The 56,783-nt window shown below is 65.8% G+C and carries 54 protein-coding genes and 1 tRNA gene (2 of these 55 cut by a window edge); 41 read left to right on the top strand and 14 right to left on the bottom strand.

All coding sequences use genetic code 11. The features are described 5' to 3' along the window. The 22 genes from HMPREF9336_RS06935 to HMPREF9336_RS06830 all read left to right on the top strand — a co-directional run. Positions 1–238 carry the 3' end of a hypothetical protein gene (locus HMPREF9336_RS06935; RefSeq protein WP_021030259.1) on the top strand. The gene continues 740 nt to the left of window position 1, outside the view, so 238 of the gene's 978 nt are visible here — the last part of the coding sequence; its start codon lies off the left edge, out of view; it ends in the stop codon at positions 236–238. A gap of 29 nt (positions 239–267) precedes the next feature. Beyond that, entirely contained in the window at positions 268–1,944 is a 1,677-nt protein-coding gene (locus HMPREF9336_RS06930) for a hypothetical protein (RefSeq protein ID WP_007470344.1), read from the top strand. Beyond that, a complete protein-coding gene (locus tag HMPREF9336_RS06925; protein ID WP_007470342.1) occupies positions 1,941–3,329 on the top strand; it encodes a phage portal protein in 1,389 nt (462 codons plus the stop codon). Before HMPREF9336_RS06930 ends, HMPREF9336_RS06925 begins: the two co-directional genes overlap by 4 nt. After that, the gene (locus HMPREF9336_RS06920) at positions 3,326–4,195 is read left to right on the top strand and encodes a VG15 protein (RefSeq protein WP_007470340.1); all 870 of its coding nucleotides are present in this window, start codon (positions 3,326–3,328) and stop codon (positions 4,193–4,195) included. The genes HMPREF9336_RS06925 and HMPREF9336_RS06920 overlap by 4 nt, the downstream gene beginning before the upstream one ends. A 59-nt stretch (positions 4,196–4,254) precedes the next feature. Then, the gene (locus HMPREF9336_RS06915; RefSeq protein WP_007470337.1) at positions 4,255–4,752 is read left to right on the top strand and encodes a hypothetical protein; all 498 of its coding nucleotides are present in this window, start codon (positions 4,255–4,257) and stop codon (positions 4,750–4,752) included. A 14-nt stretch (positions 4,753–4,766) separates the two neighbouring features. Next, complete coding sequence (locus tag HMPREF9336_RS06910; RefSeq protein WP_007470335.1) at positions 4,767–5,765, top strand: phage major capsid protein; 999 nt, start codon at positions 4,767–4,769, stop codon at positions 5,763–5,765. A 154-nt stretch (positions 5,766–5,919) separates the two neighbouring features. Next, complete coding sequence (locus HMPREF9336_RS06905) at positions 5,920–6,330, top strand: Gp19/Gp15/Gp42 family protein (RefSeq protein ID WP_007470333.1); 411 nt, start codon at positions 5,920–5,922, stop codon at positions 6,328–6,330. Further along, positions 6,327–6,677, top strand: a complete 351-nt coding sequence (locus tag HMPREF9336_RS06900; RefSeq protein ID WP_007470332.1) for a hypothetical protein — start codon at positions 6,327–6,329, stop codon at positions 6,675–6,677. Before HMPREF9336_RS06905 ends, HMPREF9336_RS06900 begins: the two co-directional genes overlap by 4 nt. After that, on the top strand, positions 6,677–6,994 hold the full coding sequence (locus HMPREF9336_RS06895) for a DUF5403 family protein (RefSeq protein ID WP_007470330.1): 318 nt from the start codon (positions 6,677–6,679) through the stop codon (positions 6,992–6,994). The genes HMPREF9336_RS06900 and HMPREF9336_RS06895 overlap by 1 nt, the downstream gene beginning before the upstream one ends. Positions 6,995–7,015: 21 nt before the next feature. After that, complete coding sequence (locus HMPREF9336_RS06890) at positions 7,016–7,420, top strand: hypothetical protein (RefSeq protein WP_007470328.1); 405 nt, start codon at positions 7,016–7,018, stop codon at positions 7,418–7,420. A gap of 19 nt (positions 7,421–7,439) precedes the next feature. Beyond that, positions 7,440–8,321: a phage tail tube protein gene (locus HMPREF9336_RS06885; protein ID WP_007470327.1), complete on the top strand. Its 882-nt coding sequence runs from the start codon at positions 7,440–7,442 to the stop codon at positions 8,319–8,321. A 103-nt stretch (positions 8,322–8,424) separates the two neighbouring features. Then, a complete protein-coding gene (locus HMPREF9336_RS06880) occupies positions 8,425–8,784 on the top strand; it encodes a phage tail assembly protein (RefSeq protein WP_007470326.1) in 360 nt (119 codons plus the stop codon). Between the two features lie 50 nt (positions 8,785–8,834). After that, positions 8,835–9,209: a hypothetical protein gene (locus HMPREF9336_RS06875; protein WP_007470325.1), complete on the top strand. Its 375-nt coding sequence runs from the start codon at positions 8,835–8,837 to the stop codon at positions 9,207–9,209. Positions 9,210–9,257: 48 nt separating this feature from the next. Further along, positions 9,258–12,293, top strand: a complete 3,036-nt coding sequence (locus HMPREF9336_RS17445; protein ID WP_051357177.1) for a hypothetical protein — start codon at positions 9,258–9,260, stop codon at positions 12,291–12,293. 3 nt (positions 12,294–12,296) lie between these two features. Further along, on the top strand, positions 12,297–13,310 hold the full coding sequence (locus HMPREF9336_RS06865) for a hypothetical protein (protein ID WP_007470323.1): 1,014 nt from the start codon (positions 12,297–12,299) through the stop codon (positions 13,308–13,310). Further along, a complete protein-coding gene (locus tag HMPREF9336_RS06860; RefSeq protein ID WP_007470322.1) occupies positions 13,307–15,109 on the top strand; it encodes a Gp37-like protein in 1,803 nt (600 codons plus the stop codon). The genes HMPREF9336_RS06865 and HMPREF9336_RS06860 overlap by 4 nt, the downstream gene beginning before the upstream one ends. 25 nt (positions 15,110–15,134) lie before the next feature. Beyond that, positions 15,135–15,593, top strand: coding sequence for a phage gene 29 protein family protein (locus HMPREF9336_RS06855; RefSeq protein ID WP_007470321.1), 459 nt, complete (start codon positions 15,135–15,137; stop codon positions 15,591–15,593). 8 nt (positions 15,594–15,601) lie between these two features. Further along, positions 15,602–15,898, top strand: a complete 297-nt coding sequence (locus HMPREF9336_RS06850; protein ID WP_007470320.1) for a hypothetical protein — start codon at positions 15,602–15,604, stop codon at positions 15,896–15,898. Beyond that, positions 15,895–16,263, top strand: a complete 369-nt coding sequence (locus HMPREF9336_RS06845) for a coiled-coil domain-containing protein (protein WP_021030257.1) — start codon at positions 15,895–15,897, stop codon at positions 16,261–16,263. Before HMPREF9336_RS06850 ends, HMPREF9336_RS06845 begins: the two co-directional genes overlap by 4 nt. Positions 16,264–16,278: 15 nt before the next feature. Then, positions 16,279–18,186, top strand: coding sequence for a hypothetical protein (locus HMPREF9336_RS06840; protein WP_007470318.1), 1,908 nt, complete (start codon positions 16,279–16,281; stop codon positions 18,184–18,186). A gap of 2 nt (positions 18,187–18,188) precedes the next feature. Continuing rightward, on the top strand, positions 18,189–18,383 hold the full coding sequence (locus HMPREF9336_RS06835) for a hypothetical protein (RefSeq protein ID WP_007470316.1): 195 nt from the start codon (positions 18,189–18,191) through the stop codon (positions 18,381–18,383). Between the two features lie 308 nt (positions 18,384–18,691). Then, positions 18,692–19,834, top strand: a complete 1,143-nt coding sequence (locus tag HMPREF9336_RS06830; RefSeq protein ID WP_007470315.1) for a site-specific integrase — start codon at positions 18,692–18,694, stop codon at positions 19,832–19,834. A gap of 88 nt (positions 19,835–19,922) precedes the next feature. On the opposite strand, the gene HMPREF9336_RS06825 is transcribed toward HMPREF9336_RS06830, so the two are convergent. From HMPREF9336_RS06825 to HMPREF9336_RS19175, 3 genes are all read right to left on the bottom strand, one after another. Then, positions 19,923–19,996: transfer RNA gene (locus tag HMPREF9336_RS06825), tRNA-Met, on the bottom strand. Positions 19,997–20,088: 92 nt separating this feature from the next. Beyond that, positions 20,089–23,160 (bottom strand): UPF0182 family protein, encoded by a 3,072-nt coding sequence (locus HMPREF9336_RS06820; protein ID WP_021030255.1) that lies wholly within the window; start codon positions 23,158–23,160, stop codon positions 20,089–20,091. Between the two features lie 99 nt (positions 23,161–23,259). After that, positions 23,260–24,354 (bottom strand): YlbL family protein, encoded by a 1,095-nt coding sequence (locus HMPREF9336_RS19175; protein ID WP_021030254.1) that lies wholly within the window; start codon positions 24,352–24,354, stop codon positions 23,260–23,262. Between the two features lie 108 nt (positions 24,355–24,462). Here HMPREF9336_RS19175 and HMPREF9336_RS06810 point away from each other — a divergent pair, with 108 nt between their 5' ends. The 4 genes from HMPREF9336_RS06810 (at position 24,463) to HMPREF9336_RS06795 (ending at position 28,730) form a co-directional block, all read left to right on the top strand. Continuing rightward, positions 24,463–25,731, top strand: a complete 1,269-nt coding sequence (locus HMPREF9336_RS06810) for a zinc-dependent metalloprotease (protein ID WP_007470309.1) — start codon at positions 24,463–24,465, stop codon at positions 25,729–25,731. A 102-nt stretch (positions 25,732–25,833) separates the two neighbouring features. After that, a complete protein-coding gene (locus tag HMPREF9336_RS17440) occupies positions 25,834–26,826 on the top strand; it encodes a hypothetical protein (protein WP_021030253.1) in 993 nt (330 codons plus the stop codon). Positions 26,827–26,847: 21 nt separating this feature from the next. Further along, complete coding sequence (locus tag HMPREF9336_RS06800) at positions 26,848–28,155, top strand: ABC1 kinase family protein (protein WP_007470306.1); 1,308 nt, start codon at positions 26,848–26,850, stop codon at positions 28,153–28,155. Then, positions 28,134–28,730 carry an AAA family ATPase gene (locus HMPREF9336_RS06795; protein ID WP_021030252.1) on the top strand — a complete coding sequence of 199 codons (597 nt, stop codon included), beginning with the start codon at positions 28,134–28,136 and terminating at the stop codon, positions 28,728–28,730. The genes HMPREF9336_RS06800 and HMPREF9336_RS06795 overlap by 22 nt, the downstream gene beginning before the upstream one ends. A gap of 35 nt (positions 28,731–28,765) precedes the next feature. Here HMPREF9336_RS06795 and HMPREF9336_RS06790 read toward each other — a convergent pair whose 3' ends face one another. The 3 genes from HMPREF9336_RS06790 to HMPREF9336_RS06780 all read right to left on the bottom strand — a co-directional run bounded on the left by HMPREF9336_RS06790 (position 28,766) and on the right by HMPREF9336_RS06780 (position 31,199). Further along, positions 28,766–29,062: a WhiB family transcriptional regulator gene (locus HMPREF9336_RS06790; RefSeq protein WP_021030251.1), complete on the bottom strand. Its 297-nt coding sequence runs from the start codon at positions 29,060–29,062 to the stop codon at positions 28,766–28,768. A 266-nt stretch (positions 29,063–29,328) separates the two neighbouring features. Then, a complete protein-coding gene (locus tag HMPREF9336_RS06785; protein WP_021030250.1) occupies positions 29,329–29,616 on the bottom strand; it encodes a hypothetical protein in 288 nt (95 codons plus the stop codon). 140 nt (positions 29,617–29,756) lie between these two features. Then, complete coding sequence (locus HMPREF9336_RS06780; RefSeq protein ID WP_021030249.1) at positions 29,757–31,199, bottom strand: ATP-dependent helicase; 1,443 nt, start codon at positions 31,197–31,199, stop codon at positions 29,757–29,759. Between the two features lie 160 nt (positions 31,200–31,359). On the opposite strand from HMPREF9336_RS06780, the gene HMPREF9336_RS06775 reads away from it, so the two are divergent. The 5 genes from HMPREF9336_RS06775 (at position 31,360) to HMPREF9336_RS06755 (ending at position 36,535) form a co-directional block, all read left to right on the top strand. After that, positions 31,360–31,626, top strand: coding sequence for a mycoredoxin (locus HMPREF9336_RS06775; protein ID WP_040584675.1), 267 nt, complete (start codon positions 31,360–31,362; stop codon positions 31,624–31,626). Between the two features lie 60 nt (positions 31,627–31,686). After that, positions 31,687–32,934: a hypothetical protein gene (locus tag HMPREF9336_RS06770; protein ID WP_007470293.1), complete on the top strand. Its 1,248-nt coding sequence runs from the start codon at positions 31,687–31,689 to the stop codon at positions 32,932–32,934. 380 nt (positions 32,935–33,314) lie between these two features. Beyond that, positions 33,315–34,082, top strand: coding sequence for a TIM barrel protein (locus tag HMPREF9336_RS06765; protein WP_007470291.1), 768 nt, complete (start codon positions 33,315–33,317; stop codon positions 34,080–34,082). 157 nt (positions 34,083–34,239) lie between these two features. Then, a complete protein-coding gene (locus HMPREF9336_RS06760; RefSeq protein ID WP_007470289.1) occupies positions 34,240–35,379 on the top strand; it encodes a helix-turn-helix domain-containing protein in 1,140 nt (379 codons plus the stop codon). Between the two features lie 79 nt (positions 35,380–35,458). Next, positions 35,459–36,535 carry a helix-turn-helix domain-containing protein gene (locus HMPREF9336_RS06755; protein WP_007470287.1) on the top strand — a complete coding sequence of 359 codons (1,077 nt, stop codon included), beginning with the start codon at positions 35,459–35,461 and terminating at the stop codon, positions 36,533–36,535. A 253-nt stretch (positions 36,536–36,788) separates the two neighbouring features. Here HMPREF9336_RS06755 and HMPREF9336_RS06750 read toward each other — a convergent pair whose 3' ends face one another. Together HMPREF9336_RS06750 and HMPREF9336_RS06745 are read right to left on the bottom strand one after the other, a co-directional pair. Beyond that, positions 36,789–37,940 carry an adenosine deaminase gene (locus HMPREF9336_RS06750; RefSeq protein ID WP_007470286.1) on the bottom strand — a complete coding sequence of 384 codons (1,152 nt, stop codon included), beginning with the start codon at positions 37,938–37,940 and terminating at the stop codon, positions 36,789–36,791. Positions 37,941–37,977: 37 nt separating this feature from the next. After that, a complete protein-coding gene (locus HMPREF9336_RS06745; protein ID WP_021030247.1) occupies positions 37,978–39,264 on the bottom strand; it encodes a thymidine phosphorylase in 1,287 nt (428 codons plus the stop codon). A 77-nt stretch (positions 39,265–39,341) separates the two neighbouring features. Between HMPREF9336_RS06745 and HMPREF9336_RS06740 the strand changes: the two genes are divergently transcribed. Next, entirely contained in the window at positions 39,342–39,719 is a 378-nt protein-coding gene (locus HMPREF9336_RS06740) for a hypothetical protein (RefSeq protein WP_007470280.1), read from the top strand. A 1-nt stretch (position 39,720) separates the two neighbouring features. Here the strand turns inward: HMPREF9336_RS06740 and HMPREF9336_RS06735 are convergent, their stop codons facing one another. Then, entirely contained in the window at positions 39,721–40,152 is a 432-nt protein-coding gene (locus HMPREF9336_RS06735) for a cytidine deaminase (RefSeq protein ID WP_341871970.1), read from the bottom strand. A 211-nt stretch (positions 40,153–40,363) separates the two neighbouring features. Here HMPREF9336_RS06735 and sdhC point away from each other — a divergent pair, with 211 nt between their 5' ends. The 5 genes from sdhC to HMPREF9336_RS06710 all read left to right on the top strand — a co-directional run bounded on the left by sdhC (position 40,364) and on the right by HMPREF9336_RS06710 (position 46,101). Then, positions 40,364–40,741 carry a succinate dehydrogenase, cytochrome b556 subunit gene (gene sdhC / locus HMPREF9336_RS06730; protein WP_007470276.1) on the top strand — a complete coding sequence of 126 codons (378 nt, stop codon included), beginning with the start codon at positions 40,364–40,366 and terminating at the stop codon, positions 40,739–40,741. After that, entirely contained in the window at positions 40,741–41,148 is a 408-nt protein-coding gene (locus tag HMPREF9336_RS06725; RefSeq protein ID WP_021030245.1) for a succinate dehydrogenase hydrophobic membrane anchor subunit, read from the top strand. Before sdhC ends, HMPREF9336_RS06725 begins: the two co-directional genes overlap by 1 nt. A gap of 38 nt (positions 41,149–41,186) precedes the next feature. Then, complete coding sequence (sdhA, locus tag HMPREF9336_RS06720) at positions 41,187–42,944, top strand: succinate dehydrogenase flavoprotein subunit (RefSeq protein ID WP_007470272.1); 1,758 nt, start codon at positions 41,187–41,189, stop codon at positions 42,942–42,944. Then, on the top strand, positions 42,944–43,747 hold the full coding sequence (locus tag HMPREF9336_RS06715) for a succinate dehydrogenase iron-sulfur subunit (RefSeq protein ID WP_007470270.1): 804 nt from the start codon (positions 42,944–42,946) through the stop codon (positions 43,745–43,747). The genes sdhA and HMPREF9336_RS06715 overlap by 1 nt, the downstream gene beginning before the upstream one ends. Before the next feature lie 272 nt (positions 43,748–44,019). Next, positions 44,020–46,101, top strand: coding sequence for a solute carrier family 23 protein (locus tag HMPREF9336_RS06710; protein WP_007470268.1), 2,082 nt, complete (start codon positions 44,020–44,022; stop codon positions 46,099–46,101). A gap of 361 nt (positions 46,102–46,462) precedes the next feature. On the opposite strand, the gene HMPREF9336_RS06705 is transcribed toward HMPREF9336_RS06710, so the two are convergent. From HMPREF9336_RS06705 to HMPREF9336_RS06690, 5 genes are all read right to left on the bottom strand, one after another. Beyond that, entirely contained in the window at positions 46,463–46,891 is a 429-nt protein-coding gene (locus HMPREF9336_RS06705; protein WP_021030243.1) for a hypothetical protein, read from the bottom strand. 288 nt (positions 46,892–47,179) lie between these two features. Then, positions 47,180–47,572: a hypothetical protein gene (locus HMPREF9336_RS06700; RefSeq protein ID WP_021030242.1), complete on the bottom strand. Its 393-nt coding sequence runs from the start codon at positions 47,570–47,572 to the stop codon at positions 47,180–47,182. Continuing rightward, positions 47,569–48,399 carry a sensor domain-containing protein gene (locus HMPREF9336_RS17820; RefSeq protein WP_169727299.1) on the bottom strand — a complete coding sequence of 277 codons (831 nt, stop codon included), beginning with the start codon at positions 48,397–48,399 and terminating at the stop codon, positions 47,569–47,571. The genes HMPREF9336_RS06700 and HMPREF9336_RS17820 overlap by 4 nt, the downstream gene beginning before the upstream one ends. Positions 48,400–48,404: 5 nt before the next feature. Beyond that, positions 48,405–50,579 carry a DUF4185 domain-containing protein gene (locus HMPREF9336_RS17435; protein WP_021030240.1) on the bottom strand — a complete coding sequence of 725 codons (2,175 nt, stop codon included), beginning with the start codon at positions 50,577–50,579 and terminating at the stop codon, positions 48,405–48,407. A 109-nt stretch (positions 50,580–50,688) separates the two neighbouring features. Beyond that, a complete protein-coding gene (locus HMPREF9336_RS06690; RefSeq protein ID WP_051357173.1) occupies positions 50,689–52,050 on the bottom strand; it encodes an acetyl-CoA C-acetyltransferase in 1,362 nt (453 codons plus the stop codon). A 240-nt stretch (positions 52,051–52,290) separates the two neighbouring features. Here HMPREF9336_RS06690 and HMPREF9336_RS06685 point away from each other — a divergent pair, with 240 nt between their 5' ends. The 4 genes in view from HMPREF9336_RS06685 to HMPREF9336_RS19290 are tightly spaced (at most 50 nt apart) and all read left to right on the top strand, a layout consistent with a single transcriptional unit that may run on beyond the window. After that, positions 52,291–53,664: a 3-oxoacyl-ACP reductase gene (locus HMPREF9336_RS06685; RefSeq protein WP_007470258.1), complete on the top strand. Its 1,374-nt coding sequence runs from the start codon at positions 52,291–52,293 to the stop codon at positions 53,662–53,664. A 5-nt stretch (positions 53,665–53,669) separates the two neighbouring features. Next, complete coding sequence (locus tag HMPREF9336_RS06680) at positions 53,670–54,548, top strand: MaoC/PaaZ C-terminal domain-containing protein (RefSeq protein WP_007470257.1); 879 nt, start codon at positions 53,670–53,672, stop codon at positions 54,546–54,548. A 9-nt stretch (positions 54,549–54,557) separates the two neighbouring features. Continuing rightward, entirely contained in the window at positions 54,558–54,803 is a 246-nt protein-coding gene (locus HMPREF9336_RS06675) for a DUF2613 domain-containing protein (protein ID WP_007470255.1), read from the top strand. Positions 54,804–54,853: 50 nt separating this feature from the next. Continuing rightward, a protein-coding gene (locus HMPREF9336_RS19290) for an alpha-(1->3)-arabinofuranosyltransferase domain-containing protein (protein WP_051357171.1) crosses the window boundary here: on the top strand, positions 54,854–56,783 show its 5' end (the start). 2,288 nt of this gene lie beyond the right edge of the window; only the first 1,930 of its 4,218 coding nucleotides appear in the window; it begins with the start codon at positions 54,854–54,856; its stop codon lies off the right edge, out of view.

The following is a 56,783-nucleotide window of genomic DNA, read 5'->3' as shown; positions in this document are numbered from 1 at the left end:
CTACGACACCGACGCGGACGAGTACAAGCGGGCGGTCTGCAAGATCGTCATGAAAGCCACCGACCTCTTCTACGGAGAGGACTCGCTGCTCGCCCAGCTCGGGGAACTCGTGCGGAGCCCGGTCCCCGAGGGCATCGCCATGGGCGAGGCAATCGTGAACGCCCTCCAGTTCTTCGGCGGCGGCACCGCGCCGCACGCCTACAACTTCGACCCCGCCGTCGAATTCCTACGCGGGTGATCACAGACATTTGAAAAGGAGGCCGGGGATTGGCACAGAAGAAGCTCGCCCCCACGCCGCCGCACATCATCGGGCCGACCTGGCGCACCTACACAGACGGCAGCTGGTACCTGCCGGAACGCTCTCTCGGCTGGGGCGTGCTGGATTGGCTCGCGACATACGTGAAGTCTCCGGGAGGCGAGACAGCCGGTGATCCGTTTATGCCGACGCTGGAGCAGGCACGGTTCCTCCTGTGGTGGTACGCGGTGGACGAGACCGGCCAGTACGCGTACCGGAAAGGGGTCCTCAGACGGCTCAAGGGCTGGGGGAAGGACCCTGTGGCCGCTGCTCTCGCTTTGGTGGAGCTGTGCGGGCCGGTGGCGTTCTCCCACTTCGGGCCTGACGGCCAGCCGGTTGGCAAGCCGCGCCACGCCGCGTGGATCTCGGTCGTGGCGGTGTCGCAAGAGCAGACGAAGAACACGTTCAGCCTGTTTCCGGTGATGGTCTCCAAGAAGCTCAAGGAGACCTACGGCTTGGAGATCAACAAAACGATCATCTATTCGGCGGCGGGGGGCCGGATCGAGGCCGTGACCTCGTCCCCCAAGTCGATTGAGGGGAACCGGCCCACGATGATGATCCTCAACGAGACTCAGTGGTGGGTCGAGTCGGTGCAGGGCCACGAGATGGCCGGTGTGATCGAGGGCAACAGGACGAAGATCCCGGACTCGCGCTCATTGGCGATCTGCAACGCCCACATCCCCGGCGAGGACTCGGTCGCAGAACGGGACTATGAGGCGTGGCAGGCCGTGGAGTCCGGTCAGGCGGTCGAGGTTAGCACGCTGTACGACGCGCTGGAGGCTCCTGCGGACACGCCCGTGTCGGAGATCCCGTCCAAACGCGAGGACCCGGAGGGCCACGAGGCGGGGCTTCAGAAGCTTCGCGAGGGCCTGCGGATCGCCCGTGGGGATTCCGTGTGGCTCCCGCTGGACGCGATTCTCGAATCCGTGTTGGACGTGCGGAATCCGGTGACCGAGTCCCGGCGCAAGTTCCTCAACCAGGTCAACGCCTCTGAGGACTCCTGGGTAGCGCCGTACGAGTGGGACGCGCTGGCGCTCACCGACGAGCTTTTCGCCCTGAAGAGGGGCGACCGTGTCGCGCTCGGGTTCGACGGCTCGAAGTCGGGCGACCACACAGGCGTTGTGGCGTGCCGGATCAGCGACGGGATGTTGTTCAAGATCCGGGTTTGGAACCCGGACGAGTTTCCGAACGGGGAGGTTCCCCGCGATGACGTGGACGCGGTCGTTCGCTCGTGCTTCGAGCGGTACGACGTGGTCGCGTTCCGCGCGGACGTGAAGGAGTTCGAGGCGTACGTGGACGCGTGGGGGCGGGATTTCAAGCGGAGGCTGAAGGTGAACGCGAGTCCGGGCAACCCGGTCGCGTTCGACATGCGCGGCCAGACGAAACGGTTCGCGTTGGACTGCGAGCGCTTCCTTGACGCGGTCTTAGAGCGCGAGATCTTCCACGACGGCGACCCGGCGCTGCGGCAGCACGTGCTGAACGCGCGAAGGCACCCCACGACATACGACGCGATCAGCATTCGCAAGGCAAGCAAGGATTCCAGTCGAAAGATCGACTTGGCGGTCTGCGCCGTCCTCGCGTTCGGCGCGAGACAGGAATTTTTGATGAGCAGTAAAAACAGGGGCCGTGGGGCGGTGGTGCTCAAATGACGGATTACGACCGGCATGTCGAGCAGCTGTCGAACGTGCTGCGCGCCAGCATCGGAGATTTGCGAGAGTCGCAGGGCTATCTGGACTCCACGTACCGGCTCCGAACCTTGGGGCTTGGCGCTCCCCCGGAGATGCGGTATTTGCGGGTGAACGTGGGCTGGCCGTCGCTGTATCTGCGCTCTGTCGAGGAGCGCTTGGACGTTGTCGGCTTCCGCGTCGACGGCGACGACACCGACGAGGGCATGGGGCTTCTGTGGCAGTGGTGGCAGGACAACAACCTTGACGAGGAGTCGAGCCTGGGCCACATGGACGCTTTGACGTTCGGTCGCTCGTACATCACGGTCGCCGCGCCCGGAGAGCGGGACAGCGCCGACTCTCCGATCATCCGGCTTGAGTCGCCGCTGTCGATGTACGCGGAGCTTGACCCCCGAACGCGCGAGGTGACGCGGGCTGTGCGCCTCTACAGCAGCGACCCGCACAGCAGCGTGGCGGACAGCGCCACGCTGCTCTTGCCGGATCGGACGGTGTACTTAAAGAAGTCGTCCGTGGCGGGCGCGTGGGCCACGGACGGCAAGCCGGTGGAGCACAACCTGGGGGTCGTCCCGGTCGTCCCCCTGGTGAACCGTAGCAGGCTCTCAGACCGGTACGGCCAATCGGAGATCACCCCGGAGTTGCGGACGCTCACGGACGCGGCGGCGCGGACGATGATGAACTTGCAAACAGCGTCCGAGCTGATGGCGGTCCCTCTGCGGGTGTTCTTCGGCGTGAACAAACCGGATCTGGTGGGCGACGGGTCGAGCCTGGACGTGAACGACGTTTACTTCGCCAGGATCTTGGCCTTGGAGAACGATCAGGCGAAGGCGTTCGAGTTCTCGGCGGCTGACCTCCGCAACTTCACCGAGGAGCTTTCCGAGCTGGCGAAGCATTTCGCCTCCTACACCGGGCTTCCTCCGCAATACCTCTCGTTCTCCTCCGACAACCCGGCCTCTGCGGAGGCCATGCAAGCGTCGGAGGCGCGGCTGGTGAAGACGTGCGAGCGAAAAGCCCGCATGTTCGGCGGCTCGTGGGAGCAGGCGATGAGGATCGCGAGCCAGGTCATGGGCAAACAGGTCCCGGAGTCCTACAACCGCCTTGAGACCGTGTGGAACAACCCCGCGACCCCGACGTACGCGGCGAAGGCTGACGCGGTGACGAAGCTGTACGCGAACGGCCAGGGCGTGATCCCGCGCGAGCAGGCGTGGATCGACATGGGCTACTCGGTGGCGCAGCGCGACAACATGCGCGCTTGGTTCGATGAGGAAAACCCGGTCTCGCTGCTGGAGTCGATGTACGCCGCGCAGCGGCGAGAGCCCGCCGCCTCTGAACGGCCCGGAGGGGCGGCGTGACCCCGGACGAGTACGCGGCCCAGCAGGCCGCGATCTCAGCGGCCACCGCGTACTACGTGCGAAGCTTCGGATCGTTCTCCCGTGGCCCCGCCTTGTCGTACGGGGAGTGGATGCAGCTTATGTACCTGCTGTACCCGGAGGTGAGCAGGCAGCGCGAACGGGCGGCGTTGCTCGCCCAACGGTTCTACAACGCCCAACGGGCGCTGCATAAGCCGGATCTGCCCGAGTACAACCGGGAGCCCGACGGGTCGAGCTTCGTCCAGTTCGTGAAGAACATGGAGGACTCCCGGCGCGGGATGTCCCAGAAGGACTCGCCCGACAACGAGGTCACGAGGCTGGCTCTCAACGCGGTCAGGGAGGTCGAGAACGCGGGCCGAAGGCAGATCATCCACGCGGTGAGAGAGGACCCGCATCTCGGCGTGGTTCGTGGCTGGGCTCGGGTCGCGACTGGTCGCGAGACGTGCGCCTGGTGCCTGATGCTGATCTCTCGCGGCCCGGAGCACTCGTACGCGGACACGGCGGGGCTCGATCTCAGCGACTACGAGGCGTTGGAGATGATCGCCGCTGGCGAAGACGTGAGCGAATACATGGACAAATGGCATCCCGGCTGCGATTGCAAGGCGGTGCCGGTGTTCGACCACAAAGCGTGGCCCGGCAAGGAGGAAGCCGACAGAGCCGCCGACCTGTGGGGCAAGGCCGAGAAAGCGGCCCGGAGGCTCCGCGAGGAGGAGCCTGACCGGGTCCACACGACCGGAAAGAACAAAGGGAAGCCCTTCACCCTCAACGAGGACGTGGTCAACGCTCTGCGCCGCATGCTGGCGGCGGGGGACGCGGACATGTCCGACTACGCGGCGCTGGCCGCGTAGCCATCCAACACCCAAAGGCCCTTGAAGGGCCTTTTTCTATGCCCCGGAGGCACTTTTTTATGTCGGAGCAAACGACACCTACAGATAATACTGACACTGTACAAGCCCAGGAGGCTACCCCGCAAGTCGAGCAGAAGCCCCAGACCTACAGCGCCAAGTACGTCTCCGACCTTCGCCAGGAGGCCGCGAACTACCGGGTGCAGCTCAGGGATGCTGAGGCTTCCCGCCGCGAGCTTGAGGACCAGCTCGCGGCTTTGGCTTCGGGGAAATCGCAAGCGGAGGCCGCTTCGAAGGCTGTTCAAGCGGATTTCGACCGGGTCGTGACCGCGATTCAGGCGGGGGTCCCGCATGACCACGTTTTCGCTTTCGCGAAGACGTTGCAGGGGTCGAACGCGGAAGAGTTCGCAGCCCACGCGGAGGAACTCAAGTCGATGTTCGGGTTTTCTGCCGCTCCTGCCGCCGCGACTGACAGGTCTCAGGGGCTCAGCTCCGGGTCGACTTCCGCCGATCCCGCGTCGATGTTCGCGGCATTCGTCAATTCCCAGCTCGCCAAATAATTAGGAGGCCCTACGTGGCGACCCTTAACGAACTTTCCCCCAATGTCGAGGGGAACCATCAGGGCCGGTTGGCCCATGTCCCCTCGGATCTGATTCCGAAGAACCTCGTTGGTCCGATCTTCGAAAAGGCGCAGGAGTCCTCTCTGGTCATGCGTCTCGGCGAGCGTATCCCGGTGACGTACGGCGAGACCGTGGTCCCGATGACGATCAAACGACCGGAGGTCGGCCAGGTCGGCGCGGGCACCAGCAACGAGGAGCGAGAAGGCGGGCTCAAGCCGCTGACCGGCACCGCGTGGGCGACCAAGAGCTTCAGCCCGATCAAACTGGCTGGCATCGTCACCGTCTCGGAGGAGTTCGCGCGGACGAATCCGCAAGGGCTTTTCACGAAAGTCCAGAAGGATCTGGCGTACGCGATTGGCCGTGGTATCGACCTCGCGGTGTTCCACGGCAAGTCGACGCTCACAGGTGGCGCGCTTTTGGGCATCGACACCGACAACGTCATCGCGAACACCACGAACTCGGTGAACTTCCCCGACACCGCTTCGACCACGGTGTACGAAGACCTGCTCGCGGGCTACGACCTGGTCGCGGCTAACTCGGATTTTGATTTCTCCGGCTGGGCGGTCGACCCCCAGTTCCGCTCCACCATCGTCAAAGAGGGCGCGTGGCGTGACGCAAACGGGAACGTCGACCCGGCGCGGGTCAATCTCGCGTCGACCACGGGCGACATCCTCGGGCTTCCCGCTCAGTTCGGGAAGGCGGTCGGAGGCAAGCTCGGAGCCGCCGCCGACTCGGGTATCCGGGTCATCGGCGGCGACTTCTCGCAGCTTCGCTACGGCTTCGCCGACGAGATCCGCGTCAAGGTCAGCGACACCGCAACCCTGAGCGACGGCACGAACACTGTTCCGCTGTGGCAGACCAACCAGGTCGCGATCTTGATCGAGGTCACGTTCGGCTGGATTCTCGGCAACAAGCAGGGCTTCGTCAAGTTCAGCAACGTCAAAACCCCGTAGCAGACCTGCGGGAGGGAGCCGCGCGGCCCCCTCCCGCCTGGCCCAAGGAGACCCATGGCGAGGCTCATTCACCCATTAACCGGAACGGTCGTGACCGTTGCCGACGAGGACGCGGCGGCGCTCGCGGCCTCTGGATTCGAGGCGGTTCCTTCAGATGACGTACGCGCAGCCCCAAGACGTGGAAGACCGGTACGGCAGGCAGTTAACGCCCGAAATGCGGACGCTGGTGACGCGCCGCTTGGAGGACGTGGAGAGGATGATCCTCCGCCGGGTTCCTGACCTGGAGGAGAGGATCGCGGGCGGGGTTGTCGACCCCGCCGACGTGGCGCAGATCGAGTGCGAGGCGGTGCTGCGGCTCGTTCGCAACCCGTTCGGCTACTTCTCGGAGACGGACGGGGACTACACCTACCAGTTCATGCAGAACGCCTCTTCGGGGACGTTGGAGCTGCTGTCGGAGGAGTGGGCCGTGTTGGGGGTCAAAACGGGCGGCGTGTTCTTGATCGCCCCGAGGGTCCGAACCCCGTTCGAGGAGCGTTCAGAGCCTGATTTCTGGTTCCCGCTATGAGCCTGTTGGACGCGGCGAACGAGGACATTCTGGTGTTCCCCGAGGAGGCGTACACGGACGCGGACGGGAACACGTTGACTCGGGCGGGCCGTACGGGCGTACCGGCCAGGGCTCGGATCGCCCCGGCGAGCTGGGCGGGCCGGGGCGATAGCGCAGACCGGGCTTCGGAGGGTTTCGAGTCGGAGCAGATATATCTGTTGAGGTTCCCACGGTCTTGGCGGACTGTGCTCGGCGCTCAGTCTCAGATCGAGTGGCGCGGCGTGCGCTGGTCGATCTTCGGCGATCCGGTGGTGTTCAACTCCTCCCCCGCCACGGCCCATTCGCGCTACATGATCAGGCGGTCGTGATGGCGCGGCTTCTAGGGCAGAAGGCGATCAACAAAGTCGTCTCGCACGTCGAAGGCGTGCATCACGAGCTGGGGGACGTCGCTCGGCGTATCAAAGGCAACGCCGAGGCGAGGCTGGCGATCCACCGCCAGACGGGCTCCGCGAGGGTGACGCTCACCGAGGGCGAGACCGATTGGCTGGTGAACCTGGAGGACAACGCTGCGTTGTCTATCGAGTTCGGCCACGTCGTCAAAGGCAAGTACGAGACGGACCCTCCGAAATTCGCTCCGGGCCTTTACATCCTCACCGGCGCTGCCGGTTTAGAGAACATCGGGTAAAGGGGGTGGAGTTTGGCTGGAATGCCACGTGTCCAAGCCGTGGTGCTGCCGATCCTGCGGGCCGCTCTCCCGCGAGACGTGAAAGTCGGCTCGTGGATTGAGGACGTCGACCAAAGGTCTATGCCGCTGGTGAACATCCGGCGGGTCGGTGGTTTCCGCCATGAGACCCGGCCGAGGCATTTGGCCTTGCCGATTGTCGAAATGTCGGCGTTCGGCGCGGACGGCCTTGTCGAGACGGAGCAACTTTACGAGCGCGCCCTGGAGGCGCTGTACGACGCGGTCAGGGACCAGACGCAGACCGAGGCGGGGTATCTGCACTCGATCAAAGAAACGATGGGCGCTATGCAGCTCGGATCGACTTTTCAGGATTCCTGGCGAATTCAAGGCTTGATCCGGCTCGGCGTGCGCCCTCCCAGATTCCTTTAATTTCTGAGGAGACGGCCTTATGGCTTTGAATGACAACGCGGTTTTGACTGCTGCGGTCGGGTATATTTACACCGCTCCGGTGGGAACTGCCCGCCCGACCGCCGCCGAACTCGCGACTATCGACCCTATTTCTTTCGGCGCTCAGGTGCAGACCCTGAAAGTCGAGAATGCCACCGGCGGCACTTTCACCGTGAAGAAGGAAGCGGCGGACACCCCGGTGGTTGTCGCGTTCGACGCTTCCGCCGCTGCGGTCCAGACGGCGCTTGAGTCGTTGCCCTCTCTCGGCGCGGGCAACGTCCTAGTGACCGGGGCGAGTCTGGCCGACGGCCTTTCGGTCGCTTTCGTCGGTCAGCTCCAAGGCAAGGCGTTTCCGGCGCTGCTGACCTCCAGCGCCTCGCTTGAGGGCTCTGGCGCTACGGCGAGTGCCGTGATCGCGGCCGCCCCGAACGGCTGGAGCATGGTCGGGCACACGTCCCGCAACGACATGCCCGAATTCGGGTTTGACGGCGGCAACCGCGAGACTCGCGGCACCTGGCAGAACGCCAAACTCCGCGAGATCGAGACCGAGTCCCCCGCCGACTATTTGACGGTGAAGCTCCAGCAGGTCGACACCGCCGCGTTCGAGCTGTACTACGGCAAGAACGATTCCACCGAGCCTGGCGTGTTCGGCGTTTCCGGCGACACCGGAAAGGTGAACGAGCGGGCTTTCTTCGTGATCATCGTGGACGGGGAGGACAAAGTCGGGTTCTACGTCCCCAAAGCGTCGGTGAGCCGTGACGACGGGGTCGACCTTCCGATTGACGATTTCGCGTCGTTCCCGATCAAGGCCACGTTCCTCAAGCACGGGTCTCGAAACCTCTACGAGTGGATCAACGAGGACTGGTTCCCGCTCGCGAGCTGACCGAGGCGCTGCGACCGCGCCTGCGACGAGGGAGGGCGGATTCTCGGCGGGCCTCCGCTCCCCTCTCTCTTTTCCTCGCCCGCCGATTCTTGAAAGGACCGTAATGTCGAACGTCTACACCTTGGACACTCTCCGCGAAGAGCTGGAGGCGAAGTACGCCCCGGTGAGGCTGCGACTGCCGGGGGAATCCGACCCGATTGTCTTAAAGGGGCTTCTGCGCCTCGGGAAGAAGGACCGCGACGAGGTTCTCCGGTTGATCAACGCTTTGGAGGACTCGGACGCGGACGAGGGGGCGAGCCTCGACGCTGCCGCGTTGGACAAGCAGTTCGAGACCGTGGTGTCGGTGCTGACCATCGTCTCCGGGAGGCACAAGACGTTGGCGAAGGCGCTGGACGACGATATCGCCTTGGCGCTGCGGGTCTTCGAGCTGTGGATGGAGGGGACGCAGCCGGGGGAAGCGTAACCCTCGCCAGCCTGATCGACAGGCACGGCGGGGCTCTTATCGCTGACCTTTTGCACCACTACCAGATCGACCTGCGGGGCCTCTTCTCAGAGGAGGCCCCGCTGAGCCCCCGGTATGTGCTGACGCTGATCGAGTGGCTTCCTATCGGCTCGAACTACGAGGCTGAGTGCCGTGGCGGCTCGCAGTTCCGGGGATGGGACGAGAGCAGGTACGCGCTCGTCGCGACCGTGAACGCTCTGCGGGCGCTGCAATACCTGTATCTGCGGGCGCATCTCGACCCGAAGAAGTCCGCGAAGCCGAAACCTCCCGAGCCCTTCCCCGCCCCAGAGGTCCCAGAGGACCGCGCACGCCCGCGAAAGGGCTCTTTCGCGTTTGTCGCCGCCGCTCGTCTCGCTGCGACTCGGAAAAGAAAAACAGGTGACTAAATGCCAAGTGTCGGCGGTCAGTCGGTCGGTCGGATCTTCATCCGTGTCATGCCAGACACATCAGACTTCCGGCGACGGCTCAAAAGGGACATAGAGCAGGTCGAAAAGGAGCTTCGGGCCGAGGTATCGGTCGATGTCGACCTCAACGCGAAGGGCGTGAAGGCCGAGTTCGAGGCGTTGCTGGCAGAGCTTCGCGCCCAGGGCGCGAAGGGCGTGGGAATCGACGTCGACAAGAACGGCGCGGCCGCGAAGTCGGCGGGCATCGTCGGGACGGCGTTCTCTCGCGCGCTTCGCCCGGTGCGGGATCTCACTGACGCTCTGCGATACCACCAGACGCTGCTGAGACAGCAAGACCGCTCGTTGTCCGCTAGCGCCGCCTGGGTCAAGACCTGGGCCGTCGCGGTTCGCGAGGCTCGGGAGTCCCTGAAGTCCCATGCCCGCAAGCTGCGGGAGCTGGACATGTCCCTCGCGGCGAACACGGCCCGCTTCAAATCGTGGGGCCGGTCCATCGTCAACGCCACGGCGCTGGCGGGCTCTGGGCTCAAACGGCTCTCGCAGGACGGCGGCGGGCTCGCTCTTCTCTCGGGCCGCTTGAGCGCCTTCGGGAAGGCATCGCGGGGGGCGGTCCCGTCTGTGGGCCGGTTGGGCACCGCGTTCGCCGGGGTCGGGCCGACCGTCATCGCGCTGGCTGCGGCGCTCGCGCTGCTGCCTCCCGTTCTCGCTCTGGTCTCCGGGGCGCTGGTCTCCCTACCGGCCGTCGCGGCGGGCGTGCTGGCCCCGTTGGCGGCTGTCGCCCTGGGCATGGACGGCATCAAAAAGGCCGCGATGGACTCTGGCCTGTTGGAGTTCGACAAAAAGGGCAAGCCTCATTTCGGGCGGATGTTCGAGCCCGTGCAATCCGCGGTCTCCTCGGTCTTCTCAAGCAAGCTCACCTCGGTTTTCTCCGACATCGGCAAACTAATGCCGACCCTCGCCGCCTCGCTTCCGAAGGTGGCGGACGGGCTGAGCGGGATGGCGAAGGCGTTCGTGGACACGCTCACCTCTGGTCCTGGGCTGGCGAAGGTCGACAACATCGTCAGCTCCATCGGTGAGTCTTTGAGCAGATCTGCTCCCGGCGTGGCCAGTTTCACCAACGGGCTATTGACCCTGGCCGAGAAGGTGGCCGGGAAGTTTCCGAACCTGGCCGACGCGTTCAACCGCGCGGGCGAGGCGTTCGACAACTGGGTCGACAAGATCACCGCTGCGGGCTCGGACGGGAAGTCCCCGCTCGACAACGCGCTGCACAATTTCTGGGGGGCCCTGAAATCCATCGGCGGTCTGCTCAAAGACCTGGCCAAGCAAGGGTTCGACTTCCTCTCCGACCCGAAGTCCGGGGACAAGATAGAAAAGTTTGTCTCCGGTCTCAGATTCATCATCGAAAAAGGGCTTCCCGCTCTGGGCCACTTCTTCGTTGACTTGACGGACTTCCTCACCGAGTTCAACAAAGCCGCCGACCGAGTCTCCAGCCTGTCGGGCATCTTCGGCGGCGGGGACTCCAAAGAGGGGAAAAAGAACCGGTACGGAATCGTCAAAGGCGACCCGAATAGCTGGGAGGGCGAGTACGGGCTTTTCGGCAACGAGAAGGGAGATCTCGCCTGGGACGGCACCAAAGCCCAGCAGTACTGGAACAACGTAAAGCAATGGGCGGCTGATGCCTGGGCCGCTATCGCCAATGCCGCGTCCTCTATGTGGAACCAGTTCAAATCGGACGTGTCGTCCTCCACGGCGGAGATTGCCTCTTGGGCGAAACATATTTTCGTAGACGCGCCGTTGGCCCTGGTCTCGGGGATGTGGTCGCAGCTCACGTCGGACGTGTCCGCGACGATGAGCGACCTCGGGTCGCGCATCTCCTCCGCTTGGGACAGCGTCTGGTCGTCGCTGTCGGGGGGCGCTTCCAGCGCGTGGGCCTCGGTGACTTCCACGGTTTCCGGCGCGGTCTCGACTATCGGGACGTTCTTCGCGTCCATCCCCGCCGAGCTGTCTTCCGCGTGGTCTTCGGCCGTCTCTATCGCCTCGGGCGTGTGGGACGGCGTGGTCTCGGCGGTCCAGTCCGCCGTCTCGAGCCTGGCGGGCGTGGTCTCCTCCGGAGCCGGGACCATCGTCTCCGAGATCGGCACCTGGCCTGGCCGGTTCGTCTCGGCTCTCGGGGACCTCGGGTCGCTGCTGTCGAGCGCTGGCGCTCAGATGGTCCAGGGGTTCGTCAACGGCATCAAATCGATGGCGGGCGCGGTCGCGAGCGCGGCCGTGGGCGTGGCCAGTGACGCGAAGAACGCCGTGACGAGTTTCCTCGGCATCCACTCCCCCTCCAAGGTCTTCCACGAGATCGGCCAGAACGTCGGGCAAGGCTTCGCGAACGGTTTGGACGACGAGCAGCAGCACGTGGTGGACACCGCCAAAGCGATCATGCAAGCGGCCAAGGACGTGTTCGGGGACAAAGCGAACGTCGCTTTCAATTTCAACTTCGGCGGTCTCCAGCAGGCGTTAGCGCCTGTCGCGGATTCGGTGTCGTCCATCTCTGGCGGGGTCCGGGACTCGATGTCCGGGGCGCGAGGGGTGCGTAGGCACCTCGACCGGGCCGCGAAGGCCCAACTGGACGATATTTCAGCGCAGCGGAAGGAGCTGCAATTGCAACAGGCGCAATTGCAGCTTGAGCTGGATTCCACGAAAGACAAGGCGAAGCGCGCCGAGATCAAGAAGCAAATGGACCAGATCAAGATCCAGAAGGACCAGCTGTCCATCCAGGCGCAGCAAGTGAAAACCGCTGGGACGTACACCGAGGAGATCGGAAACGCGTACGACCTGAATAAAGAGATGGCCGGAACGATGATGAAGGCGGCGAAAGTCCCTTGGGATTTCGCGGAGGCGAACGGGAAACAATTCCTGTCGGATATCGGCGTGGGAGGGAACGGGGTTCTCTCGAACCTCCTGGATCAAGGCTTTCAGCTTGGCTCGCAATACGTCTTCAACGTCTCGAACATCGACCAGGCAATGCAGGTGCAGCGGAATCAGCAGAACAAAGACGCGATGCAATATGCCGGAAGGTGATTTATGAAGACCCTTGTTGAGATCGAGGGCGTGAACGGGGAATGGTTCACTATCGCTGGCCCCGGCGAGGGCGACCGTGGTGTTTATCTCGGGACGAAAGTCAGCGGCATTTATTCCGCTCCGGTGAGGACGTATTACGAGGAGCCCGGAAATTTTCCGGGCGCTCGTCCTCTCGGCAAGCGTTATCTGCGGAGGGATGTCGTTTTCGGCGTTGAGATCCTGAACGACTCCCCCGGCGAGAACTCTTGGCTGTCTCGGGATTCGGAGTGGGAGAAAGCCTGGGATTACGACCGAGACACGAAGATGCACATCACCACCGATCATTCGGGGCGGCGGACGCTGCGTCTTCGGCTCGCTGAGCAGATCGACGTGAACACCGACATCGATCCGAATGAGAACCCGATCAACCGGGCGGTCATGACGTGTGTGGCCGGTGACCCGTTCTGGTACGGCGAGGATGCCGTGTACACGGCGACGACGCAGAAGGACACTCGTTTTAACCCGACGTTGTTCTCCCCGCCGTGGCCGTGGGAGCTGCTGCCGCACGAGACGTTGTGGATCGACGTCGATCCGGGAGACGGCAAGGGCGGGCTGAATCCGACCGACCAAGACGTTTGGTTGAAATGGTCGGTCCCTGCCGCGTCCGAGCCGGTGCCGGACTTCCCGTGGCCGTTCCCCGAGGGCGTGCCGGTCCCGTGGGAGCGCGCGCCGTTCACGCAGTGGACGATCCCGGACTACTCGTTCACCGACCCGAAGCTAGCCGATAGGAGGCTGCGGCTTCCTGGGTTGATCTACGGGGAGAACTCGATTGTGGACACCTATCCCGGTGTTGAGCAGATCTCCCCCGAGTCGGGCTCTCAGGTGTGGGCTCGCATGAACGGCGTGCGGTTCAAGCACCCCGTGCCGAAGTACACGAAATCGAAACGGTTCGAGATCACCGTCACCGGGTGCGCTCCCGGCCAGACGGTCCAGCTGCGGATTCCCAGGCCGTGGTCGCGCCCGTGGGGGCTCGAATGAGCGGGCTTGTCACAGAGCAGGACCACCTGAGCCTGTGGCAGAAGATCCAAGACCGCCGCATCGAAATGGAAATGCACCGGCTGGCGGCTCCGGTGGTCCGGTTGTGGGACGGCGATTACACGCTTCGCGGCGAGGTGGCGGGTTGGCGTTCGCTCGAGTTCGAGTTCATCGAGAACGACACGGGCACGGCCAGCGTCGTCTTGTCGCTTGACCATTATTTGGCGAAATGGGTGATGAACTTCAAAGGGCGTGCGAAACGCAACGTCCACATCACCATCGACAAGCAGGGCGCTCGCTGGTCCGGTCGGATGGACAATTACAAAGTCGTGCGTGAGAAAGAGGGCGATAGGTACCTCGAAGTCACGTTCAAGCATGACTACGAAGAAGTGAAGCATATTCTCTGCTGGGCCAACCCATTCTTAAGACCAGAGCTTCAGTTCCCGAAGCTCTGGGTTATTTTCGGCCCCGCGAAATGGTGCCTTTTGGTGACGCTTTTTTGCAATATTCTTCGCCTGGAGACGAGCCTTTTCACCCTGCCCGACAACCCGCTGGACCTCATGTCGTGGATGGGTCCGAGTTTCTTGCCGTCAACATGGCGAAATATCGTGAAACCGTTCCCTATCTTGTCGGATAACTCGAACCTGACGATTGTCTTCAGCCGGTTCCAGTCTTGGCATGAGATCGCCCAGACGATCCTCGCTGACGCGCAGTTGACGGTGACGTGCCGCCGTTACCTGAAAGGCGAGGACCCGCATCCGTTTAAGGATCTGGTCGGGGAACTCGACATCCCGGTTGTCGAGGATTTGTTCTCGCTGATGCCGCTGAAGCACGGCTGCTTGGTCTGGGACATCGTTGATAACTCGGGTTGGGGCACCGAAACGGCGTTCGGCGGCTCGGTGCTCACCGGGCTTGTGCGAGCCGCCGTGGATATCGCCTCGGACGGGTACACCGAGGGGGTCGACGTGTTCACCGGGGACCCCACGTTCCCCGGCGAGTACTACAACCCGTTCTTCCTCGGCACCTCCCCCCGCGCGCCGTGGGTGGTGTACGAGGAGGGGCCGCTGACCGGCATCGAGTCGTCGGAGTTCACGTATTACGAGGCCACCGACACCTCGTTCGTGACCGGTGGCCGGTCGATGCCGGGAGTGAACGAGGCATTCTCCGCCGCGATCAACATGGGCGGGGATTTCCTCACCTCGTTCATCAACTCGCAGATCGCGATGGCGGCGACCGGCCCGCTCGGGATGGCCCCGCCTGTGGACCTGCCGCCGTTGGGCGGGCTGATGGACGCGTTGGCCCGCCCTCTCTACGAGGACGTGTTCCTGGCGTTCATGGAGATCCCGTCGCTTCGCGCGGCGGGGCTCTCGCTCCCGCTGCCGGGATTGGAGAACCTGGTCACCGGCCTCGGGGACTTCCACTATCACGAAGGCTGGGCGGACGGCGGGGAGACCGCGTTCACGCTCTCGGCTTTGATGGCGATCCGGGCCAAGACGTGGGAGACGCGCGCGAAGTCGGCGCACACGGTGAAAGTCTCGGACGCAGCCCCGTACCTGATCGGGGAGAAGGGCTACGGGCATTTCTGGCTCGGCAACCGGATCGGGACGACGGTCCTCGGCTACCCGGACCCTGACACGGTGTTCGTGGAGCGGGTGTCGCGGATCAAATACGCGTGGGACCGCGAGGGGCCGAAGGGCTGGACCCTCACGGTCGGCTACCGCGAGCCAGCCGACCCCGCGTTGAAAGCGCTGAGTTTGGTGAAACGGGTCAATCAGGCCCTCGGAGGTTTAGGAATCCTATGACCGTTGTCGATTCGGGGGCGCTCTCATGAACCCCGCCAAGCCGATCCCCTCGCAGCAGGAGGCGAATTTCAACAACCCCGACGAACATTTCGTGTGGGCGCTCCGCAACCTGCCCGCGTACGCGGGGGTCGGCATGGTGACGCATTCGGGGTTCCTGCGCGCGTGGTCCCGCCATCTGTGGGATTGCGGGTTCGTCCACCGCGACTACCTGGTGTCGCTCGCGGGCGATGACGGGACGATCCCGGTGGACAAGCTGCCACAGCAGCGGATCAAGTTCCAAGAGCCGATGCGCGGCCCGCACCACCAGTACAACGGCGCTGGCCGCTGGGTGGACGCGGACGCGGCGGACCCGGAGCCGGTGACGATTCCGAACGTCCACGAGTTGACAGTCCAAGAGCGCCACGCGCTGCTCTACCAGCTCCATCAGGCGGGGATGGTCCCCGCGCCGCCAGCGGGGCCGTCCCTGGCCGAAGTAGTCGAATAGGAGGACCCATGCACGAGGACCACATCGGACCACAGTTCGACCTCGACGGGATTCGAGGAGACCCCGATGAGGAGCAGATCGAGAACGCGGTGGGCCAGCTCCCCAAGCCCTTGGTGGTGCGCGCCGTGGTCGTCGCGCTCGCCAACTTCGTCGCAGCCGTCACCGGCTGGAACCTGAGCACCAACCGATGGCTTGACGCGGCGCTGGCCGCGTACGCGGTCGTCGCGCCTGCGGCTGTCGCTGTGTGGTTGCGGGGCAGGGCCAAGCCCAAGACCGCCCGCGCGGGAAGGCACCGGGCCGCGTGAACGGGCACACCGAGATCGCAGCCGCCGTCAGCGCCCCGATAGGGGCGCTGCTCGGCGCTGTCGGCAAAGGCTGGCTAGAGCGCAGGAAACGCAGACAGGAGCTGAGCCTGTCCGAGGCGCAAGAGTCCAAAATCGACGCGGAGGCCGCGCAGGTCATCGCGGTCACAGCGGTCACCCTCGTGGACCCGCTGCGCTCGCAGGTGGCCGACCTCGGCAAGCGCGTGGAAGTCCTCGAACAGGAGAACGCCGCGACCAAGTCGACGCTGCACCAAGCCCTCGACTACATCCGCTCCCTTCTCTCGTGGGTCCACAAACACCTCCCTGACAAAACCCCTCCCCAACCTCCCGCGACGTTGGGGATCTGACCGCATGAGGCGGCGATGACCACTCCGAACCAACCATTCCCCGACCTCTCCTCCGTCCTCGGCCTCGGCGCGTACCAGATCGGCGGCGGCTCGAAGAACTACGGGCAGGACGTCACCGAGGAATTCGTCAAAAGCCTGTTCACAGTCCCGGACTTCAACCTGGGGAACTCCGTCCAGGTCCTCGTCCAAGAGCTTCGCAAGCTCCCTTTGGAGCTGCTGAAACTGTTCTCCCCGCTGATCCCGGACGCGACCGAGGAACAGTTCAAAGACGTGCTGACCGCCGTCGACACCATCGTCGGCCTGCTCGTGGACCGCAAGCCTCCGCTGGACTTCGAGGACTTCCAGAAATGGGTCTCGGAGTCGTTCACGACGATTGAGACCGAGGTCCGTCAAATCCTCGAAATCCTCGGCGGACTGGTCGTCACCCCGATCAACGCCGCCGTGCAGGCGGTCAAGGACTGGTGGAACGCCCTCACGGGCAGGACCCAGAACCTCAACACGGACGGGACCATCGGGCAGGGCCATGTGGTCGGCTTGGGCGAAGCGCTCCAAAACCTGGGCGAGGAGGCGCAGGAGCACGTCGCCAGCCTCGTGGACGCGGTGCAGAAAGGCGCTCAGGGGGTCGTGGACACGTTCGAGGGCGCGGTGCAAGGGGCCAACAAGTTCCTGGCCGACCTCTTCCAGGTGGCCCTCTCCGCGTTCAACATCGGCCTGACCTCGCAGACGCAGCTCCAAGACATCACGAACGACCAGCAGCTCCCGGACGGCCAACCCGGCACCGTGTGGTCGACCACCTTCACCGGCGCGGACAACAGCACCCTGCCCTCGGGGGACTGGGCGCAGTCGGACGATCTCGTGATCAAAGCGAACCAGGTCGCGGTAGCGGACGGGGTTCCCGACAGCTCTAGCGCCCACCATTGGGCGCTGACCGCGCAGTCGTTCCTGACCTTGGGGCAGTCCGCCAGCGCGGTGCTCGGCTCCAGCGTGGGATCGACCAGCGCCATGAGGACCGGGCTGTACCTGAACGCGAACTCGGACTTCACCAGCGCCGCGTACTGCCATGTGACCACGAGCAACATCTACGTCGGGCGCATGGCCCGCTCGGGGTCCTCTATCACGCTGACCCAGTTGACCTCCGTCTCGGCCTCGATCAAGTCGGGGGACATGGTCCGGTTCCGGTACTACAACGGGACGTATCACGTCGTGGTGAATGGCGTGGTGAAGATCCAGCACACCGACACCGGGAACATCATCCCGACCGGGGCCGGGTACAACAGGGCCGCGATCTCCCTCCAGCGTGTGCCCGCCCTCGACTGGGTCAACGACTGGGTCAACGACTCGTTCCGCATCGCCTCATTCGCCATGTCGGACTGGATGCCTTTAGGAGCCAACGTGACAACCCCAGCATGGCGCTTGCGCCGCTCCTCCGGGTCCGCCGTGTCGCTCTCTGTGGCGCATGGGGCGACAGCCGCCATGCCCAACGGGTTCTACACCTCCAAAGACCTAGAGTCCGGTGTCACCGTCACCACCCTCGGCACCGGGACGGTGACGATCAACGAGGACGGCTGGTATGAGATATCCGCGTCCTCCATCAACAACGACAGCCTCAACGCCACGCCCAGCACGGTGGGCGGGACCATGGACGCTGGTTCGCACGGCTCTGGCTGGCGGGCTTCTATGTGGGTGCTCCACATCGACGGTGTCGCATCGGTGGGGCCGGTCATGGCCGGTGTCCCGGTGACGGTGTACTTGGCGGCGGGCCAGGTGGTGGCCCCCGGCGTTTCAGCCTCTTGGCCGCTCACCGGAGCTGGCTCGTTCTCCAACAAAGACATCAACTACAGCCAGGCGTACAACACAAGATCGTCAATCTCCAGCCTGTCGGGTGCCCCGGCTGCGGCGTTCATCGGAAGGAAGGTCGGCTAACCATGCCGGAAGAGAGCACCAACCAGGTCCAATTCGTGATCCCGGACCTGCCTCACGTGACCTTCACGGTCACACGAGGATCAGACCGGAAGTCCGGTCTGCCCAGCTCCTGGATACGAATCGTCGGAACCCAGGCCCCCGCCGTCGAGGGCGATCCCCCGGTCGTCGTGAGCGACTGCGGCTTCCAAGGACCCTGAACACGCGAAAGCCCCAGACAACGACGAAAGCCCCCTACCCGGCAGTGCCGGGTAGGGGGCTTTTTCTCGTTTCACGGGCTTGCTGGCCGTAGTGGGACATGTCACTTCGAGAGTATGATGACCTCCATGCTGGAGGAACACATTCGGACCGAGGACCTATGAGACCCCGTCTTCCTGTCGGAGGGTCTGGGGGCGTGTGGCGCACAGAGGTGTCGCCGGGTGTCTGGACTGCGGGGACCTACGTGCGTGACAAAGACGGGAAACGACGCAGGGTGGAACGGCAAACCCCGAGAGTTGGGGGGAAGTTCGTGCCAGACAAGAAGGGGGCGGCTGCCGAGCGGGCGCTCATGGGGCACCTTGCCGAACGGCGCAAAAGCGCCGCGACCCCTGTCAGCGGCGGCATCCTCATCAAGGATCTCTGGCCCCTCTACCGAGTGCACCTGGTGTCGCTCAAACGAGCCGAGAGCACTCTGTCCCGGTACGACGCAATGGCAGAGATCATCGCGAACGGGCTCGCGGCGGACGCGGAGAGCAACCGGCCAGAGGTCAAGGGAGTCGGTTGGCTCTCGGTGCTCGAACTCGGGGCGCAGCGCGCGGACGAGTTCTTTGGCGAGGTGGAGAAGGCGAAGAGCGAGCACGACGCGAAGGCGTGCCGCACCGTGCTCTCGGGGATGATGAGCATGGCCGTGCGCCTCGGGGCGCGTGAGCACAACCCGATCCGTGAGACGAAGCCGATCAAGATCGTCCACGCGAACGCGAAAGAATCGCTCACCCGTATGGAGCTGCACGAACTGGTGGTGGCCGTCAGAGACTCGGACACGCCTTGCCCACCTATCGAAGGCACCGAGGCGAAACGAGATCGGGCGCGCAAAGACCAGACTGTCGCCCGCTACTGCGCGAAAAACGGGCTGCGGGCGATCATCCCATTTTTCGCCACGACCGGCGCGCGACCCTCCGAGGGTTTTGCGATCTTGCTCGATGACTTGGACTTGGACGCGGGCACGGTGAAGCTCACGCACAAAGTTGCACGGGTCAAGGGCAAGGGACTCGTACGGGTCAGCCTGCCCGACGACCCGAAGAACAAGGATCGTGTGCTCACATACGACGAGTACATCGCGGATATGCTCCGTGAGCACATCGCAGACATTTCCCGAAAGCCCAACCCGCTCGGTTTGTTGTTCCCGAGCTACGAGGGCACTTTGCGCGACCCGACGAACTTCAACGACCAGTGGCGGCGCGTGCGCTCGGCGCTGGGGCTGGGCGACGTGACCTTGTACAACTTCCGCAAGACGGTGGGCACGGAGGTCCACGACGAGCTGGGCAGGCGAGCGGCGGCGGACCAGCTCGGCCACACCAACCTCACGACGTTGGACGAGCACTACGTCCAACGCCACGAGATCAACCACGAGGTCGGGAAGCTCATGGGCCGAATCATCCGAACCGGAGCGTGACGGCTCTCCAAAGTGGAGACAAAGTGGAGAGAACGCCTTATAAACGAAACCAGGCCAGAGGATTTCCATCCTCTGGCCTGGCCTTTCGTAGCGGGGACAGGATTTGAACCTGCGACCTCTGGGTTATGAGCCCAGCGAGCTACCGAGCTGCTCCACCCCGCGTCGGGGAGCGCCCTCACGAGCGCGGCTTTTCACTATACTCGCGCTCGGCTCACAAGGCAAACCGGCATTTCAGGGCCGCTATATTCCTGGAATTAGTTGGGGGCGAGGGCGAGGTCGCTCACCCCTTGCCGGAACGCGATGACCGCCGCCTGGTATTGCCGCACAGCGGCGCTGTAGTTCTCCATGGCCCTCTGCTGCGCCGCGAGCGCTTGGCCGATTCCGACGAAATCGCCGCTCTTCTGCGCCTCGCCGAGCTTGCCCTTCGCCGACTCCAACGCGCTTGTGGCGGAATCCAGCGCCTTCTGCGCGTTGTCCACGTCCTGGCTCAGCGCCTGCAGTCTGGCTTGCGCCTGCTGTTTCGTCTGCGAGGGCGCAGGGGGCTGCTGCGGCTGCACGGGCTCCTGCGCTGCGGGCGGCGGGTCCTGTTGCTGCTGCGGCGTGATGACCGCGCTCAGATCGATATCGATGCCCGCCTGTTTCAGCGCTCCCTGCAGGGCTTCCCCGAGCTTGGTCTCGAAGCCGATTTTATCGTCGAAGAACACGTACACGTTCGCCAGCGTCGGGAATGCCGACTCTTGGTTTTTCGCCTGGGTGTAGATGGGCTCGAGGTACAACAGGCCCCCGTCTCCGACCGGAACGGTGAGCAGGTTGCCGTAGCGGATGTCGGCCGAACCGAGCAAGGTGATCGCATTGTTCACCTGGGGGGACGTGCGGAGCCTGCCGTAGGCGTTGCTGGGTCCGGATGGTTTGCTGGTCAGCCTGCGCACGGTGATCGTGCCGTAGTCGTCCGGGTCGGACGCGACCGACAGGTACGCCGAAAGGTACGGCTGGCCCTGCGGCGTCATCACGGTGGTCAGCTGGAACGAAGCACGGCCAGGATGGTTGGGGTCGGTGGCCACGACGTAGTACGGCGGTTGGCTCGCCTGGTTCGCCAACTGGCCGGAGGCCTGCGTCGGATCGACCGGGATCGACCACTGCTCGCTCCCTTCGAAGAACGTGTCCGGCTTGTCCACGTGATACCGGGTGAGCAAAGCCCGCTGCACCTTGAAGAGGTCTTCCGGGTAGCGGAAATGCGCGGCCAATTCGGGGGTGATCTGGCTCTTCGCCTTCACCAGCCCGGGGAAGACCCCCATCCATGCCTTCAGCACAGGGTCTTTCTCGTCCTGCTGGTAGAGCGTGACCGTCCCGTCGTACGCGTCGACGGTGGCCTTCACAGAGTTGCGGATGTACGCGATTTGCCCGGAGAGCTGCTCCCGGCGGACGGCCGCGTTGCCGCCGGAGTCAAGCGAGTCCAGCGTCGCGTCGCGCAGCGAGACCGGTTTCGAGTACGGGAACTGAGCGAGGGTGGTGTAGCCGTCCACGATCCACTGGATGCGCCCGTCGACCACGGCGGGGTACGCCTTCTCGTCCAATGTGAGCCACGGGGCGACTTTGGCCACTCGCGTCCGGGGGTCGCGGATGAAAATCAATTTGGACTGCTCGGTGATCTGGTCCGAGCGCAGAAAGTTCAGCTCGCGGTACTTCACCATGAACGCGAGCCGGTTGAGCATGCTGGAGACCGGCACGCCGCCCCGCCCGTCGTACGAGAACGAGGGAGCCGGGGCGTCGGCGTCGTACTCCTGCGCGGGCCCGCCGACGATCGCGTAGTCCGCGTCGGTCGCGCCGATCAGCTCGCCGAAGTACACCCTCGGCTGGGTGACTCGCAGCGCCTCTGGGGTATTCGGATCCCCGATGTCGCTGGTGTCGCTCGACGTGAAGATCGGGAACCCGCCCTGGCTCGCGCCGTTGGCCTTCTGGTCCGCCCCGTCCTGCTGGTCTGCCCCGGTCACCTGGTTCGCGGGCGCGGCGACGAAACCGTTGCCGTGCGTGTAGACCATATGCTGGTTTTGCCAGCTGGTCTGAGGCCCGGTCAGGTTCGCCGTGGCGAGCTCGCGGACCGCGACGACGTAATCTCGTAGTTGGCCGTCCACCGTGTACCGGTCGAGCGCGAGCTGGCTCGGGAAACCGTAGAAGGTCTTCCTACGCTGTTGCTGCGTGAACGTCGGCGAAATCAGGTTCGGGTCGAGAATCCGCAGATTATTGAGGGTGTGCTTGTCCTCTTGCACGCTCTGCGCGAACTTGCTCTTGTCCTGCGGCGGAGCCCAGTCCTCGGTCTTGACGTATTGGCCGGTCAGATTGAACGCCTGCTGGGTGGCCTTGATGTTGCGCTCGATGTACTGGCGCTCGACCTCTTTGGCGTTCGGGGTCGCGGTGAGCCACTGCACCGTCGCGGGCCACGCCATGCCGACCAGAACCGACGAGAGCAGCATGAGCGCCGTGGCCAAAGCAGGGACGCGCAAGTCGCGCAGCACGATGGCGGAGAAGAACGCGGCGGCGCAGATCACCGCGATCGCGGTGAGGATGAGCTTGGCCGGAAGCACCGCCGTGATGTCGGTGTAGCTCGGGCCGTAGAACAACGCCTCTCGCCGCGTCGAGAACAGCAGCTCGTATTGGTCGAACCAATATCCGACCGCCTTGAGTAGGAAGAAGATCCCCGCGATAGTCGCCAGCTGCACGCGCGCGGCCCGGGTGAGCATGCTCGCGGAGCGGGAGGGGCGGATGCCGTCGAAGAGGTAGTGAGTGACCAGGTTCGCCACGAAGCAGACGACGGCGACGACTTCGAGCGTGTCGAGCACGAAGACGTAGAACGGCAGGTCGAAGACGTAGAAACTGATGTCGTAGTGGAACTGGGGGTCTTGGATCCCGAACGGGGCTCCGTGCAGGTAGAGCTCGATGATCGGCCAATTGGCCTGCATGAGGAAGCCCGCGAGCGCGCCGACGAGCAACGGCAGGCCGAACCCGAACAGCCGCACCGAGGTTTCGACCGCGGCCCGGTAGCGGGCGATGGGGCTCTCCACGGTGACCGGGATGAACATGGGCCGGCTGCGATACGCGAGCCAGAGGGAGACGAAGACCAGCCCTCCGACCAACGCGGTCGCCACGCAGAAGACGATCACCTTGACGCGAAGGACCGTGAAGAAGACCGAAGTCTGTCCCAGCTCGCGGAACCAGAGCCAGTCGGTGTAGGGGCCGACGAGTTTGAGCAGCAGGAAAACCACCGCCAGAAGGACGCCGACGATCGTCGACATCGCCCGGACGCGCCGGGGTACGGTCCGAGGGCTCATTCGCAGCCAGCCTGTGCAATCAGGTTCGTATCCACCACGCAGACCACTTTACGGAAACCCGCCGACAGCGAGGAGCCGGGATCTTCAAGGCTCCGATGATCAGCAGCTCGGGACGGGCTTGCCGTTCCTCAGATCCGCCAACTCCTGCACCGCGTCGTGCAGGGTCGCGACTCTCACGATCCGCAATCCCGGAGGAATGTCGGTCGCCGCCTCGGCGCAGTTCTCGGCGGGCACGAGGAAAACCGTCGCCCCGTCTCGCCGAGCGCCGAGCATTTTATGGGTGATCCCGCCGATCGGGCCGACCTTCCCCGCTGGGTCGATCGTCCCGGTGCCCGCGATGTCCTTGCCTCCGGTGAGATCGTCGGAGGTGAGCTTGTCGATCACGGCGAGGGCGAACATGAGCCCGCCGGACGGGCCGCCGATCTTGGCCGGCACCGCGATCTGGACCTGGAAAGGCGCGTCAGGGGCGAGCCGCATTTTTATCCCGATCCGGCCTTTGGCCGGGTCGTTCTCCGCAGAGGCGAGGACGACGCGCGCGACGCCCCGAGCCTCCCCCCGCTGATAGTCCACGTCCAGCTCGTCGCCCGGCTTATGCGCGCCGACCGCCTTGGCCACGTCCTCGAGCGTCTTGGCCTCCGCTCCCCCGACCGCGACCAGCCGATCGCCCGGCTGCAGTTTGCCGTCCGCCGGGGAGCCCGGCACGACCTGGGCCACCCGGACCTGCAGCGGGTACCCGAGCTCGCTGAGCGCGGCAGCCTCCGCGGCCTCCTCGGAGTTCGAGAAATCGGCCGCGTTCTCCTGCTCCACTTGGTCTCTCGGCTTGTCGGAGGGGTACACCTCTTCGCGCGGAACCAGCTCCTCCTCGCCGGAGAACCACAGGCTGAGGGCTTGGAACATATTGAGCTGGTCGGCGGCCGACACCGTCACCAGCCGGAGCTGGCCGCGCGTCGGGCTGGCCGGTTTGCCGACAACTGTGACGACCGGTTTGCCGGTGTCCTTGCCCGCGTCGTCGATCCCGTTGCCGAGCAAGTCCAACGTCGGTCCCGGTCCGAGCGCGACATAGGGCACTTCGAGAGAGCCCGCCACCACGAGCAGCGCGACGAAAGCGCACCCCGCCGAGAGCACGGCGACAATCCGTTGCAAAACGGGTCCCACGAGGAAACGAGCGGGCCGGTCATACTGCCCAATGGTCATTCGGCCACCGTATCAGGTTCGCCCTGGGCAGAACCACATCTGGAACAGAAAGGCGTACCCTGGAGCGATGACCGCGACGACGATTTCCAGCGCGCAGAGGGCGATCCAATGAGCAAGCCACCGTTCGGGTTCTCCGCGTGGGACGGATCCGACAGCCACGGAGAGGGCGGGCCTTTCGGGCGGTCCTCGGGCTTTGACCCGAGCGATATCGGAAAGCTGTTGTCCCAGCTGGGCGAGACCTTCAGCAAACTCGGCCAAGCCGCGAGCGGCGGCCCGGAAGCCCCGACCGTGGACTACCAAGAGGTCCTCAAGGGGGCGAAAAAGGCCGTCGGCAAGCACAAAGCGCCCGTCGAGGAGCGGCAGAAGGCCGTTGCGGAGGCGGTCCGCCTTGCCGAACTGTGGCTCGACGCGGCCACCGGCCTGCCCACCGGCGTCCACACGACGGCGGCGTGGTCGCCCTCGGATTGGCTCGACAACGTGATCGGCTCCTTCCAAGAGCTGTGCGATCCAGTCATCGAACGGATGGCCGGGGTCTGGCAGGACCGTCTGCCAGAGGAGGCCTCCCAGCTCCTCGGCCCGATGCTCGCGATGGTCTCCCGCCTCGGCGGGTTCGCCTTCGGCGAGCAGCTCGCGGGCGGTCTCGCCGAAATCGCGGGCGAAGTGCTCGCCTCGACCGAGATCGGGATGCCGCTCGGCCCGACCGGAGTCGCCGCCCTGGTGACCGACAACGTCGCCGAGTTCAGCGAAGGCCTCGCGCAGCCCGCGCAAGAAGTGCTGGTCTACCTCGCGGCTCGGGAGGCCGCGCATCACCGGCTGTTCAGCCATGCGCCCTGGCTGCAGCCGACCATGGTCGCGGCGTTCCGCAGCTACGCCCGAGGCATCGAAGTCAACCTGCCCGACATGGAATCCACCGCCCAGGAGCTCGATCTGGAGGCGTTGCAAGACCCGGAGCGGATGCGCGAGCTCTTCGACCCGGCCAAGTTCGAGCTTAAACCGACAGAGGAGCAGCTCCAGGCGCTTGCCCGGCTGGAGCATCTGCTCGCTGTCGTCGAGGGATGGGTCCGCACCGTCGTCACCGACGCGCTCGGCGACCGGCTGCCGAGCACGGCGGCCCTCGACGAGACGATCCGCCGTCGCGCGGGCGGCGCGAGCAGCGCGGAGAAGGCGTTCACCACGCTGCTCGGACTGCAATTGCGCCCCAAGAAGCTCAACGAGGCCGCAAAGCTCTGGCGCCAGGTGGGCGACAGCGTCGGGGTCGACGCGCGCGACAAGCTCTGGGAGCACCCGGACCTGCTGCCGACCCAGGAGGAGATCGACCATCCCGCGCGCGTTGTCGAGCGCATGATCGCCGAGAACGACGGGCCTCTCGCGCCGTAACGCCGAAGAGGCCCGGGGTTGTGCATAGCTTGTGGATAACCTGTGGACAGGTTGTGCACAGCGGATTCGACTTCGAGAGCCGTCGCTGACAGAGTGCGCAGCATGGCAACAACGTGCGGCAAATTCTCGACCAAAAACGATCCAAAAACTCCCCGCCCCCGCGTCCTATCGCGGCATTGCGCGCGCCAGATCCGGCTGCGGACCGGAATCGTCGCGTTCCCGTGCTCGGACGGGACCGTCCGAGTGGGCTGCTCCGAGCGGCGGTCGTTACGGCTGCGGCCTCCCGACTCGCTCGACCAAACGGGGTGCCTGACGCTGCTCTCGCTCCTTGAAGCGGGACAGACGGCAGCCCAGCTCCGGGACGCGGCGAAACTGCGCGGCGCGCGGCCTGAGGCCGCAGACGCGCTCGTCCGCCTCGTCCAGACGGCGGACCTGCTCGCGCCGAAGGAGCAGGCGCCTGCCCGCATCCATGTGCATGGATCGGGCCCGCTCGCAACCGGCTTGCAAAACGCGCTGCGGGAGGCCGGGGCAAGGGTGACCGCGACGCGGGAGACGCCGCTGCATCGGGACGTCCCCGAGCACAAACCCGAACTCGCCGTCCTCACCGACCGGATCGCGCCCGATCCCGCGATCGTCCACCAACTGCTGGTGGCGAAGATCCCCCACCTCCGGGTCCGACTGGTGGACGGCGACGGGCACATCGGGCCGCTCGTGCTCCCTGGGCGAACGGGGTGCCTTTGGTGCGAGCAGCAGCACGCGGCGGACGCGGACCCCTTCCGGTCGGAGCTGCTGCGCCGCCTCGGCTCCTGCTCGGGCCGTGCCGAGCCGAGGGTCGTCCGGGCCGTGCTCGCGCAGGCGGCGGTCGAGATCGACCACGCGCTGCAGTTCCTGCGCGGGACGGGCCAAAGCTCTGCGCCGCGGGCGCTCGGCTCCGTCGTCGAGATACGCCACGACGGCATGCTCGTCCCGCCGAGGCCGCAGTCGTCGCACCCGAATTGCCTGTTCCACAGCGCTTTGCCGCACCGGGCGCGCGAACTCGCCCCGGCTGATGCGGAGACTGCCCGGTATGAGATGTCTCACGATGCTCTCAGGTGAGAACTGTATGATCAAAGCCTAATGAACGACATCGCTCGTGGTAGCTTCCGAAGGACCACAAAGATCGCCTCTTTCGGGCTCGAGGTCGCGGGACGGGGTGTGCTCGGCTTCGGAAAACGGCTCGCGGGCAAAGACAAAGACGAGGTCAACGCCGAGCTGCTGCAGAAGTCCGCCGAACAGCTTTTCGCCGTGCTCGGGGAGCTCAAGGGCGGGGCGATGAAGATGGGCCAAGTGCTGTCGGTCTTTGAAGTCGCCGTCCCAGACGAGCTGGCCGAGCCGTTCCGGGAAGCACTCGCGAAGCTCCAGGACGAGGCTCCGCCCATGCCAGCGAAGAAAATCCACCAAGTGCTCGACCAGCAGCTCGGGACGAAATGGCGGGACCGGTTCCGGTCCTTCGAAGACGCGCCCGCCGCGTCCGCGAGCATCGGGCAGGTGCACCGGGGGGTGTGGTCGGACGGCCGTCCGGTCGCGATCAAAGTGCAGTATCCGGGGGCCGATCACGCCCTGCGCAGCGACTTCAAGACGATGCGGCGGCTCACCGGCGTCTTCAAAGCCGTCTCGCCGGGCACCGACTTCGAAGCCATCATGGACGAGATCGACGAACGGGTCGAGGAGGAGCTCGACTACCGGATCGAGGCGAGCAACCAACGTCTCTTCGCGAAGACTTTCGCGGGCGATCCCGAGTACGCCGTCCCCAAGATCGTGGCGAGCGCGCCGAAAGTGATCATCTCCGAGTGGGTCGACGGCGTCTCGCTGCGCAAGATCATCGCGAATGGCTCCCAGGCCGAACGGGACCACGCGGCGACCCAGCTGTGGGACTTCCAGTTCGCGGCGATGGCGCGCGCGAAGCTCTTGCACGGCGATCCGCATCCCGGCAACTTCATGTTCCTGCCGGACGGCCGGATGGTCGCGCTGGACTTCGGCACCTGCGCCCCGTACCCGGAAGGCGTCCCCGCCTGGTTCGGGAAAGCCATCGAGTTCAGCCTCGACGACGATTACGAAGGGGTCGTCCAGGTCATGCACGATCACGATTTCTTCCGGCCGGGGTACTCGGCGACCCCGGAAGAGGTCCGCACGTATCTGCTGCCGCTCTCCGACCCGTTGCACGCCGAAGCCTTCCACTTCACCCGGTCGTGGGTGCAGGAGACGACGAACCCTTACGCCGACGTCCGGGGGCAGAATTGGCAGACCGGCAGGCAGATGAACGCCCCGGCGAACCATCTCCTGCTGTTCCGCGTGCTCAGCAGTTGCGCCGCGATCAGCGCGCAGCTCGACGCCACCGTCCCGTTGCGCGACATCATCAAGAAATGGAATCCCTCCTGGACGTGACCGGGTCCGGCATGGAGGAGCCTCCCATGGGCGAGGCGGGCGGGAGAGTCATCGTCCTCACCGGCCCGCCCGGCGCGGGCAAAAGCACCGTTGGCGGACTGCTCGCCGACCGGTTCGCGCTGAGCGCGCATTTGGTCGCCGACGCGTTTTGGCACTTCATCCGCGCCGGTTACATCCTCCCCTACCTGCCCGAGGCGCACCGGCAGAACGAAATCGTCACCAGCATCTTGGCCGACGCGGCGTGCGGCTACGCCCGAGGCGGCTATTCGGTGGTCTACGACGGGATTGTCGGACCGTGGTTTTTAGCCGAGCTCCGCGAGAAAAGCGCGCAGGCCGGAACCGAGCTGCACTATGTCGTGCTTCGCCCGGCCGAGGCGACGGCCCTTGGCCGGGCCTCGGCCCGGACCGAGGCGCACGCGCTCACCGATCCAGAGCCGATCCGCGCGTTGCACCGGCAGTTCCGAGACCTCGGCCCCTTAGAGCCGCATGCGGTCGACTCCGACGGGCTCACCGCCGAGGAAACCGCCGCGCTGGTCTTCGAAGGCCTTGGCCGGGGCTCCTACCTGCTCAGGTAGGAGCCCCGGCCAAGGCGGGGCCGAGCGTGTCCGGTTCAGGCTCCAACAGCTTCGGCCACGACCTTCCTCGGCCGGCCGCGGGGACGCTTGCGGGCGATCACTTCGCCCTGCTGGAAGATCTCGCCGCCCCACACGCCCCACGGCTCGCCACGGCGCAGCGCCTCGGCGAGACAGGTCTCCCGGATCGGGCAATCCCCGCAGTACTGTTTGGCCAATTCGAGTTCGGCGGGCTCCTCCGCGAACCATAGGTCCGGATCGACCGCTTCCTGGCAAGGCAGGCCAGGGCCGACGGTGCGAGAAGCCAACGCCTCCAACGGAACAACTGCAAACATGATGAACTCCTTGAGCAAAAAATCTTGAAAACCGACGGCGCCGCGACTGACTGTGCCGAAACCAGAACCTGGGCCGAAAAGCAAAGGCGAAGGCCTGATCACGACGGATCTGAGAAGGAACACCGGTGAAAAAGGGGCACTGGACGCTGCGCGCTCATCGAGGCCGGGCAGACAATGCTGCGGGGCCCGAGACGGGCATTCGGCTCAGTGCGGCTGTGACAGAACCGCGGCCGACCGGAAAAGGCCGACGGCGGGGGACGCGGCTTCTAGACGCGCGCCGACGCGGCCGGCCGAAGGCGGCCGAGCGGCGGCACAAGGCGATGCTGGCCCTCATTGGCCAGCAGTCCAGACTGCGCCTCGAACACGCGCTCGTCGATCAATCGCTCGCCAATTGCCGCAATGATCGGAACACCCGCATGCTTGGGCATAGTGCGCGGCTCCAGCCAGGACCGATAGGTCAGGCCTTTCGCTCCGAACTGCTGGAAGTCCTTGAGGTTCCCCGTCCCGATCAGGGCAGCCTTCATCGCGAGCGTGCTCACAGCGATGTTGCTCATATCGGTCATACCTCCTACGGATTCGTCCAGCCTCGGTCTGCCATCAGGCCGCTGCCTTCGCATGCATCATGGAGACGAGAAAATCCAGTCCTCCACGACTTCTTCGCCTTCATTGTAACGAGCCGACAAAAAGAGCGCAATCATTTTTTGACCAGCTCTTTTGCCGAACCGGCCGGTTGTATTCGAGAGAGGAAGCGCGACGCTCGGGCGGCCCGGCCGCCGCTTTCGCGGCACCAGCTGAGCATGAGCCGCGTCCGAGCCCGTGTGATCCCGACGTACAGCAGTCGACGCTCCTCCGCCACGGCCTCAGGCCCCGCTGCTGCGGCCCACGCGACCGGCAAAACCCCTTCGACCAGGCCGACGAGGAAGACCGCCTCCCATTCCAGCCCTTTCGCCGCGTGCAAGGAGCACAACGAGACTCCATCCTCCCCGGTCGGGATCCCTTTCGCCCGCAACGCGCGCTCGAACCGCGCGGCATGAGTGTTGACCCGGAACAGCACCGCTATCTCGCGCGCGGAGGTGCCGCCTCGGATCAATTCGGCGACCTCCCGCGCCACCCCCGCAGCCTCGCCGAGCTCGTCCGCGTACTCCGCGAACCTAGGCGCGGGACCGTCAGGCACTTGGCCCTGCAGCTTGCCCGCGTCGCCAAGCAGCAAATTCGCCAAGCCGGTCACTTGCGCCGTGGAACGGTAGTCGCGGTCGAGCCGGAACGAGGCTGTCGCGGGGAATCTCCTGTCGAATTCGGTGAAGAACGTCGAACACGCCCCCGCGAACGAGTAAATGGTCTGATTGGGGTCGCCCACAGCGGTCACGTTGTCCCGAGCGCCCAGCCAGGTCATGAGCAGCTCGTACTGCAACGGGGTGATGTCTTGGAACTCGTCGACGAGGAAGCACCGCAGCCAGGAGCGCAGCTGGCCTGCCGCGTCCGCCGACGACCGCGCGACGCCGATCATCGCGAGCAGGACGTCGTCGAAGTCCAGCAGCCGCTCCGCCCCTTTTGCTTTCGCGCTCTCGTAGCGCTGATAGACCTCCGCGATCGCCTCGGGGCTCGACCTGATCGCCGGGCGGCGGGCGCGGGCGGCTTCGGGGTACTGCTCGGGCCCGATCAACGAGGCCTTCGCCCATTCGATCTCGCTCTGCGCCTCTTTGCGGTCGAATTCGCCCTCGGGGAGCCCCGCCGCGTCCGCCGCCCGCGCGATGAACGGCGCTTTGCGGTCGAGGATCCGCCATGGCCGCGATTCTGCCGGCCAGAAATAGGCCAGCTGTCGGGCGGCCGCGGCGTGGAAGGTGGACGTGCGCACCGATTCGAGCCCGAGCCCGCCCTCGACGAGCTGGTCGAGGGCGGTGAGACGGTCGCGCAGCTCCCCCGCCGCGCGGACCGTGAAACTCACCGCGAGCACCTCTTTCGGACGCACTTGCCCGGAGGCGACCAGATGCGCGATCCGCCGGGTGAGGACCCTGGTCTTCCCCGATCCGGCTCCCGCGACCACCCGGACCGGGCCGCGCGGCGCGACGACCACCGCGCGTTGGCGCTCGTCGAGGTCGGCGACGAGCGCTCGGCTCAGTTTGTTGGCCCGGGACATACGGCCATCATGCCAGCGCCCGCCGACATTCCCCGGCTCCTGCGCGACGATCCGCAGCTTCGCCGGCCCCCCGCCAGCGGGTGGCGCTCCCGTCCCGCACGCCGCCACCGCCTCCGGAGCCCAGGGGAATACCCTCGCGAACGCAGTGTTGAATAGACGTATGACGACTACGGCTGAGCCTCGATTCACCATGTACACCACCACTTGGTGCGGTTATTGCCGCAGGCTCAAGGTCCAGCTGGACCAGGCGCAGATCCCGTTCGCCGAGGTGGACATCGAGCAGGACCCTGAGGCCGCCGCGTTCGTCCGCTCCGTGAACGGCGGCAACCAGACCGTGCCGACAGTGCGCTTCCCCGACGACACCGCGCTCACCAACCCCCCGTTGGCCAAGATCAAAGAGAAATTGGCCGAAACAGACAACGCCTAGCTCTCGGCGTTGGGCGACGAAGCGAGCCCGCCCGCCGAACGGCTTGCTAGGCTGTCGCCTATGGCAGATATCGTCCCCATTTCCCTCGGCCTCACTGAGGGCGACGTGTACACCCTTTGGGCTCCGCGTTGGCAGGAGGGCGACGACGAGTGGGAGGCGTTCCTCGGCAAGGACGAGGATCTCTACGTTTTCCCGACCGTCGCGGCGCTCGTCGCGTTCGTGCGGTCGGAGAGCGACCACGACCTGGCGGACCATCCCAGCTGGCAGGCTCTGGCAAGCCTCACGGCGGACGACTTCGTCCCGTCGGAGGACCGCGTGTTCGACCTGGTGAGCCTGCCCGACCTCGTCGCGGAGGACCCGACCGACGAGTCCCTGGCCGAGGTCGGGGACATCTTCGAACTCACAAGCAGCATCGGCGAGGTGTGCGAGGTGGGCGCGGTGGACAAGTTTTTCACCAAGCACCCGGTGTTGTCGCTGGGCTACACCAACGCCAGGGATTATCAGAGCAGGGAGGGGCAACGGCTCTGGTCGGTCGTCGGCAGGGCCGTCGAGCAGGATTGGGACAAAGTCCTTGACGCGCTCGACGAGCTGGTCAGCACCCCCGAAGTCGACGAAGCCTCGGTCGCCGAAGTAGAAGAGGAGCTTGCCGCCGCCGCGCTCGCGCAAGAGAACGAGGAACTCGACGATCTCGAGGACGAGGACGAGGAACTCGAAGACGAGGAGGACGAGCTCGACGAAGACGAGGAGCTCGACGAAGACGAGGACCTCTGGGCCGAGATCGGCATCGACCCGATCAAAATCGTCACCACGGCAGGCGATCTGTACACGTTGCGCTGCTACATGGACGACGAGCCCGTTTTCCTCGGCAGGGACGGGTCGATCTACGTCTTCGGCTCGGGCCGGTCGCTGCTGCGCTATCTCGCCGACGACCACGAGCACGAACTCGCCGAAGTCTCCACCTACGGCCGGTTGCGCCTCGCCGTGCTCGACGGTTTCGCCGACGTCGACGTGGCGGAGGAGAACATCTATATCCTCACCGGCATCGCCGAGGACCTCGAAGACGGCCCCGACGCGGTCGACCGCGACCAGCTCGACCTCGCCGTCGAGCTTTTCACCGACGCGGCGGACTTCGCTGGCGACGTGAACGTCGAGAAGGAACTCTCCCCCTCGGCCACGCTCGGCAGGCTCGTGACGCACATCCTCGACCCGAAAGACGGCAGGCTCGCCCCGAGCCCTCCGTACGACGCGGAAGCTGGCGCGTGGAAGGCGCTGGAATTGCAGTTCGAGGCGCGATTGAGCCGCCGCTAGGCGGTATCGGCCGCTCCGAAGCTCCAGACCGCGAGCGCCGCCTTTCCGGGCGGCGCTCGCGGTCGTTCACGCTCCGCTTCCAACGCCGCGCGGACAGAAGCCCGCCTTGCCCGCGCAAGGACCGGCCCCTCCGCGCGAGTGGCCCCGCTGGCGGCGCAGCTTTGCCTAACCTATGTGACCAGCGGAGATGCGAAAATTTTGTGACTCATTTCCTATTGCGGCCACAGCGGAGCCTGCCTACAGTCAAGGCATCGGAGAATACCGACGTGACCGTCCGGACGTTTCTCGTCTCCGCGCAGCAGAGAGGACTTCGCTATGCGCAATACGGTGTCCCGCGTTCCCCTCCTCCGCCGATTCTTTGATCCCGTTCGCAGTCGCGCATGACGATTCCCGTCGCGGTCCCGCAGTGGCGCATCGACCCCGACCGCGAGAAAGCGGCGTTGGACGCGCTCGCCGCAGGAGCCGACCAGCTATACCTCGACTTCGGCGGCGCGCGCCGAGGCGCACGGCTCGACGAGCCCGGCCAGCTGGCGGCGGCCCTCGACCTCGCCCAGATCATGGCCATCCCCGTTCTCGCCGTCCATGGCGTCGACGACATCGGCTTCGCCGATCCCTCGGCGACGGCCCTCCTTGAAGCGGCGTTCGACTGCGCGCTGGCGCTCGGGGTCCGCACGCTTTACGTGCCTGGGTTCCGCAAAAGCTCCCCCGACTCTCCCGAACGTCTCGCCCAAGCCCGAACAGCACTCGTCAGGATCTGCGAGCGGGCTCGGGGCTCCCCTGTGACGATCGCGTACGCGTCGGCGCTGGGCGCGGAAGAAAGCGTCGCGCTCGCCCGAGCGGTGGACCGCCCCGAACTTCGGGTCGTCCTCGACATCGGAGCACTGATCGAGGCCGGCCACAACCCCGAGGAGTTCGCGGAAGTCGTGCGCCGCGCGGAGCTTTTGCTGCCCGACGTCCACGCGCAGGACCCGGCCTCAGCCCCAGGACGAGCCATCGCCCTCCTCCCCGCGCTGGTCTCGCGGGGAGTCGTCGGCTCTGTGCTTGTGGCCAACGATTACCTCGCTCATCCGAGACTGCTGCGCTCGGATATCGAGCGGTGCAGGAGCCTCGGAGCCCGCCGCTCGAGAACAATACGGCTCCCCTATTGAGTAGTGACAATCCTGACAAAGCCGCAGTTCATCGGCGGCCCACACGTCATTCGTCCGCGTAGTGGTATAATTCACTTCTGAGAACTCGGGGAGCCCGCCCCGTGCTCCATCGGCGAAAGCGCCCTGAGGATCCTACGGCTGAAAGGATTCCCCGCCGGTGTTCACGCTGCAAGGCAAGAGAGTCGCTCTGCCGAGGTCGCAGGCTGAGACACAGGCCGTTTCCAACCTCCCGCAGGATGCGGCAGACGCTTCGGCGGCCCTCGTGCTTTTGCAGGACGAGCTCAGGCGGCTGCGCCTCGAGGCCGGCCAACCGAGCTTGCGCGCCATCGCCAAAGACGTCGGCTGGAGCCACGCCACCATCGCCCGAGCCTTCACCGGCGCAAACGCCCCCAAATGGGATCTCGTCGAAGCCCTCGCCGCACACCTGGACGGCAACCCCGACCACATCCGAACCCTCTGGATCGCCAGCATGGGCGCAAAACCACGCCCCGAGCCCGCGCCCGAAACCGTCGCGCAGTCCGTCCAGCCCGCCACAGCGCGATTCCCCACCGCCAGCGTCGCCGCGGCGATTTGCGCGCTCCTCGTGGTCGTCATAGTCCGCGATTTCGCCCCTGGCGACATGCGCCGCAACGAGCGCATCACGGGCGTGGCCCAGCTCTTGTTCGTCGCGACGGCGGCGCTGCTGTGGTGGCGAGTGGCCCTGAGACAACGCCGCAGAGAAAACCTGGCCGTCGCGCTCTGCCTCTCCGGATGGTCGCTCATCGCCGCACGAGACGCTTCCACGGCTATGCTCGGAGTGCCACCGCACGCGTCGCCGACCTTGACCGATCTCGTGGTCACCTATCTGCCGAACATCTGCCTGATCGCGTTCTTGCTCGTCTCCCTGCCCAAGACGCTGCGGCGGACGGCCGTCGCGGCCACAGCCTGTCTCATCCCCGTCGGATCTGTCGTCTTCATGATCCTGTACGCCCAGGCAGCAGCGTTCTCCCAAGAAGCCCAGATCGGGTTCGCGATCTACTCGGCGACGCATGTGGCGGCCTGCCTCCTCGTCCTCCTCGTCTCACTGCTCAAAAAAACCTGGACCTGGGCACTCGTGCTGGCAGGCTGCTGCGTGCTGATCGCGGTGGACCTTTTGTTCGCGTTCCTCGTCTCCGCGCGCCCGGACGGCACCGTCCCCGTCGGAGCCGCCGCAGGATTGCTCGTGTGCCCGTTAATCCTGATCGTGGCCGCCCAATGCGCCGTGCTTGAGACGGCAGAGGACGATGATCTTGCTCGCAGTGCCGTGGTGTTAGAATGATCTCCTGAGAACTCGGGGAACTCGCCCCCAGGTTCCACCGGCGGCAGCCCCGAGAATCCCTCGCTCGAAAGGATCTTCCGTGGTGTTCGCGCCACAGCGCGACGAGGCAGACGCTTCGGCGGCCCTCGTGCTTTTGCAGGACGAGCTCAGGCGGCTGCGCCTCGAGGCCGGCCAACCGAGCTTGCGCGCCATCGCCAAAGACGTCGGCTGGAGCCACGCCACCATCGCCCGAGCCTTCACCGGCGCAAACGCCCCCAAATGGGATCTCGTCGAAGCCCTCGCCGCACACCTGGACGGCAACCCCGACCACATCCGAACCCTCTGGATCGCCAGCATGGGCGCAAAACCCCGCCCCGAGCCCGCGCCCCATTCCTCCAGCCCCGCCCGCGCGCCGTTTCCCGTGATCGGGGCCATAGCGGCGATTTGCGCGCTCCTTATCGTGATCGTGCTCCGAGACCTCGCCCCGGAAGCCGTTCTCCGCAACGAGCGCATCACGGGCGTGGCCCAGCTTTTGTTCGTCGCGACGGCGGCGCTGCTGTGGTGGCGCGTGGCCCTGAGACAACGCCGCAGAGAAAACCTGGCCGTCGCGCTCTGCCTCTCCGGATGGCTCGTCGCGGCGGCGTGGCAGGTCATCGCCGCCGCGCCTTGGAAACTCCCACCGACGCTCCCGCCGGTGATCGATATCGTGGTCACGTTCCTGCCGAGCACATGCTTTGTCGTGCTGACGACAGCCTCTCTCCCTCGGCGGCAACGCAAAGCGACCCTCCTCGTCCTGGCTGTCACCGCGCCGATCTGCTTCGCGCTGTTCCTGCTCTCTTTGCGCCACGCGGAGCTTTCCGCCGGAGTCACATTCGGATATGCGGCCCTCTCCACGCTGTACGCGGCAAGCTTCTTGCTCTCCGTCCGCATCGCGCTGCTCAAAAAGAACTGGACGTGGACTCTTCTGCTGGCCGGAGTCATTGTCGTGGTCGTGACGGATCTCATGATGGTGTATTTCGTGGCGACGCGCCCCAACCAGACGATCCCCATCGGAGCCGTCATCGGGTTGCTCGTGTGCCCGCTGGTCATGAGCGTCGCCGCTCGCTGCGCGGCGCTCGAAGCGACGACGGAAGCGGACACGCCTGCCGCTGCCGCAGGGCCCGGACAATCGCGCTGAGCGGGGCGCTCACCTGCCCCGCCGCCTGGCACATTTTGTCTCAGCGCCTCAAAAAAGTGTATCAACCAGCGAAAACGCCTTGACTTAGAAATCACTTCTGTTGGAAGCTCGTTGTGCGGCGAGTCGAGGTTCCCGCATCGAGCGACGCACGAGACGCACATTTCGAGGGGTCTTCTCGTGAACTCTCTGCGGGATTTCCGACCCGGGCAGCGCGTTGCCCGGGTCGGGGCTCACCCCGTCCCTCGACCGCCGATCACATCACCCTGGTCGGCCCCTCGCCCCAGTCCGCGAGCACGTCGTAGCCGGGGACGATGACCTCTTCGATGAGCTTCTTGCGCTCCGGGTAATGCACGAAAGCGCAACGGGCCGCGTTCACCGTGAGTTTGCGGACGTCTTCGATCGTCAAGCCCAACGCCTCCACGCAACGGTGCGCCTCCTCGCCTGGGCTCGCGTCGCCCAGCAACCGCGAGTCGGTGTTGAGCGTGGCACGGAACCCGAGCCGCAAAAGCGTCTTGATGGGGTGCTCGGCGAGACTGCCGACCGCCCCGGTCTGCACATTCGAAGTCGGGCACAGCTCCAGGCCGATCCGCCGGTCGCGGAGCGTGTGGGCGGTCAGGCCCAGTTTCGCGGTGGACAGGTCCTCGGGGTCGGGGATCTCGATGTCTTCCATGATCCGCACGCCGTGGCCGATCCTGCTCGTCCCGCAGACCGCGACTGCCTCTTTGATCGACGGCGGGCCGAACGCCTCCCCCGCGTGGATGGTGAACGGGACGTTCGCCTTGCGCAAGTACTCGAACGCCGCCAGGTGTTTGGCGGGGGGGAAGCCGTCCTCGGGGCCCGCGATGTCGAAACCCACCACGCCTTTGTCCCTGAACCGCACCGCGAGCTGCGCCACCTCGAAAGAAAGGTTCGCCTGGCGCATCGCGCAGACCAAGGAGCGGGCGATGATCGTCTTGCCGAGCGCCGCCGCCTCCCGCTCCCCTTCCGCGAGGCCGACGACGATCGCCTCCTGCGCCTCGTCGAGGCTGAGCCCGTCGCGCAACGACAGCTCCGGGGCGTAGCGCAGCTCGGCGTACACGACACCGTCGTTCGCGAGGTCCACCACCGCCTCGCGGGCGATCCGCCGCAGCGCCTCGGCGGTTTGGAGCACGGCGACGGTGTGGTCGTAGACCTCCAAGTAACGCACGAGCGATCCGCTGAACGCGGCCTCGTGGAAATAGTGCGACAGCGCGGCCTCGTCCTGCTCCGGCAAGCCCCGGTACCCCGCCTCGTCGGCGAGCTCCAAGAGGGTCTGCGGGCGCAGCCCGCCGTCGAGATGGTCGTGCAGCAGGACTTTCGGAGCCCGCTTGATGGTGTCGAGATCTGGCCTGTCGTGCCTGGTGAGCGTCTTCGCAGAAACCGTCATAGCCCGACGTTACCTCGTCTTGATGACGTTTGTGCGGTCAATCGACTCGGTCGAGGATGAGGGCAGGCGCGGAGAATTCGGCAGACGGATCGGCGATGGCGAAACTCTCGGCCAGCAGGCCTCTCGCCCGGTCGAAACGTCCCTTGTCGTCGGCGAGCATCGTCGCCAGCGGCTCCCCAGCCTCGACCAGATCGCCGGGTCGTTTCGCGAGGAGGACCCCGGCCCCGAAGGACACCGGGTCGCCTTGGCGCTCCCGGCCCGCGCCGAGCCGCCACGCGGCGACCCCGATCCCGCGCGCGTCCGCCGCGACCACCCTGCCGGATCGCGGCGCGAGGACCGTCTCCTGGTGCGCGGCCTTCGGCAACGGCGCGTCGGGGTCGCCGCCTTGCGCGCGGACCATCGCCCGCCACGCCTCGTACGCCGCGCCGGAGTCCAGCGCCGCGCGCGGGTCCGCGTCGATCCCGGCGAGCCGCAGCATCTCCTCGGCGAGGACCAGCGTGAGCTCCCGAACATCCGAGGGTCCGCCGCCACGCAGCACGTCGACGGACTCGGCGACTTCGACAGCGTTGCCCACGGCGAATCCGAGCGGTGTGTCCATACCGGTCAGCAGCGCCGTGGTCCGCACGCCCGCGTCCGTCCCGATGGCCACCATCGTCTCGGCCAGCTCCCGCGCCCGCGCCGCGTCGCGCATGAACGCCCCGGACCCGACTTTGACGTCCAGCACCAGTGCCCCGGTCCCCTCTGCGATCTTCTTGCTCATGATGGAGCTGGCGATCAGGGGGATCGACTCGACGGTGCCGGTCACGTCCCTCAGGGCGTAGAGCCGCCGGTCGGCAGGGGCGAGATCGCTCGAAGCGGCCGCGACCACCCCGCCGATCTGCTCCAGCTGCGCCGTGAAAGCCTCTGGCGAGAGGAACGGCGACCAGCCGGGGATGGACTCCAGCTTGTCCAGCGTGCCCCCGGTGTGCCCGAGCCCCCTGCCGGACAGCTGCGGCACCGCCGCGCCGCAGGCCGCGACGAGCGGCGTGAGCGGCAAGGTGATCTTGTCCCCGACCCCGCCGGTGGAGTGCTTGTCCACGGTCGGCCTGCTCAGCCCCGACAGATCCAAGCGCTCCCCGGAGTCGATCATCGCCTGGGTCCAGCGCACCAGCTCCCGACGATCGAGGCCATTGAGGAACACCGCCATCGCCAGGGCCGCCATCTGCTCGTCAGCGACTTTGCCCTGTGCGAAATTCGAGATCGTCCAGTCGATCTGGCCGTCGGTGAGCGCGTTGCCGTCTCGTTTTGCCGCGATGATGGAGACCGCGTCGAACACATCCGTCATGCCACCACCATCGCATGCCTTGCCCGACGGTCTCATCGGCGGTAGGATCGACCCATGATCACGGGGGTGAGTTTGTGATGAAAATCTTTCTTGCAGCACTGGCCGCAGCGATGCTCGCGACCGGCAACCCGGCGACATCGGCGGCCTCCACCCGCGAAGTCCGATACGTCATGCGCGCCGACGGTCCCTGGCAGGCCCGCATTGTGTACCACGTCGACCGGACCGAGCCCGACTCTGGCGGAAGCAACGTCGAGAACGTGTGGCTCGACCCCGAGCACTCCTGGGAAACCACCCTCACCATGGAAGACCCCTACAACTGGGCGGGGGTGCACGTCACCGGCCTGTCCTATCTGGTGCCGCACCCTGTTTTCCATTGCGAGATCTGGGTCGACGGCACACTCGCTGATCACAGCCTCGAGCCCTGCGCGCTCCTCCCAGGCCCCCCGTTCACCTGAGTCAGGACTCCCCGCTTCTTCCCATGGTCAATTCGCTCGCGAACGCGTGCGGCAAGAGCTCCCGCAACGGGATCGGGCCGTCCGCGTGGTCCACGAGCATCTCCGGTCCGCCGTGCTCGTAGAGCAGCTGACGGCATCTGCCGCACGGCATGAGCGGAGCCCCTTGCCCGTCGCAACACGCCATCGCGAGGAGCCTGCCGCCGCCGCTGAGCGCCAGGGCTCCGACGAGTCCGCACTCGGCGCAGAGGGAAAGCCCGAGTGAGACGTTCTCCACATTGCATCCGGCGACAACACGGCCGTCGTTGACGAGCCCGGCCGCTCCGACTGGAAAATGAGAATACGGAGCGTATGCGCTCAGCATGGCCTCTTTCGCCTTTTCACGGAGGGTTTCCCAATTGATTTCCAGCACGCTCGCCGCATCCTTTCTCGTCATTAGTAAACATTGTTGGAACTTGATCAGCGAGCCGGTCGAATTTGGATAGGCAAACCTTATTATTACGCCCGGTCTTCTCACTCGCAGGGACTCATGGTTTCCAACCCTTCTGCGAGGTCTAGAGTCACCAGTATCAGCTCCGTTCCAACGGCCCCGACGGCGGGACCGCGAGTTACGAGATGGAGGCACAAATGCGCAACAAGGAGATGCCATGGCAGTGAGCACCCGGTCGCTCTACCGCGGCGATCCTGGCATGTGGTCATGGGTCTTGCACCGTTTCACCGGCGTGGCCATTTTCTTCTTCCTCTTCGTCCACGTCCTGGACACCGCGATCATCCAGATCAGCCCGAACCTCTACGACGAGGTGATCGGGACGTACAAGACCCCGCTGTTCGGGATCCTTGAGATCGGGCTCTTCGGCGCGGTGCTCTTCCACGCGCTCAACGGACTGCGCGTGGTGCTCGTGGACTTCTGGTCCAAAGGCCCCCGCTACCAGCGGACCATGCTCTGGGCGGTCGGAGCCGTGTGGCTCGCCGTCTTCGCCGTCGCCGGCGGGATCATGTTCTACATCCTGGTGAGGAACATCTGATGACCGCGACCTTGAACCCTCCCACCGTCCCCGCCCCTGCGGCGAAGAAGCGTTCCGGCTGGCGGCACTTCGAGCGGCACGCTTGGTTTTTCATGCGGATCTCCGGGGTCGCCCTGGTGTTCCTCGCCCTCGGCCACATGCTCATCATGCTCACCATCACTCCGGACGGCGTGCACCGCGTGAGCTCGACATTCGTCGCCGAGCGCTGGCATCAGCCGTTCTGGCGCGGCTGGGATCTGATCATGCTGTGGCTCGCGGAGCTGCACGGCACCAACGGCGTGCGGGTCGTCATCGACGATTACGCCCGCAAGCCCGCGACCCGGCTCGTCCTTCGGACCATCCTCGCACTATCCGCCATCATCACCCTGGTCGCAGGCAGCTACGCGCTGATCGCGTTCCCCGCCTGATCGCCGCCACGGAGCATTTTTCGGAAGAAAGGAGCGTCATGACGACTCACAACCATGAGTACGACGTGGTGATCGTCGGCGCGGGCGGAGCGGGTATGCGCGCTGCCATCGAAGCCGGGCCGAGAGCGCGCACCGCCGTGCTCACCAAGCTGTACCCCACCCGCAGCCACACCGGAGCCGCCCAGGGCGGCATGTGCGCCGCCCTCGCGAACGTCGAAGAGGACAACTGGGAGTGGCACACCTTCGACACCGTCAAGGGCGGCGATTACCTCGCCGACCAGGACGCGGTGGAGATCATGTGCAAGGAGGCCATCGACGCGGTCATCGACCTCGAGAAGATGGGCCTGCCGTTCAACCGCACCCCCGAGGGCAAGATCGACCAGCGCCGCTTCGGCGGGCACACCCGCGACCACGGCAAAGCCCCCGTCCGCCGTGCCTGTTACGCGGCCGACCGCACCGGCCACATGATCTTGCAGACCCTGTACCAGAACTGCGTGAAGCACAACATCGAGTTCTACAACGAGTTCTACGTGCTCGACGTGGTGCTCACCGAGACCGCCGACGGGCCGGTCGCCACCGGCGTCGTCGCCTACGAGCTCGCCACCGGCGACCTGCACGTCTTCCACGCCAAAGCGATCGTGTTCGCCACCGGCGGCTCGGGCCGCATGTTCAAGACCACCTCGAACGCGCACACCCTGACCGGGGACGGGATGGGCGTCGTGTTCCGCCGCGGCCTGCCGCTGGAGGACATGGAGTTCCATCAGTTCCACCCCACCGGCCTCGCGGGCCTCGGCATCCTCATCTCCGAGGCGGTCCGGGGCGAGGGCGGGATCCTGCGCAACGTCGACGGCGAGCGGTTCATGGAGCGCTACGCCCCCACCATCAAGGACCTCGCGCCGCGCGACATCGTGGCCCGGTCCATGGTGCTCGAGGTGCTCGAGGGCCGAGGCGCTGGCCCCAACAAGGACTACGTGTACATCGACGTCACCCATATCCCCGAGAGCGTGCTCGACGAGAAGCTGCCGGACATCATGGAGTTCTCCCGCACCTACCTCGGCGTCGACCCGGTCAAAGAGCCGGTGCCGGTGTTCCCGACCTGCCACTACGTCATGGGCGGCATCCCGACGAACGTCGAGGGCCAGGTGCTGCGCAACAACACCGACATCGTCCCCGGGCTGTACGCGGCCGGCGAGTGCGCCTGCGTCTCGGTGCACGGGGCGAACCGGCTCGGCACGAACTCCCTCTTGGACATCAACGTCTTCGGCCGCCGCGCCGGGATCGCCGCCGCGGAGTACGCCGCGACGGTCGACTTCACCCCGATGCCCGAGGCCCCGGAGTCGATGGTGCGGGACTGGATGGCGGGCATCCTCTCCGAGCACGGCTCCGAGCGCGTCGCCGACATCCGCGCCACGCTGCAGAAGTCCATGGACGAGAACGCCTCGGTGTTCCGCACCGAGGAGACGCTCAAACAGGCGCTCACCGACATCCACGTCCTCAAGCAGCGCTACGAGCACATCACCGTCACCGACAAGGGCAAGCGCTACAACAGCGACCTGCTCGAAGCCGTGGAGCTCGGCTTCCTCTTGGAGCTCGCCGAGGTGACCGTGATCGGGGCGCTCGCCCGCAAGGAGTCCCGAGGCGGCCACGCACGGGAGGACTACCCCAACCGCGACGACGTGAACTTCAAGCGCCACACCATGGCGTACAAGGAAGGCTCCGGGCTGAGCTCGGAGATCCGTTTGGACTACAAACCGGTCGTTGAGACCCGTTACGAGCCGATGGAGCGCAAGTACTGATGACCTCCGCACAGACAGAAGCCCCGATCTCCGAGTACACGCCTCCTGCGGACGGCGTGCTCGAGCCCCCGGTGCCGGAGGGCTCGACCATAGTCACCGTGCGCATCATGCGCACCAACCCCGAGGACCCCGCCGCGAACGGCTGGCAGGACTTCCTCGTCCCCGCGCTGCCGACGGACCGGGTGCTCAACCTCCTGCTCTACATCAAGGGCTACCTGGACGGCACGCTCACCTTCCGCCGCTCCTGCGCGCACGGAGTCTGCGGCTCCGACGCGATCCGGCTCAACGGCGTGAACCGCCTGGCCTGCAAGGTGCTGATGAAAGACCTGCTGCGCAAGGACGGGAAGCCCGTGGTGCTCACCGTCGAGCCGATCCGGGGCCTGCCGGTGGAGAAGGACCTCATCGTCGACATGGAGCCCTTCTTCGACGCCTACCGCTCGGTGAAGCCCTTCTTGATCAACGAGTCCCCCGCGCCGGAGAAGGAGCGGCTGCAGAGCGCCGAGGAGCGCCACCGCTTCGACGACACGACCAAGTGCATCCTCTGCGCCTGCTGCACCACGTCCTGCCCGGTGTTCTGGACCGAGGGCAAGTACCACGGCCCCGCAGCTATCGTGAACGCGCACCGCTTCATCTTCGACAGCCGCGACCAGGCCGGGGCCGAACGCATGGAGATCCTCAACGACGAGTACGGGGTGTGGCGCTGCCGCACGACGTTCAACTGCACGGACGCGTGCCCGCGCGGCATCCAGGTCACCAAGGCCATCCAAGAGGTCAAGCGAGCCGTCCTCTTCAACGCGAAGTAGCGCAGGAACTCGGAACAAGCATCGAGGCGGGCACGTTGCCCGTGCTGCGCCGGAGTCCTCGGAGACGACAGCGAGAGAAGCGTCTTCGACGCGGCGGAGCCGAGGGCGACGCGCAAAGCTTCATGGCCCGCAGCGCCGAGACATCCTCTTGACGGTGGAAAGCCACACCACAGGACGCGCCTTGCGATCCTCTTCTGTCAACACTATGTGAATTCCTCGTATTCACGCGAATTTTCCCTGCACACACGGTGTTCATCATCGATACTGTGGCCATGGTTTCGGCTCAGGTCGCTCCCCCAGCCCCATCGCTGAAGGGATCCGCGCCGAACCGTCCCGTCCATCCCGTCGACGAGGTGCTTCCCTTCCAGCAGCTGGCCGTTTACGGCTGCCAGCATGTGCTCGCCTTCTACGCGGGAGCGGTCCTGGTGCCGATCCTCGTCGCGAACGCGCTGGGGCTGACCCAGGCGCAGCTTATCCACCTTATCAACGCGGACCTGTTCACCTGCGGCATCGCGTCTTTGATCCAGGCGGTCGGGTTCGGCAGGAAATGGTTCCGCTTCGGCATCAGGCTGCCCCTCTTGCAAGGCGTCACCTTCACCGCCGTGAGCCCGATGATCGCCATCGGAACCGCTGTCATCGCCCAAGGCGGAGAGCCGGTCGACGGGCTGCTCACGATCTACGGCTCGGTCATCGTCGCGGGGCTCTTCGCCATCGTGGTCGCGCCGTTTTTCGCGCGGCTGCTGCGTTATTTCCCGCCTGTGGTCACCGGCTCGATCATCCTGATCATCGGCATCGCGTTGATCCCCGTCGCGGCGGGCGACATCACCTATGGCGCGATCATCGGGCAGAACGGCTTCTACATCGACCCGGCTACCGGCGCTGCCGCGCACGCGGCGGGGCTCGACTACGCCGTCCGCAATCCGGGCCTGCTCCTTCGCAACCTCGCCTACGCCTTCGGGACGCTCGCCCTCGTGCTGCTGGTCCAGCGCCTCTCCCGAGGCTTCCTGCAAACCATCGCGGTGTTGATCGGCCTCGTCACGGGCACCGCGATGGCGTTCGCACTCGGCGACGCGAATGTGGGGGATATCGCCTCGACGCCGTGGTTCGGCGTGGTCACTCCGCTGTCCTTCGGCGTTCCGGCGTTCTCCCTCACCGCCATCACGTCCATGGCCGTCGTCATGTTGATCACCATGGTCGAGACGACCGGCGACAGTTACGCGACCGGCGAGATCGTCGGCAAACGAATCCGCCCCGACGACATCGCAGCGGCCATTCGCGCCGACGGCCTCGCCACGGCCCTCGGCGGCTTCTTCAACTCGTTCCCGTACACGGCGTTCGCCGAGAACGTCGGGCTCGTCCGGCTGACCAGGGTCAAGAGCCGCTGGGTGGTCGCCTCGGCGGCCGGGATCATGATCGTCCTCGGCCTGTTGCCGAAAGCCGGATCGGTCGTGGCCAGCGTCCCGCATCCCGTGCTCGGCGGGGCCGCGCTCGCGCTCTTCGCCGCAGTGGCCGTCGCGGGCGTGCAAACTTTGCAGAAAGTGGACTTCACCGACCACCGCAACGGCATCATCGTCGGCACGACGCTCGGCGCGGCAGGGCTCATCACCGCGTTCGGCGCGATCTCCTCCGCGTTCCCGCGCTGGGCCCAGATCTTCTTCGGCTCCGGCATCACCTTCGGCGCGCTCGCCGCGATCCTGCTCAACCTGCTCTTCTTCCACACGGGCGGGCACGGGCCCGGCGTCGCGGGCCGTCCCGGCCATGGCCTGATCACGCTCGACCAAGCCAACACGATGGGCGCTGAGGAGTTCAACCGCGCCTTCGGCGACATCTTCCAAGGACAGGATTGGCTCCTCGAGCGCAGCAGGGCGCAACGCCCGTTCGCAGACGTCCTCGCGTTGCGCGGCGCGTTCCAGGACGCCTTGCTCTCCTCCTCAGAAGAGGAGCAGCTCGCCCTCCTGCGGTCCTTCCCTGAGCTGGCCAGCGCGGACGACACTGGCCACCGGGGGCAGCTCCCACGAGTTCTGCGAGCGGGAGATTACGCGCTCGACCACGCCGAGCGGGGCCTCGGCTCGGTGGACAACGAGTTGTACACCGACCTGGGGACGCTCACCGCCGCCTACCACGAGCGGTTCGGCTTCCCGCTCATCGTCTGCGCACGCGACGTCGAGCGCTACGAGCGCGTCGTCTCAGGCGGTTGGTCGCGAATGGCCAACTCGCAGATCGCCGAGCGCGTGTTCGCCCTCATGGAGGTCACGAAAATCTTCAACTACCGGTTCGACGACAAGATCGCCGAAGCCAACCCGATCGCGGCAACGCGCCAACAACTCGCGGCAGAGCCCATTCCCCTGAGCTGAACGACGTTCGTTGAAGCAGCTCAGCCCGGCATGTGCGCCAAAGAGGACTTCGGGCCCGCGCATTCGCCGACGGACGGGAGCCGTCCTCTGCCGAGATTGTCTCGCCCGCGTCGGACGTGATCGTGCAATACAGGAACATCCGCGCCAGCGGGTCCGCCTTGGCGTCCTCCGGCTCGACCACGGCAATGAGGCCCGCTGTCTTCGGGTCGCCGATGGGGACCGTCACCGACCACGGCCCGACGATTTTGCGGACAACCCCGGTGTTGGCGGAGTTATCCCGGAAGTAGCAGAAGAGCGGCACGTGATCGCATTGGGAGTTCCTTCGAGTCGATCTGGCGGGCTCGCCTGAAACAAGCGCTCGTCACGAGCCCTCAGGCATCTTCTCCCGAGCCTTCGGCCCCATGCACTGGGCGATGAGGCCGTCCTCCTCATCGATCACCTTGCCATTGAACGTGATCTTGCAGCTCACGTGCGGAGCGACGCCGAACGCGCGGTCCCCGCTCTCGTGGTACACGAAGAGCACCGCCCAGTCCGCGCTGCCCAGCGGCACCGTCTTCGTCCACGACCCGTCCGTCTTCTCGGTCCCCGAGAGCTTGTCGAGGTTTTCCGGGGTGGGCTGGAAGCCCGGCCACGCGGAGCCTTTGGTGTATTTGACAGTGGCGGTCATACCGTCATCGACGGACACCTCGTAAGTCACTCCGCCTGCGGCTTCGCTGGTCGGAGACGCGTAGACCGCAGACGCGGCCATTGCCGCCGCGCCGAGGAGCTGACATGCTTTCGTCGCGCGCATCGCCCGACCCTCCATATTCTGCCGGAAGCCCGACATCGCACAACCCACTGAACGCATCGAGCGGAGCACGCTCCGTCTCGCCTGCATCATAACAGCCAGATAACGGTCTTGCTCACCGCCCGGCGCCCGCCAGGCTCAGCGCTCGAGGATAGCCGCGACGCCCAGCACGCAGCCAGGCAATCAAGACCGCGCAGCCCTTGCGAGACATTGCCACCGCCTGCACGCCTCGAGAAATCTCCTTCGACCGACTCTCCGTCGTTCGCTGTCCGACTGCAGCGCCTGTCCCCGTCAGTCCTCTTCGTAGTGGCCGAACCGACGCGCGCCGCCAGACCATCTGTCGTCGTCCCCGTCCTCCTCTGGCTCAGGCTCCGCGCCCGAGCGCTCCGCGAGCCAATTCCGAAGCCCTTCGTCCTCCTCGGGCTCGACCTCGACGCGGCGGTCTCTGCGCTCCCCCCAATACTGGTCCGCGCGCTCCTCCGCTCGGACCTCCGCATCGGTCTTCTCCTGCTCGGGCTGTCCCTGCGGCTCGGCAAGCCTGCTATTCGCCTCGGCGATCAGCTGTTGGAGAGCCCGCTTCTCCCTCTCCGACTGGGCGAGCGCCTCCGTCACTTTCGCGGCTTGCTCGGCGAGCTTGCCCCGCAGGCTCTGCACATGCGCGCCGAGCCGATCCTGCCTGCTCATCCGGGGATCTTCCGCATGGCGGCCTCGAACAACTTGTCCCACGGGACGGGAACGTTCGAGGGAGGGCAGACCCAGAATTCAACCAGATTCTTATCTTTGAGCCCTGCCGCAAACCAGCAATGAAATCCACTGTCTTGCGCAACATTCACGACCCGCCATATAATCCTGTTATTTTGCTGCACGATGTCTACGACGCGTTTCTGCGCAGCAGAAGACTTGAAATTCTTGTACGAATACGAACCAACGGAGCAATCGTGCAAAATATTTGTCAAACGCCGAAATTTCTGCTGGGCCAATTCCGAGCCTGTGAACCCGCCGATGCTTTCGCCAATCGACCACACTGAATCTGATGTTTCCAGAGAAGAGGATTTATAGGTGATAGAGGCATACACGCTATCACCCTTCGTGAATATATATTTGCTCTCCGGCGTGTCGGCAACCAGACATTCTGCCGGGTTGACCGAGATAAATTTCGCTTGGCTTGGGGAATCTGAAACGGCGTACACGCCCAAACGGCAACCAACTATCTCGCCCACTTCATCCGCGCTTAAGATATAGCTCAGTACACTCGGATTGCCCGAGTCCGGCACATCCTTTGTCGGAAGCGACCCGTTCTGCCCGCAGAGGGGCAGGCTCGATTGTGGAGACGATGAGGTCACTGGATGAGGAGGAACTGTTGCAGCGTGGCCCGAAGGCGCAGGAGCCGAAGAAACGATCGAGCTCGAGGGCGGAAAACCCGCTCGCCTTGGCTTTGATCGTTCGACATCATGACATCCGGCAAGCACGAGAGACACCGCCGAAGCCACTGCTGCGAAAGAAGCGACCAACCTCGTCATGCTAGATGCACCGTCACAGGGTAAAGGCCATACGGATCCCAACGGGACATCATCACGGTCATTGTCTTGCCGTCCGGAGAAACATCCTGGATGAATCCTCCGTAGTTGGTCTCCTGGCTATAGTGGTCGCCCACGCGACCATCTTGACCAGTATGCTCATTCGTCACAATCGGCTGCGGCGGACCGAAAGCGCTCGGATCGTCCAGCGGCGCGCTGCGCATGTAGACACCTCCATGGTCTGGGTCTCCGTCGGTGTACACCATGACGATACGGTTGCCGACCACTTGCGTGCTCGCCTCCCCCACGTTCGGGAAATTCGGAATGGTGTACGGATGCGACGGCACCTGACCGGGCTGCCCCCAGCCATGCGAAGGGCTGTTCTGAGCGCCCGGATCGTAGTACTGCCACTTGCTCGGGTCGGAGACCCCGTCGGGGTCCACTTTGGCGAAATGAGGTCCGGTATTCGTGCGAGATTCTGCCGAGCCCACAATCATCACTTGCTCCTTGCCTGTTTGCGGATCTTTGTATGTGCTCAACTGAACTTGCCGGAAATTCTTATCCTGTAATTCCACATTGCTTGTCGCAACAGGATTGACTCCTTTGGTCTTGGGGTCGACATCGTAGGATGCAATCCACGATTTCTCGCTTGCCTCATGACCTTCCGGATTCTCTTTAGTGGCGCCGCTGTGGGCATCCCAGTTGATCTGTTGCCACGCTACTACGAGTTTTCCATCCACCATCTTCGCAGAAGTGGGCACAAGAGAGCGGTTAGGCGGCGGGGTGAAACGTTTCGGTTTGCATGTCTCCACTGGGAACAACTCTGTCGGCTTGCCGTCCGGATTCGTCATGAACCCGTCGTAGACCATCTTGCCGTCCGGCCCGATGTGGCCTTTGAGCACAGCGTTGCCCGCCACACGTCCATCGCCCCCGCCCTCAGGCTTCAGTTTGTCCGCCGTGTCGCCCATGATGAAGATGTACTGCTCGACGCCGTTCTCGTCCGGGCCCATCGGCACCGGCACTCCGAGGTCCGCGCCCTTCACGGTGGGCGGGCCGGGGAACACGACATCCGGACCGGCCTCCACGCCCACCACCTGCGGCGGGATGTCCTGCTCCGGATCGTGGACCATGCCGGGGACGAACTGGCTCGCCACCCAAGCGGCGTTCCCGGTCAACTCCGCCTCCAACGCGCGCAACGACATGTGCGCGTTCTTGACCAGCTCTTCCGCCTGTGCGCGCAGTGGTTCCACGCCCGACACGATGGACTGCGCCGCTTGGGTGACCGCGTCTTTCACCGAGGGGTCGGAGAACTCGCCATGCGCTGCGAAATCTCTAAGCCAATCCTCCACCGAGCGGCCCTTGACTGTGGCGCTCAAGCCATTGCCCACCAGGCCGGCCGCCTGTTTCGCGAGCGCGTCGCCTTGTTCCCCCACATGCTTGAGCAGGGCGGCGGCCCCGTTGCCGATCTGCCAGTCGACCTGGTCCAGCTGTCTCTCGGCTAGATCGCCGAAGAACTGGGCGGCGACGCTCTGCCAGTACTTGTCCACGCCCGCGACCACGTTCTTGTACTCGTCCGCTGTGGTCTTCTCCGCGTCCGACGCGGCTTGATAGGCATTGCCGACGCGCACGAGGTCCGGCCAGTCGCCGGACAAGTCGTGCATCGTTTTCCCGCCGAGCGCCGTTCCCGCCAGTTTCTCGATGGCTCCGTCGATCGGACGCAGCCTCGCCAACAGGTATTGAACGATCTGCCACGTCGAGGTGTTGGGCTTCGCCGCGCCGGAGAACTTGGCCGCGTCCACGGGCGGAAAGCCCATTGGCGAGAGGTCCGGGTGCGGCGGCGCGTCCTTGTGGTCGAAGTTCTTCTGCAGCCAATCCCAAAAGCTCTGAGCCGACTTCGAGTCTTGTTTGTGGTACTCCTTCGCGGCTTCGACGCAGTCGTCCCCGGTTTGGCGCAACGCCTTCCCGTGCTCCGTCTGACGGTCGATATAACTGTTCCCGAACGCGTACAGAACTCGCGCCAGCTGCTCCAGCAGGCCTTCGTAGTCGCCCTTCGCCGAGAAGGTTTCTCGAAGGAACGTGGCTGTCGCGTTATACCGCTCCGACAGGTCCACGACCAGCACGCCCATGCCCGCCAAACGGTCGGGATCGACCGCCACCCCCGGTGGTGGGGACATACCGCTCCTCCTCGCGCTCCGCCGAACTGTCCGTCTCGCGCACGATTTTAACGGCAGAAGGGGCCTCCCCAAATCCTGGAGAGGCCCCTTCTGCCGTTCAAGTTCGAAGTCAGCGCTCGAGGATGGCGGTGATGCCCTGCCCGCCCGCCTCGCAGATCGAGACCAGAGCCCGGCCGGAGCCGCGCTCCGCGAGCTGCTTGGCGACCTGCGCGACGACCCGCGCGCCGGTGGCGCCGAAGGGGTGGCCGATGCCGAGCGAGGAGCCGACGGTGTTGAGCTTGGAGCGGTCGATCTCGCCGAGCGGCGCGTCCAGGCCGAGCTTCTCTTTGCAGTACTCCTCCGAGGACCAGGCCTTCAGGTGGCAGAGCACCACGGAGGCGAAGGCCTCGTGGATCTCGTAGACGTCGAAGTCCTGCAGCGCGAGGCCGTTGCGGGCGAGGAGCCGGGGCACGGCGTAGGTGCCCGCCATCAGCAGGCCGTCCGTGCCGCTCACGTAGTCGACGGCTCCGACTTCCACGTCCACGAGGTGCGCGAGCACCGGCAGGCCGCGCTCGGCGGCCCACTCGTCCGAGGAGAGCAGCGCGGCGGCGGCCCCGTCGGTGAACGCGGTGGAGTTGCCCGCGGTCATGGTCGCGTCGCCCGCGCGCACGCCGAAGACCGGCTTGAGCTTCGCGAGCTTCTCCAGCGTAAGGTCGGGCCGGAGGTTGTTGTCGCGGACCAGGCCCTGGTACGGGGTGATCAGGTCGTCGAAGAAGCCCCGCTCGTACGCGGCGGCCAGGTTCTTGTGGCTCGCCAGCGCCAGCTCATCTTGCGCCTGCCGGGTGATGCCGAACTGCTTGGAGGTGATGGCGGCGCTCTCGCCCATGGTCAGGCCGGTGCGGCGCTCGCCAGCGGACATCTGCAAGGCGAAGGAGCCCGGGCGGATGGAGGCGATGAGCTGGAGCCGCTCTTTAAGGCTCTTGGCGGTCTGCAGGCGCTGGCCGATCTTGATCAGCCCTTCGGGGATGCCGGCGGCGGGGATGCTGTACGAGTCGACACCGCTGCCGACGCCGACCTCGATGCGGCCGAGGGCGATCTCGTTCGCGACGTCCGCGGTCGCGCGCAACGAGGTGCCGCACGCCTGCTGCAGGTCCCACGTCGGGGTGTACGGGGAGAGGCCGCTGGAGAGCACGGCCTCGCGGGTCAGGTTGAAGTAGGCCGGGTCCTTGGCGACGCCGCCGCCGACCACCGCGCCGAGCTGCTCGCCGTGCAGGTCGAACCGGTTCACCAAGCCCTGGAGCGCGGCGGTGAGCATGTCGAGCACGTTCGAGTCTTTGTACGCGGTGAAGGACCGCGCGAAGGGGGTCCGGTTGCCGCCGAGGACCGCGACCGGGCGGCCGAGCTTGGCCCCTCCCGTCTGCGGGGCGGGGTTCGAGCGGGTGCGCGTCCGGCGCTGCGAGGCCGATGATGTGGTGGCCACAGTGTCCTCCATACAGATGAGTGGTTGGTCGTCAGAACTCGTAGAACGTTCTCCCTTCCATTTGTACCCTCTCCGTCTCGGCCTGTCACGATCGGGGCCGGAAAAGCTACTCGTGAGTAGCTTTTCCGGTTACTCACGAGTAGCTTTCGACCCCCCTGCTGTTCGGGCGCCCGGAGGCGCCCACTAAACTCGCAGCTGGATTTTGCAACTCTCGACCCTGGGCTTAACTGCTTTCAAAGAAAGGCGCGTCACGTGGCATCCCCCCTCGGTAAAGACCCGATCTCAACTCTGTGGACTTCCGGAGCCGGAAAGTTCGTCACCAAGCAGCTCGGACTCCCCCAGCCCCCGGCGCTTTACCGCTACAAGCCGGGCAAGCCCCTGCTGCCCGGCCCCGTGCTCATCGGCGGCTCCGGCGCGAACGGCGGCGGAAAGCTCGTCGAGCCGCTGCTGCACATCCTCAGGGACGACTACGAGTTGATCACCCTCAACCGGGGCGCGCGCGGAGCCGACAAGCTCGGCGCGCTCGTGTTCGACGCGACGGAGATCACCGACCCGGACGGCCTCGTCTCCCTCTACCAGTTCTTCAACGCGAACCTGCGCAGCCTCGGCAAGAGCGGGCGCGTCGTGGTCATCGGCACCACGCCGGAAGAAGCGGGCTCCCCGGTCGCCCAGGCCGTGCAGCGCGGCCTCGAGGGCTTCACCCGCTCGGTGGCCAAGGAGCTGCTCGCAGGCTCCACCGCCCAGCTCGTCTACCTCGCGCCCGGAGCCTCGACCGGTCTGACCGCGCTCGAGTCGACCGTCCGGTTCCTGCTCTCGGGCAAGTCCGCCTACGTCGACGCCCAGGTCATCCGCGTGGGCTCCGCCGACGCGAAGGCTCCGGAGAGCTGGGCCAAGCCGCTCGCCGACCGGGTCGCCGTTGTGACCGGAGCCGCTCGCGGCATCGGCGCGGCCATCGCCGAGGTCTTCGTCCGCGACGGCGCGAAAGTCATCGTCGTGGACGTGCCGCAGGCCGCCGACGCGCTCGCGGAGACCGCCAAGCGGCTCGGCGGCATCGCCGTCGCGGCGGACGTGACCTCCCCCGAGGCCGCCACCGCGCTCGCCGAGGCCTCCAAGGAGTTCGGCGGCATCGACGTGCTGGTGAACAACGCGGGCATCACCCGCGACAAGCTCCTGGTCAACATGGACGCGGCCAAGTGGGGCGCGGTCATCGCGGTGAACCTCAAAGCCCCGCTCCAGCTGGCCAACGCGCTGTTCGAGAGCGGCACGCTCAAAGACGGCGGCGCGGTCGTCGACGTCGCCTCCATCGCGGGCATCGCCGGGAACCGGGGCCAGACGAACTACGCCCTCACCAAGGCCGGCGTCATCGGCCTTGTGGACGCGTACAAGTCGGTCTACGCCCAGCGCGGCATCACCATCAACGCCGTCGCCCCCGGCTTCATCGAAACCCCGATGACCGGAGCGATCCCCCTGATCAACCGCGAGGTCGGCCGAAGGCTCAACTCCCTCCTGCAGGGCGGGCTGCCGGTCGACGTCGCGGAGACCATCGCGTACTTCGCCGCCTCGTCCTCGAGTTCGGTGACCGGAAACGTGGTCCGCGTCTGCGGCCAGATGACGTTGGGAGCCTGAGCATCATGGGCAAAATCATCAACCTCCCCAAGGCCCCCACGCTCGGGCCCGCCTACCTGAAGGTGATCGGCACCGACCTGCTCGGCAAGCGGAAGGTGCAGAACTCCGCGAGCGCGTCGCTGCCGACCAGCGTCGTCGCGGTGCAGAACGTGAAGATCGACGCGGGCAAGTTCGCCGACTACGCCAGGGTCACCGGCCTCAAGCAGACCGGCGAGCTGCCCTCGACCTACGCGTTCATCCTCTCGCAGCCGCTGGTGATGACGATCTTCGCCGACCCTCGGTTCCCGTTCCAGCCGAACGGCCTGGTGCACATCGAGAACTCCGTGCGCCAGGAGCGGCCCGTCGCCCCCGGCGAGACGTTCAACATCCGCGCCTGGGTCGACAACCTGCGCGAGCACCGCAAGGGCCTGCTGTTCGACGCGACCGCCGAGATCTCGGTGGGCAACGAGCTGGTCTGGACGCAGAAGTCCACTCTGCTCAAGCAGCAGAAGACCAGCCTGTCCGGCCAGCCCGCCCCGGAGCCCGCGCAGCAGAAGCTGCCGCCGGTGGCGAACCTGCTCTCCGTCGGCCAGGTCCAGATCTGGGATTACGCGGCGGCTTCCGGGGACTTCAACCCGATCCACCTCTCCGGCCCCACCGCGAAGCTCCTCGGCTTCCCCAAGGCCATCGCGCACGGGATGTGGGAAGCAGCCGCCGCGCTGCGCTACGCCGAGGGGAGCATCCCGCCCGCGCACACCTACAGCGCGCGCTTCGGCAGGCCGCTCTTCCTGCCGGGCACGGTTGCGGTGTACCTGGAGAACACGCCGGAGAAGATCGAGATCGCCCTGCGGGACCGCAAGACCGGAGCCCCCCACTTCCAGGGGACCATCACACCGAACGCGTAAACTGTCGCCATGTCGTATCACCCTGATCAACCGCAGCAGACCCCATGGCCCGGCGGCGCGCCCGAAACGGCGGCCAAAGGGCTTTGGGCGAAGCTCCTGCCGCCCGTTGTCGCGGCGGTAGGCGGTTTCGTGGCGGCGGTCCCGGTCGTGCTCCTCGCGACCGCCGCGTTCAGCGAGGACAGCCGCCCGTCGGTTTCGGCCCCGTCGAACCCCGACCAGTCGTTGCTTGGCCAGGTGCCCTACGGCTCCCACTGAGCGTGGGTCTGCTCACTGAGAGCGGGCCTGTTCGCAGGCTCGGCTCAGCTTTGCGGAGCTGGGGACGGGGAAGTCCGCTCCAGCTGGCGTGCGCGGTGATCGTCGCGCTGTGCTTCGCCCAGTCCCCCGGGCTGATCGCGGCGGACACGAAACTCGACCTCACCGGCAATCCGACCGGCTTCCTGCGGCAGGCATGGTCCTTGTGGAGCGATATCGCCCCGCTCGGCCAGCCCCGCAACCAGGCATACGGCTACCTCTTCCCGCACGGCAGCTTTTTCGCGCTGGGATCGCTCCTACACATCCCGCCGTGGGTCACGCAGCGGTGCTGGTGGTCGGTTCTGCTGTGCCTCGGGTTCGTCGGCGTGGTCAAGCTCGGCGAGACGCTCGGGATCGGCACCCCGACAAGCAGGATGGTCGCGGCTTCGGCGTATCTCGCGAGCCCCAGGGTGATGACCACGCTCGGCGCGATCTCCTCGGAGACCGCGCCGATGATGCTCGCGCCATGGGTGCTCATCCCGGTCGTCCGGGTCTGGACCGAGGAGAGCCCGTCGATGCGCCGCTTGGCCGCGCGTTCGGCGGGCGCGGTCGCCCTCATGGGCGCGGTCAACGCCGTGGCCACCGCAGCCGCGTGCCTGCCCGCCTTCCTGTGGTGGGCGGCGCGAGTCCGCAGCGCGCGTTGGCGCGCGTTCACCGTGTGGTGGATCCCGTGCCTCGTGCTCGCTTGCGCGTGGTGGCTCGCGGCGCTCTTGCTGCTCGGCTCGGTGAGCCCGCCGTTCCTCGACTTCATCGAGTCCTCCAGGGTCACCACTCGCTGGACCTCGCTCGTGGAGGTCCTGCGCGGGACGGACGGGTGGACGCCGTTCGTCGATCCGAGCCGGATGGGGAGCACCGGACTGGTCAGCTACCCTGTTTTGGCGCTTGCGACCGGGGCGCTCGCCGCCGTAGGGCTCGTGGGCCTGTGCCACAGGCGAACTCCCCACCGGGGCATGCTCGCCGCGATCCTCCTCGTCGGCGTGCTCGGCCTCTGCGTCGGATACTCGGGCCCTCTCGGCAGTCCGCTCGCCGAACCGGCGCGTGTGTTCTTGGACGGGGCGGGAGCCCCGCTGCGCAACGTCCACAAGCTCGACCCGTTGGTCCGGCTGCCGCTCTCGCTCGGAGTCGCCAGCGCGCTCGGCTCCTTGCCGTCGCGCTCCCGCGATTTCTTCCGCTCCCTCGCCAGGCCGGAACGGCATCGGACAGCCCCCGTCGCCATCGTCGTCCTCATCGCCGTCGCGTTGAGCGCCTCCGCCGCGTGGACCGGCAGACTGGCCCCCGGCAAGCCGTACCGCGACCTGCCCGACTACTGGCGCAGCGCCAGCGCGTGGCTGCAGCATCACCTCGCGGACCAGCCGCCCGGAGCCCGCGCGCTCATCGCGCCTGGGTCGCCGTGGGCCGACCAAGTCTGGGGCCTGACCAGGGACGAGCCGATCCAGGCGCTCGCGGAGTTCCCGTGGGCGGTGCGCGACGCGGTCCCCCTCGTCCCGTCCGGCGCGATCCGCTCGCTCGACGCCGTGCAACGGCTTTTCGCCGAGGGCCGCTCCTCGAGCGGTCTCGCCGACGCCCTTCTCGCCCAAGGCTTCGCCTACCTGGTGCTGCGCAACGACCTCGATCCCGAAGCCTCGCACAGCACACGTCCGATCCTCGCCCACCAAACCGTCGAGGGCTCGCCCGGTTTGACGAAAGTCGCCGAGTTCGGGCCGCTCACCGGCGCGGGCCGGATTCCGGGGGCCGTGGTGGACGACGACCTGCGCGCCCGCTACCCCGCCGTGGAGATCTATCGCGTGGTCGGCGGCGAGCACAGCGAGCCGCCCGGCCCGTATCTCGTGGGCCTGGACGGCGCCACCGTCGTGGACGGCGGGGCCGAGGCGTTGCTCTCGACCATCGAGCACGCCCATGAGCTTGGCGACCCGGAGCCAGGTCCGATGCTCCTGCGCGCCGACG

Source organism: Segniliparus rugosus ATCC BAA-974, assembly GCF_000185725.2.
In the GTDB taxonomy this organism is placed as follows: Bacteria; Actinomycetota; Actinomycetes; order Mycobacteriales; family Mycobacteriaceae; genus Segniliparus; species Segniliparus rugosus.
The sequence above is the reverse complement of the archived record's forward strand: the minus strand, read 5'-3'. Positions and strand labels throughout refer to the sequence as shown.

Coding starts and splice junctions, on each gene's coding strand:
- HMPREF9336_RS06925 (WP_007470342.1), top strand. CDS start 1,941: ATGACGGATTACGACCGGCATGTCGAGCAGCTGTCGAACGTGCTGCGC.
- HMPREF9336_RS06915 (WP_007470337.1), top strand. CDS start 4,255: ATGTCGGAGCAAACGACACCTACAGATAATACTGACACTGTACAAGCC.
- HMPREF9336_RS06905 (WP_007470333.1), top strand. CDS start 5,920: ATGACGTACGCGCAGCCCCAAGACGTGGAAGACCGGTACGGCAGGCAG.
- HMPREF9336_RS06900 (WP_007470332.1), top strand. CDS start 6,327: ATGAGCCTGTTGGACGCGGCGAACGAGGACATTCTGGTGTTCCCCGAG.
- HMPREF9336_RS06895 (WP_007470330.1), top strand. CDS start 6,677: ATGGCGCGGCTTCTAGGGCAGAAGGCGATCAACAAAGTCGTCTCGCAC.
- HMPREF9336_RS06890 (WP_007470328.1), top strand. CDS start 7,016: ATGCCACGTGTCCAAGCCGTGGTGCTGCCGATCCTGCGGGCCGCTCTC.
- HMPREF9336_RS06885 (WP_007470327.1), top strand. CDS start 7,440: ATGGCTTTGAATGACAACGCGGTTTTGACTGCTGCGGTCGGGTATATT.
- HMPREF9336_RS06880 (WP_007470326.1), top strand. CDS start 8,425: ATGTCGAACGTCTACACCTTGGACACTCTCCGCGAAGAGCTGGAGGCG.
- HMPREF9336_RS17445 (WP_051357177.1), top strand. CDS start 9,258: ATGCCAGACACATCAGACTTCCGGCGACGGCTCAAAAGGGACATAGAG.
- HMPREF9336_RS06865 (WP_007470323.1), top strand. CDS start 12,297: ATGAAGACCCTTGTTGAGATCGAGGGCGTGAACGGGGAATGGTTCACT.
- HMPREF9336_RS06860 (WP_007470322.1), top strand. CDS start 13,307: ATGAGCGGGCTTGTCACAGAGCAGGACCACCTGAGCCTGTGGCAGAAG.
- HMPREF9336_RS06855 (WP_007470321.1), top strand. CDS start 15,135: ATGAACCCCGCCAAGCCGATCCCCTCGCAGCAGGAGGCGAATTTCAAC.
- HMPREF9336_RS06850 (WP_007470320.1), top strand. CDS start 15,602: ATGCACGAGGACCACATCGGACCACAGTTCGACCTCGACGGGATTCGA.
- HMPREF9336_RS06840 (WP_007470318.1), top strand. CDS start 16,279: ATGACCACTCCGAACCAACCATTCCCCGACCTCTCCTCCGTCCTCGGC.
- HMPREF9336_RS06835 (WP_007470316.1), top strand. CDS start 18,189: ATGCCGGAAGAGAGCACCAACCAGGTCCAATTCGTGATCCCGGACCTG.
- HMPREF9336_RS06820 (WP_021030255.1), bottom strand. CDS start 23,160: ATGAGCCCTCGGACCGTACCCCGGCGCGTCCGGGCGATGTCGACGATC.
- HMPREF9336_RS19175 (WP_021030254.1), bottom strand. CDS start 24,354: ATGACCATTGGGCAGTATGACCGGCCCGCTCGTTTCCTCGTGGGACCC.
- HMPREF9336_RS06810 (WP_007470309.1), top strand. CDS start 24,463: ATGAGCAAGCCACCGTTCGGGTTCTCCGCGTGGGACGGATCCGACAGC.
- HMPREF9336_RS17440 (WP_021030253.1), top strand. CDS start 25,834: ATGGCAACAACGTGCGGCAAATTCTCGACCAAAAACGATCCAAAAACT.
- HMPREF9336_RS06800 (WP_007470306.1), top strand. CDS start 26,848: ATGAACGACATCGCTCGTGGTAGCTTCCGAAGGACCACAAAGATCGCC.
- HMPREF9336_RS06795 (WP_021030252.1), top strand. CDS start 28,134: ATGGAATCCCTCCTGGACGTGACCGGGTCCGGCATGGAGGAGCCTCCC.
- HMPREF9336_RS06790 (WP_021030251.1), bottom strand. CDS start 29,062: ATGTTTGCAGTTGTTCCGTTGGAGGCGTTGGCTTCTCGCACCGTCGGC.
- HMPREF9336_RS06785 (WP_021030250.1), bottom strand. CDS start 29,616: ATGAGCAACATCGCTGTGAGCACGCTCGCGATGAAGGCTGCCCTGATC.
- HMPREF9336_RS06780 (WP_021030249.1), bottom strand. CDS start 31,199: ATGTCCCGGGCCAACAAACTGAGCCGAGCGCTCGTCGCCGACCTCGAC.
- HMPREF9336_RS06775 (WP_040584675.1), top strand. CDS start 31,360: ATGACGACTACGGCTGAGCCTCGATTCACCATGTACACCACCACTTGG.
- HMPREF9336_RS06770 (WP_007470293.1), top strand. CDS start 31,687: ATGGCAGATATCGTCCCCATTTCCCTCGGCCTCACTGAGGGCGACGTG.
- HMPREF9336_RS06765 (WP_007470291.1), top strand. CDS start 33,315: ATGACGATTCCCGTCGCGGTCCCGCAGTGGCGCATCGACCCCGACCGC.
- HMPREF9336_RS06750 (WP_007470286.1), bottom strand. CDS start 37,940: ATGACGGTTTCTGCGAAGACGCTCACCAGGCACGACAGGCCAGATCTC.
- HMPREF9336_RS06745 (WP_021030247.1), bottom strand. CDS start 39,264: ATGACGGATGTGTTCGACGCGGTCTCCATCATCGCGGCAAAACGAGAC.
- HMPREF9336_RS06740 (WP_007470280.1), top strand. CDS start 39,342: ATGAAAATCTTTCTTGCAGCACTGGCCGCAGCGATGCTCGCGACCGGC.
- HMPREF9336_RS06735 (WP_341871970.1), bottom strand. CDS start 40,152: ATGACGAGAAAGGATGCGGCGAGCGTGCTGGAAATCAATTGGGAAACC.
- sdhC (WP_007470276.1), top strand. CDS start 40,364: ATGGCAGTGAGCACCCGGTCGCTCTACCGCGGCGATCCTGGCATGTGG.
- HMPREF9336_RS06725 (WP_021030245.1), top strand. CDS start 40,741: ATGACCGCGACCTTGAACCCTCCCACCGTCCCCGCCCCTGCGGCGAAG.
- sdhA (WP_007470272.1), top strand. CDS start 41,187: ATGACGACTCACAACCATGAGTACGACGTGGTGATCGTCGGCGCGGGC.
- HMPREF9336_RS06715 (WP_007470270.1), top strand. CDS start 42,944: ATGACCTCCGCACAGACAGAAGCCCCGATCTCCGAGTACACGCCTCCT.
- HMPREF9336_RS06710 (WP_007470268.1), top strand. CDS start 44,020: ATGGTTTCGGCTCAGGTCGCTCCCCCAGCCCCATCGCTGAAGGGATCC.
- HMPREF9336_RS06705 (WP_021030243.1), bottom strand. CDS start 46,891: ATGCGCGCGACGAAAGCATGTCAGCTCCTCGGCGCGGCGGCAATGGCC.
- HMPREF9336_RS06700 (WP_021030242.1), bottom strand. CDS start 47,572: ATGAGCAGGCAGGATCGGCTCGGCGCGCATGTGCAGAGCCTGCGGGGC.
- HMPREF9336_RS17435 (WP_021030240.1), bottom strand. CDS start 50,579: ATGTCCCCACCACCGGGGGTGGCGGTCGATCCCGACCGTTTGGCGGGC.
- HMPREF9336_RS06690 (WP_051357173.1), bottom strand. CDS start 52,050: ATGGAGGACACTGTGGCCACCACATCATCGGCCTCGCAGCGCCGGACG.
- HMPREF9336_RS06680 (WP_007470257.1), top strand. CDS start 53,670: ATGGGCAAAATCATCAACCTCCCCAAGGCCCCCACGCTCGGGCCCGCC.
- HMPREF9336_RS06675 (WP_007470255.1), top strand. CDS start 54,558: ATGTCGTATCACCCTGATCAACCGCAGCAGACCCCATGGCCCGGCGGC.